This window comes from Shewanella sp. NKUCC05_KAH (assembly GCF_019345585.1).
GTDB classification, from domain to species: Bacteria; Pseudomonadota; Gammaproteobacteria; order Enterobacterales; family Shewanellaceae; genus Shewanella; species Shewanella oncorhynchi.
The window spans coordinates 1-57,671 of the sequence record NZ_JAHKQZ010000006.1 but is presented as its reverse complement, the minus strand read 5'-3'; the positions used below and the strand labels follow the sequence as shown (position 1 = coordinate 57,671).

46 protein-coding genes and 2 pseudogenes (1 of these 48 running past the window's edge) are annotated in these 57,671 nt (G+C 46.1%); 32 read left to right on the top strand and 16 right to left on the bottom strand.

Features of this window, described 5'->3' with window-relative positions:
- A protein-coding gene (gene tilS, locus KO533_RS07645) for a tRNA lysidine(34) synthetase TilS (protein WP_219253537.1) crosses the window boundary here: on the top strand, positions 1-825 show its 3' portion. It extends 615 nt beyond the left edge of the window; the window shows 825 of its 1,440 coding nt (coding positions 616-1,440); its start codon lies beyond the left edge, outside the window; its stop codon occupies positions 823-825.
- A 140-nt stretch (positions 826-965) separates the two neighbouring features.
- Here tilS and KO533_RS07640 read toward each other — a convergent pair whose 3' ends face one another.
- Positions 966-1,856, bottom strand: a complete 891-nt coding sequence (locus tag KO533_RS07640) for a GGDEF domain-containing protein (protein WP_219253535.1) — start codon at positions 1,854-1,856, stop codon at positions 966-968.
- 170 nt (positions 1,857-2,026) lie between these two features.
- Here KO533_RS07640 and KO533_RS07635 point away from each other — a divergent pair, with 170 nt between their 5' ends.
- Positions 2,027-3,973 (top strand): monovalent cation:proton antiporter family protein, encoded by a 1,947-nt coding sequence (locus tag KO533_RS07635; RefSeq protein WP_173245826.1) that lies wholly within the window; start codon positions 2,027-2,029, stop codon positions 3,971-3,973.
- A gap of 110 nt (positions 3,974-4,083) precedes the next feature.
- On the opposite strand, the gene KO533_RS07630 is transcribed toward KO533_RS07635, so the two are convergent.
- Positions 4,084-4,293 carry a cold-shock protein gene (locus KO533_RS07630; RefSeq protein ID WP_006080998.1) on the bottom strand — a complete coding sequence of 70 codons (210 nt, stop codon included), beginning with the start codon at positions 4,291-4,293 and terminating at the stop codon, positions 4,084-4,086.
- 566 nt (positions 4,294-4,859) lie between these two features.
- Between KO533_RS07630 and KO533_RS07625 the strand changes: the two genes are divergently transcribed.
- The 8 genes from KO533_RS07625 (at position 4,860) to KO533_RS07590 (ending at position 15,968) form a co-directional block, all read left to right on the top strand.
- On the top strand, positions 4,860-6,734 hold the full coding sequence (locus KO533_RS07625; RefSeq protein ID WP_251073380.1) for a DUF885 domain-containing protein: 1,875 nt from the start codon (positions 4,860-4,862) through the stop codon (positions 6,732-6,734).
- A gap of 262 nt (positions 6,735-6,996) precedes the next feature.
- Complete coding sequence (locus KO533_RS07620; protein WP_219253533.1) at positions 6,997-10,221, top strand: DEAD/DEAH box helicase; 3,225 nt, start codon at positions 6,997-6,999, stop codon at positions 10,219-10,221.
- Positions 10,222-10,271: 50 nt separating this feature from the next.
- Complete coding sequence (locus tag KO533_RS07615) at positions 10,272-11,036, top strand: phosphatase (RefSeq protein WP_028760589.1); 765 nt, start codon at positions 10,272-10,274, stop codon at positions 11,034-11,036.
- A 6-nt stretch (positions 11,037-11,042) separates the two neighbouring features.
- On the top strand, positions 11,043-12,164 hold the full coding sequence (rfbD, locus tag KO533_RS07610) for a dTDP-4-dehydrorhamnose reductase (RefSeq protein WP_219253531.1): 1,122 nt from the start codon (positions 11,043-11,045) through the stop codon (positions 12,162-12,164).
- A 357-nt stretch (positions 12,165-12,521) separates the two neighbouring features.
- The gene (cysQ, locus tag KO533_RS07605; RefSeq protein ID WP_219253529.1) at positions 12,522-13,328 is read left to right on the top strand and encodes a 3'(2'),5'-bisphosphate nucleotidase CysQ; all 807 of its coding nucleotides are present in this window, start codon (positions 12,522-12,524) and stop codon (positions 13,326-13,328) included.
- A 61-nt stretch (positions 13,329-13,389) separates the two neighbouring features.
- Positions 13,390-14,307: a fructokinase gene (gene mak, locus KO533_RS07600; RefSeq protein ID WP_219253527.1), complete on the top strand. Its 918-nt coding sequence runs from the start codon at positions 13,390-13,392 to the stop codon at positions 14,305-14,307.
- 218 nt (positions 14,308-14,525) lie between these two features.
- Complete coding sequence (locus KO533_RS07595; protein WP_219253618.1) at positions 14,526-15,227, top strand: ElyC/SanA/YdcF family protein; 702 nt, start codon at positions 14,526-14,528, stop codon at positions 15,225-15,227.
- A gap of 57 nt (positions 15,228-15,284) precedes the next feature.
- Positions 15,285-15,968 carry a DUF2982 domain-containing protein gene (locus KO533_RS07590; RefSeq protein ID WP_212600041.1) on the top strand — a complete coding sequence of 228 codons (684 nt, stop codon included), beginning with the start codon at positions 15,285-15,287 and terminating at the stop codon, positions 15,966-15,968.
- A gap of 107 nt (positions 15,969-16,075) precedes the next feature.
- Here the strand turns inward: KO533_RS07590 and KO533_RS07585 are convergent, their stop codons facing one another.
- The 6 genes from KO533_RS07585 to galU all read right to left on the bottom strand — a co-directional run bounded on the left by KO533_RS07585 (position 16,076) and on the right by galU (position 23,196).
- Positions 16,076-18,373 carry an OmcA/MtrC family decaheme c-type cytochrome gene (locus KO533_RS07585; RefSeq protein WP_219253525.1) on the bottom strand — a complete coding sequence of 766 codons (2,298 nt, stop codon included), beginning with the start codon at positions 18,371-18,373 and terminating at the stop codon, positions 16,076-16,078.
- 477 nt (positions 18,374-18,850) lie between these two features.
- Positions 18,851-19,825 carry a LysR family transcriptional regulator gene (locus tag KO533_RS07580; RefSeq protein ID WP_113938944.1) on the bottom strand — a complete coding sequence of 325 codons (975 nt, stop codon included), beginning with the start codon at positions 19,823-19,825 and terminating at the stop codon, positions 18,851-18,853.
- Positions 19,826-20,139: 314 nt separating this feature from the next.
- Positions 20,140-20,589, bottom strand: coding sequence for a polymer-forming cytoskeletal protein (locus KO533_RS07575; RefSeq protein WP_219253523.1), 450 nt, complete (start codon positions 20,587-20,589; stop codon positions 20,140-20,142).
- 111 nt (positions 20,590-20,700) lie between these two features.
- Entirely contained in the window at positions 20,701-21,183 is a 483-nt protein-coding gene (gene napF, locus KO533_RS07570; RefSeq protein ID WP_219253522.1) for a ferredoxin-type protein NapF, read from the bottom strand.
- A 91-nt stretch (positions 21,184-21,274) separates the two neighbouring features.
- Entirely contained in the window at positions 21,275-22,288 is a 1,014-nt protein-coding gene (galE, locus tag KO533_RS07565; RefSeq protein ID WP_028760579.1) for a UDP-glucose 4-epimerase GalE, read from the bottom strand.
- A complete protein-coding gene (gene galU / locus KO533_RS07560) occupies positions 22,288-23,196 on the bottom strand; it encodes a UTP--glucose-1-phosphate uridylyltransferase GalU (protein ID WP_219253521.1) in 909 nt (302 codons plus the stop codon). Before galU ends, galE begins: the two co-directional genes overlap by 1 nt.
- A gap of 321 nt (positions 23,197-23,517) precedes the next feature.
- On the opposite strand from galU, the gene phhA reads away from it, so the two are divergent.
- The 8 genes from phhA (at position 23,518) to ompW (ending at position 30,940) form a co-directional block, all read left to right on the top strand.
- Positions 23,518-24,318: a phenylalanine 4-monooxygenase gene (gene phhA / locus KO533_RS07555; protein ID WP_219253520.1), complete on the top strand. Its 801-nt coding sequence runs from the start codon at positions 23,518-23,520 to the stop codon at positions 24,316-24,318.
- 133 nt (positions 24,319-24,451) lie between these two features.
- On the top strand, positions 24,452-24,790 hold the full coding sequence (locus KO533_RS07550; protein WP_028760576.1) for a 4a-hydroxytetrahydrobiopterin dehydratase: 339 nt from the start codon (positions 24,452-24,454) through the stop codon (positions 24,788-24,790).
- 268 nt (positions 24,791-25,058) lie between these two features.
- Positions 25,059-26,597 (top strand): transcriptional regulator TyrR, encoded by a 1,539-nt coding sequence (gene tyrR / locus KO533_RS07545; RefSeq protein WP_113938940.1) that lies wholly within the window; start codon positions 25,059-25,061, stop codon positions 26,595-26,597.
- Between the two features lie 384 nt (positions 26,598-26,981).
- Positions 26,982-27,968: a fumarylacetoacetate hydrolase family protein gene (locus KO533_RS07540; RefSeq protein ID WP_219253519.1), complete on the top strand. Its 987-nt coding sequence runs from the start codon at positions 26,982-26,984 to the stop codon at positions 27,966-27,968.
- An 87-nt stretch (positions 27,969-28,055) separates the two neighbouring features.
- A complete protein-coding gene (gene maiA, locus KO533_RS07535) occupies positions 28,056-28,706 on the top strand; it encodes a maleylacetoacetate isomerase (RefSeq protein ID WP_219253518.1) in 651 nt (216 codons plus the stop codon).
- Between the two features lie 86 nt (positions 28,707-28,792).
- A complete protein-coding gene (locus KO533_RS07530; protein ID WP_028760572.1) occupies positions 28,793-29,083 on the top strand; it encodes a hypothetical protein in 291 nt (96 codons plus the stop codon).
- A 52-nt stretch (positions 29,084-29,135) separates the two neighbouring features.
- Positions 29,136-29,816: a nucleotidyltransferase family protein gene (locus tag KO533_RS07525; protein ID WP_251073382.1), complete on the top strand. Its 681-nt coding sequence runs from the start codon at positions 29,136-29,138 to the stop codon at positions 29,814-29,816.
- A gap of 476 nt (positions 29,817-30,292) precedes the next feature.
- Positions 30,293-30,940 carry an outer membrane protein OmpW gene (ompW, locus tag KO533_RS07520; RefSeq protein ID WP_028760570.1) on the top strand — a complete coding sequence of 216 codons (648 nt, stop codon included), beginning with the start codon at positions 30,293-30,295 and terminating at the stop codon, positions 30,938-30,940.
- A 99-nt stretch (positions 30,941-31,039) separates the two neighbouring features.
- On the opposite strand, the gene KO533_RS07515 is transcribed toward ompW, so the two are convergent.
- Positions 31,040-31,783, bottom strand: coding sequence for an SDR family NAD(P)-dependent oxidoreductase (locus tag KO533_RS07515; RefSeq protein ID WP_028760569.1), 744 nt, complete (start codon positions 31,781-31,783; stop codon positions 31,040-31,042).
- Between the two features lie 117 nt (positions 31,784-31,900).
- Here KO533_RS07515 and KO533_RS07510 point away from each other — a divergent pair, with 117 nt between their 5' ends.
- The 12 genes from KO533_RS07510 to KO533_RS07455 all read left to right on the top strand — a co-directional run bounded on the left by KO533_RS07510 (position 31,901) and on the right by KO533_RS07455 (position 44,773).
- Positions 31,901-32,320 carry a YbaY family lipoprotein gene (locus KO533_RS07510; protein WP_113938934.1) on the top strand — a complete coding sequence of 140 codons (420 nt, stop codon included), beginning with the start codon at positions 31,901-31,903 and terminating at the stop codon, positions 32,318-32,320.
- Between the two features lie 70 nt (positions 32,321-32,390).
- Positions 32,391-33,332, top strand: coding sequence for a homoserine O-succinyltransferase (gene metA / locus KO533_RS07505; RefSeq protein WP_219253517.1), 942 nt, complete (start codon positions 32,391-32,393; stop codon positions 33,330-33,332).
- A gap of 3 nt (positions 33,333-33,335) precedes the next feature.
- Positions 33,336-33,764 (top strand): GNAT family N-acetyltransferase, encoded by a 429-nt coding sequence (locus tag KO533_RS07500; protein ID WP_219253504.1) that lies wholly within the window; start codon positions 33,336-33,338, stop codon positions 33,762-33,764.
- Positions 33,765-34,313: 549 nt separating this feature from the next.
- Positions 34,314-35,504, top strand: a complete 1,191-nt coding sequence (locus KO533_RS07495; protein WP_219253501.1) for an acetyl-CoA C-acyltransferase — start codon at positions 34,314-34,316, stop codon at positions 35,502-35,504.
- 116 nt (positions 35,505-35,620) lie between these two features.
- Positions 35,621-37,120: a CoA-acylating methylmalonate-semialdehyde dehydrogenase gene (locus tag KO533_RS07490; protein WP_011919010.1), complete on the top strand. Its 1,500-nt coding sequence runs from the start codon at positions 35,621-35,623 to the stop codon at positions 37,118-37,120.
- Between the two features lie 88 nt (positions 37,121-37,208).
- Positions 37,209-38,366 carry an acyl-CoA dehydrogenase family protein gene (locus tag KO533_RS07485; protein ID WP_113938930.1) on the top strand — a complete coding sequence of 386 codons (1,158 nt, stop codon included), beginning with the start codon at positions 37,209-37,211 and terminating at the stop codon, positions 38,364-38,366.
- A 59-nt stretch (positions 38,367-38,425) separates the two neighbouring features.
- Positions 38,426-39,199, top strand: coding sequence for an enoyl-CoA hydratase (locus KO533_RS07480; RefSeq protein ID WP_219253499.1), 774 nt, complete (start codon positions 38,426-38,428; stop codon positions 39,197-39,199).
- The gene (locus KO533_RS07475; RefSeq protein WP_028760562.1) at positions 39,199-40,368 is read left to right on the top strand and encodes an enoyl-CoA hydratase/isomerase family protein; all 1,170 of its coding nucleotides are present in this window, start codon (positions 39,199-39,201) and stop codon (positions 40,366-40,368) included. Before KO533_RS07480 ends, KO533_RS07475 begins: the two co-directional genes overlap by 1 nt.
- A 134-nt stretch (positions 40,369-40,502) precedes the next feature.
- A complete protein-coding gene (mmsB, locus tag KO533_RS07470) occupies positions 40,503-41,405 on the top strand; it encodes a 3-hydroxyisobutyrate dehydrogenase (RefSeq protein ID WP_113938927.1) in 903 nt (300 codons plus the stop codon).
- Positions 41,406-41,429: 24 nt separating this feature from the next.
- Positions 41,430-42,188, top strand: coding sequence for an SDR family oxidoreductase (locus KO533_RS07465; RefSeq protein ID WP_011846385.1), 759 nt, complete (start codon positions 41,430-41,432; stop codon positions 42,186-42,188).
- A gap of 215 nt (positions 42,189-42,403) precedes the next feature.
- Positions 42,404-42,646 carry a hypothetical protein gene (locus KO533_RS07460; protein WP_028760560.1) on the top strand — a complete coding sequence of 81 codons (243 nt, stop codon included), beginning with the start codon at positions 42,404-42,406 and terminating at the stop codon, positions 42,644-42,646.
- 78 nt (positions 42,647-42,724) lie between these two features.
- Positions 42,725-44,773 (top strand): prolyl oligopeptidase family serine peptidase, encoded by a 2,049-nt coding sequence (locus tag KO533_RS07455; protein WP_219253497.1) that lies wholly within the window; start codon positions 42,725-42,727, stop codon positions 44,771-44,773.
- A 39-nt stretch (positions 44,774-44,812) separates the two neighbouring features.
- Here KO533_RS07455 and KO533_RS07450 read toward each other — a convergent pair whose 3' ends face one another.
- Positions 44,813-45,274, bottom strand: coding sequence for a MerR family DNA-binding protein (locus KO533_RS07450; RefSeq protein WP_219253495.1), 462 nt, complete (start codon positions 45,272-45,274; stop codon positions 44,813-44,815).
- 155 nt (positions 45,275-45,429) lie between these two features.
- On the opposite strand from KO533_RS07450, the gene KO533_RS07445 reads away from it, so the two are divergent.
- The gene (locus KO533_RS07445; RefSeq protein WP_219253493.1) at positions 45,430-47,664 is read left to right on the top strand and encodes a heavy metal translocating P-type ATPase; all 2,235 of its coding nucleotides are present in this window, start codon (positions 45,430-45,432) and stop codon (positions 47,662-47,664) included.
- A gap of 382 nt (positions 47,665-48,046) precedes the next feature.
- Positions 48,047-49,639: an ABC-F family ATPase gene (locus KO533_RS07440; RefSeq protein WP_081729050.1), complete on the top strand. Its 1,593-nt coding sequence runs from the start codon at positions 48,047-48,049 to the stop codon at positions 49,637-49,639.
- 174 nt (positions 49,640-49,813) lie between these two features.
- Here KO533_RS07440 and KO533_RS07435 read toward each other — a convergent pair whose 3' ends face one another.
- The 6 genes and pseudogenes from KO533_RS07435 to KO533_RS07410 all read right to left on the bottom strand — a co-directional run bounded on the left by KO533_RS07435 (position 49,814) and on the right by KO533_RS07410 (position 56,800).
- Positions 49,814-50,338, bottom strand: coding sequence for a lipocalin family protein (locus tag KO533_RS07435; protein WP_168823132.1), 525 nt, complete (start codon positions 50,336-50,338; stop codon positions 49,814-49,816).
- A gap of 119 nt (positions 50,339-50,457) precedes the next feature.
- A pseudogene (locus KO533_RS07430) lies at positions 50,458-51,129 on the bottom strand (EamA family transporter); the annotation flags it as partial.
- Between the two features lie 268 nt (positions 51,130-51,397).
- Positions 51,398-51,598, bottom strand: a pseudogene (locus KO533_RS07425) (EamA family transporter); the annotation flags it as partial.
- A gap of 98 nt (positions 51,599-51,696) precedes the next feature.
- On the bottom strand, positions 51,697-54,291 hold the full coding sequence (locus KO533_RS07420) for an FAD-binding protein (RefSeq protein ID WP_168823128.1): 2,595 nt from the start codon (positions 54,289-54,291) through the stop codon (positions 51,697-51,699).
- Between the two features lie 132 nt (positions 54,292-54,423).
- Positions 54,424-55,452 (bottom strand): diguanylate cyclase, encoded by a 1,029-nt coding sequence (locus tag KO533_RS07415; protein ID WP_219253491.1) that lies wholly within the window; start codon positions 55,450-55,452, stop codon positions 54,424-54,426.
- 301 nt (positions 55,453-55,753) lie between these two features.
- Positions 55,754-56,800 (bottom strand): transposase, encoded by a 1,047-nt coding sequence (locus KO533_RS07410; RefSeq protein ID WP_173497120.1) that lies wholly within the window; start codon positions 56,798-56,800, stop codon positions 55,754-55,756.
- Between the last annotated feature and the right edge of the window lie 871 nt (positions 56,801-57,671).

Here is a 57,671-nt window from a genome sequence, read left to right as displayed (position 1 = left end):
CGAAATTTTTTACGCTTAGAAATCATTCCCCGCTTAAAAGCGCGTTGGCCGAGTATTGCGACAACTGCGAGTCGAAGTGCGGCATTGTGCGCCGAGCAACAGGCGACGCTGGATTTACAGGTGAGTGAACGTTTACCTTTATGGTTAACCCAAGCGCCTTACCATACTCAAAGTGTATTCAAGCTCGATGGTTTTGCCGAACAGTCAGCCGACTGGCAAGCGTTACTCTTGCGGGGTTTTATTGAATCCCAAGGTTTTGCTTTGCCCTCAAAGGTGCAGCTTAAGCAAATCATCACTCAGCTTCTTAACGCGAAAGACGATGCTAAAGTGCATATTCGAGTGGGTGAGTGTGAAATCCGCCGCTTTGCTAATCAAGTCTATTTATTCAAGTATCAAACTCACAAACGTCACACTCGGCCTGTGAGTTGGACCTTGACACAGCATGACTTTATTTCTTTATTACAGGGAGATAGTACCGAATTAGTCGTGTCGCCAGAGGGCTTAGCGAATGGTGAGCAGATTAGGCTGATAGTGACAGAACAAGGTCCCAGAGTCCGCTTACCTTGGCCTGATGAAGTGGTCAGTGTGCGTTATCAACTTGCGGGGCAATTTCGCTGCCACCCGCATTCTCGGGCTAAGGGGCGAGAATTAAAGAAACTGTGGCAAGAGTTTGCCATTCCGCCTTGGGTACGCGAAAAGGTGGGGTTTGTGTTTTATGGCGAGCAACTGGTGATGGCAATTGGGCTGTGGGTTGAAAAGGGCTTTATTGTTGAGTCGAATGGACTTGGTTTACAGGTGTTTGTTGAGGAAGCAAAGGAATTCTAGTCGAGAGTCAATCTTGGAATATTGGTGTGTTCTAGGAAAGCGAGAGGAGAGTGGAACGCAGCGCGTCAGTTTGATTTAGACCTTTATGGGGTACGCGCTGCGAGTGAGTTATCGCATTTCATTTGGCATCCCTGCGCGTGTTAAACTAATTGATTTTTGCTGAGTTTATAGCAGTTACGTCCGGCGGCTTTGGCTTGATAAAGCGCCTTATCGGCAAGTTCATAAAGTTGTTCGGCTTCAATGGTATCGTGTGATTCTGCCGCCCCTAAACTACAGCTCACCCCAAATTGATTGAAACTACTGTGCTGATTGATTACCGAGACAATCCGTTCACATAACAAGCCAGCCGCATGAATATTGCCTTGGACAATAATGACGAATTCATCACCACCAATCCGGAAGGCTTGATCTGTATTGCGTATGGTTGCACGAATGATGTCACCAAATTCCTTCAGAATATAGTCACCACATTTATGGCCGAATTTATCATTAAGTTGTTTAAAGTTATCAAGATCGAGCACTATGAGAGCGACTGCTCCTTGTTTTCGATGGGCTCTTGCGGTCGCATTACTGAGACTCTGACTGTAATAATGGCGATTGCCTAAGCCAGTGAGTGAGTCAAACATAGCTTGCATCGACATTTCTTGATATTGCAACGCATTTAATAAAGGTTGCAATAACAGCGGTTCAATATCCTGTAAGTTTGAGGTTTGTGATGGCGTAAATGGCGTCACCAGTTGGTACTGAATCGTTAATGGCATTCCTGCACACATGAGCTGTCGTTTGACGCTGATACCATAACGTTTGCCCCAGCTGAATTTGTGCTCTCCATAGGTTAAGCGCACGCCTTGGATCGGCAAGTGTTGTCCCAGCACTTTGCCATAGCAGGCAAAGACTGTCCTAGGATCTAAACTGGCATGCAGTTGTTGGATCACTTGTATCAAGTCCAATGGATTATCATTGGGACTATAATGTTCTGTTTGATAGCGATATTCGTCGGGATACAGCTCGGTCGCTAGGCCAAAGTCCATAATCATCACTCCAGCAAATGTTAGTGCGATACATCTCTAACCTAGTCTAAGCAAATACCGTGCCGCAATATTTGTTAATAAAATTTGTCTTTGTTAGTCATTCAGTTAAGCTTAAAACTCAGCGTTAGATTTTTTGACACGTCAGCATTTTGACAGGAGTCATAGCCCCAATGGAACATAGCTTTTTAATCCAAGTATTACTTATGCTCGTGATTGCCATTGTGGCCATTGCCGTGCTGCGTCGTTTGGGCCTACCCGCAATTCTGGCTTATTTACTCACAGGGGTTGTGAGTGGCCCGAGTGGTTTTCATTGGTTTACCCAGCATCAAATGCAATCTGTCGCCGAGCTTGGCGTTGTGCTGCTGATGTTTACCTTAGGCTTAGAGTTCTCTGTGCCGCGGCTGTGGGCCATGCGCCGGACTGTATTTGGCTTAGGCAGTGCGCAGATGGTGATCACGACCCTGTTGACCATGGGCGTGGCCCTATTGTGCGGCCTGAATTGGGTTGAAGCCTTGGTTATCGGTGCTGCCATCGCGTTGTCATCTACTGCTATTGTCCTCAAATTACTCAATGAACAGGGATGGCTGAGGCGCCGCCACGGCGAACTCTCCGTCAGCGTGCTTTTGTTCCAAGATTTAGCGGTTGTGCCGTTGTTGATCCTATTGCCATTACTGGCCAATGGCGGCGAACCTTTGATGGTCGCGGATATCGCCTTTGCCTTGCTCAAAGGCATATTGGCCTTTTTCCTCTTAATGGCGTTTGGTAAGTGGGCGTTGCCGCGGATATTTGATGAGGTTGCGCGTTCTCGCTCCAATGAGCTGTTTGTATTATCGACCTTAGTCGTTGCGCTTGTCACAGGGGCTTTTACTCAGTGGCTAGGATTATCTATGGCGCTGGGGGCATTTATGGCGGGTATGCTGCTGGGAGAAAGCCAGTATCGCCGCCAACTTGAGGCGGATATACGACCGTTTCGTGATCTATTGATGGGGCTGTTTTTCATCTCCATTGGCATGATGCTGGACTTTACCTTAGTGATACGTTTCTGGTGGCAGATACTGCTGATCTTAGTGGCTGTTGTGCTAGGTAAGGCGCTGATCATTCATGGCATTTTAAGATTAGTAGGTGAGCCTTTTCGAATTGCGATGAGTACGGCTATGAGCTTAGCTCAAGTGGGGGAGTTCAGTTTTGTGGTATTGGCTTTAGCGGTCAACTATCAACTTTTAAATAATGAGATCAGTACCATATTAGTCATGGTCGCCGTGCTTTCCATGGCAATAGCTCCTTGGTTAGTTCGTCATAGTGTGGATATTGCTAAGTGGGCGCTGGGGATCCGTCAGGCAAAGCATGTGGATGAAGCTGTGCCATTGATGATGGATGATCATGAGCTGGTGATGATTTTTGGTTACGGCCGAGTAGGACAAACCATTGCCCGTTTTTTAAAAACTGAAGCTGTACCTTATCTGGTATTGGATCTCGATCCAACGCGCGTCACTGAAGCGCGTCGTGCGGGCGAACCTATTTATTTCGGTGATGTGTGTAAACGGGCAATTTTAAAACAAATGGGCGTTAAACAGGCCAAGATGATCGTTATCACTTTTTGTGAGTCACGTAGTTTAGAAGAAGTCTTACCTTTATGTAAGTTATTGGCACCAGAGGCTAAAATTTTAGTTAGAACCAAAGACGACAGTGATCTAGACTTGCTTAAAAAGGCGGGAGCTAATCAAGTGATCCCAGAGTCTTTAGAGGGGAGCTTGATGTTAGTATCGCAGGTACTACACCAATGTGGTGTGCCATTGGCACGGATCCTAAAACGGCTAGAATCTGAGCGGCGCAATCATTATCAATTTTTACACGGCTTCTTTTCCGGTACAGAAACTGATTTTACTTTAGAGTCATTGCATGCGGTGGCATTACCGCGTGGGGCTGATGCGATTGGTAAAACCGTTGCCGATATCCTGTGGGAAACATTGAAAGTAGAGTTAAGGGCGATTCGTCGCAATGGCGCTGAAGTGGAACATCCTGAGCAGGACTGGGTTTTTCGTGCAGGGGATATCTTACTGATAGTGGGTAAACCACGACGACTTGAGAAAGCTGAGGCTAAGCTCCTACATGGCTAAAGGCCTGAGGTTCACTCTTTTGAGATGGATGAAAATGCAGATATAAAAATGCCGACATAGTGTCGGCATTTTTGTCTGGAACTTGTTAACTTAAATTAGACAAAGTCTAATTACAGAATAACTACGTTCGCAGCTTGAGGACCTTTTTGGCCTTGTTCGATGTCAAAAGAAACCTTTTGACCTTCAGCAAGAGTTTTAAAGCCTTCTGAAACGATTGCGCGGAAATGAACGAATGCGTCAGCGCCACCATTGTCAGGAGAAATAAAACCAAAACCTTTATCTTCGTTAAACCATTTAACTACACCAGTAGTTTTAGACATGAATGTCTCCAAAATTTTCAAACAAATAATTCGCAATTATGCGGTATGTTAGCCAGAAATAGAATTATTTACATTGATGATAAGTTATGAGTGGAAAGCTTCATGACAGCAAAAAAAATATTACAGGCGTAGCGAAGGTTTTCAAATACATAATATTGCTTATAAATAGGTCTGAATCACAGGCCGGAGTGCAGATTAACATACTCTAGGGGTTTGTATAGTTTTATTTTTAAATACTTCTCATATTGAAACTGCTTTTTTGCGACTTATTGAGTGCGGAATTAGATATAACTCTTAATATTCAAAGCAATAGGTTTTATGTTTGATTGTTATCTAGTGTAAAAGTTTTTTTATGTTTGCCACGACTGACTTGCGATTAACCTTTCAATCCGTTCCATTAGGTTTAAATGCGGCTTGTATGCTTAGGTAAGGATTCTGTCATGATTCGTTACGTTATTGAATTGTTGCTTATTTGTGGTTAATGGTATTCTCGTCATCCAATAAAAACGTGCTTGAGCTATGGATTCAGGGCGATAACTTTAGATTGAATATAATAAGAATGGAGAATGACGTTGAAAACAGTACTAAAACGGATTGGACTCGGCAGCTTAGTCTTAGTGCTGTTATTAGTGGCGCTGGCCGCCCATGAATGGTTTGCGAAAAAGCCGTTTTTCTTTCGCGCATTTCTAGACCGCAGTGTGGTCAAGATGGCTTTCGAAAGCCCTGAGACCTTAACCTCATTGGGTTTCTTAGAATCGGTAGGGATTACAGGCCATAACGCCGAGTTGGATGACGATAGTCCAGAGGCGATGGATAAGACTTTCGCGCAAGTGCGAGATCTGCGTGAAACCCTATTGAGCTATTCCGATGCGGATTTAGATGAAAATCAACGTATCTCCAAGGATATTGCCCTATATCTTGCCGATTTCGCATTGGTCTCTGAGCCGTATCGTTACCATAACTATCCGCTGAATCAGTTATTTGGCGTGCAAAACGGGTATCCAAGCTTTATGCAGGCGCAGCACCAAGTGCATTCTGTGGGCGATGCAGAAAATTATCTGTCGCGTTTACAAAAGGTGAAACTTAAGTTTGCGCAAACTCTCGAAGGTTTAAAAATTCGTGAGGCTAAAGGGATTATTCCGCCTAAGTTCGTGATTGAGCGGGTGCTCATCGAGATGAATGATTTTGTCGCGACGCCAGTGCAAGACAATATTCTCTACAGTTCCTTCAAAACTAAATTGGCTGACACGGATATCAGTGCCGATGAGCAAGCACGGTTATTGGCAGCGGCGGAAGCGGACATTAAAGGTTACGTGCATCCAGCGTATCAATTATTTATTGATTATTTTACCCAGCTACAAGCCAAAGCTGGGACGGATGATGGTTATTGGGCGCTGCCTAATGGCTCCCTTGCCTATGAGCAACTGCTGAAGTTCTTTACGACCACTAATTACACTGCGGATGAAATCCATGCCAAAGGGCTCGCAGAGGTAGATCGCATTCAAAATGAAATCATGACTATTTTAGCCGCTGAAGGTTACGATATAAGCCAAGGTTTCTCGGTCGCGATTGAAGCATTAGCCGCCGATCCTAAGTTTTACTACGAGGATAGCGATGCGGGTAGGGCGCAAATCCTCGTTGATTATCAAGCGATTCTTGATGAAGTGAATGCGGGACTCGGTGATGCCTTCCGTATTCGACCCGAAGCAGGCATGGAAGTGGTGCGCATTCCTGAATTTAAAGAGAAAACAGCACCGGGTGCCTATTATCAGCAGCCCGCGATAGACGGTAGTCGTCCAGGGCGTTTCTATGCCAATTTATATGACATCAAGGCCACGCCTAAATACGGTATGCGCACTTTAGCCTACCACGAGGGGATCCCTGGGCATCATTTCCAAATTGCAGTGGCGATGGAGTTAGAAGGTATGCCACTTATTCGTAAGATGGCGCCTTTTACGGCATACATTGAAGGTTGGGCTTTATATAGCGAACGTTTGGCTTGGGAGCTTGGTTTTCAAAAGGATCCCTTTGATAATATCGGTCGTTTGCAGGCAGAGTTGTTCCGCGCTGTGCGTCTAGTGGTAGATACAGGTATTCATCATAGCCGTTGGACTCGCGAGCAAGCGATTGACTATATGAAGAAAAATACTGGCATGTCCGATCGTGATGTCACGGCTGAGATTGAGCGTTATATCGTTATGCCAGGCCAAGCGACGGCCTATAAAGTCGGCATGATGAAAATTCTCGAACTGCGCGAAAAAGCCAAGTTGGCCTTAGGTGATAAGTTCGATCTCAGGGATTTCCACGATGTAGTTCTGAAGAATGGTGCAGTTCCTTTGGATATCTTAGAAACATTAGTCGATCGCTACATTGCTGATAAAAAAAGTGCTGATACAAAAAATGCTGAGGCCAAAGCCACTGACGCTAAAGCGAAAGTTTAGCATTTGGTTGTAACAGTTAACGTTCAGTAATTGATAATAAAGTATTACTTATCAATGACTTTTCTCTGGATGAGACCCGTTCCCTGTCTGCGGATAAGTTTGTTATTTTATCCTGCGGGCATGGTGGGGCTGTCTATCGTGGCTATCATTCTGGCTTTCGGCCAAGGCTTTCAATACAATCCCACACAACTTATTGATAAATGTCGCGCGGCAATGGCTTGCTATTGCTCGGAGTTGATATTTTTAGTTTCAAGGTTTTTACATGAATCGCTTGTCCCCCCAAGATCCTATCCAATTGACTCGAACCACGATTGAGTCATTATTCACGCCGCCAACCTTAATGCGTGCCCGTGATTATGTGATGAAGGGACGGGTGTTGAGCGCCAAAGCGAACGCCGATTTTCGTCATATTGAAGGTCGTGTCATGGGGACGGAATCCCAGCCCTATCGGCAGGATATTCGCCTTGTCAGCATGAACCATAAGTTGATCATGAATGGCTTCTGTTCATGTCCCGCCACTGGGCATTGCAAACATATTGCTGCCGTACTTTACAGTTTACTGAGTGATAGAACCGTTGAAGATCAACGTATTGCTCAGTGGTTACATCTGCTAGACGAAAGTGATGATCTCACGGTTTCAAATGTTGATTTACTCTACGACGATCGCGTGCTGTACGTGTTATCTAAAGATGATAACGGTGTGTTTCTTGAGCTAAGAAAAGGCAAGTTGGCGAAGAATGGTGGCTATAACAAAGGCTCGAAAATCGCTTTATCCGACGTGCAATATTACATGCCCGCTTGGATTGGCGCTGAAGACGTGCTCATCATCAATCTCATCATGTCAACCCGTCGCCACGGTGCCTCGCGTCTGTATCTTAAAGCTCAGTTAGGTGCCATGGCACTGGAAAAAATGCTCGTCACTGGGCGGTGTTTTTGGGAGGAGAGTCGTTTACCGCTCACCCGAGGTGAAGCGAGCAAGCCTGAATTCATTTGGTTAGATAAGGATGCCGAGCATAAACAAATGCAGTTAATGCTGCCCAATAAGGACAATTGGGAGCTGATCCCCTGTGAGCCACCGACTTATATCGATTTAGATTATTTTAAAGTTGGCGCATTGGACACAGAGATCAGTGTTGAAAAGCTGTTATTACTCAGTCAGATGCCGCCAGTGCCTAGCTCGCAGATTGAACTGGTGAGCCACAAACTGATTAAGCATTTTTCGGCGAAAACGGTACCTACGCCGGCTTTGATTGATTTTGTCGAGCTGCAAGTGCCGCTTCAAGTTAGGTTGACCTTAACCTCGCAGGAGTTACCTGAGTTTGCTATGGCGCAGCCATTAGTGCTGCTGGAGTTTATCTATCAAGATGTGGTGCTCGGCGGTCAGTATCCCGACGAGCCCTTGTCTTTAGTCACCCATCAAGGCAAAACCTATCAAGTCGCGCGTCAACTCGATGCGGAAATGGATGTGATTAATCGTTTGATGGCATTGGAACTGGTGGAGCTTGCGCCTTCTTTTATCCCTAACAGTGGCAGCTATGTCAGTATTTGGGGGTTAGGTTCACTGCCTGAAACGATTGATGCTTGGTTGCACTTTATTCAACAGGAAATCCCGATCCTGGAGGCCTTGGTGGGCTACCAAGTGCATTTTGCCGACAATTTCAGCTTAAATGTCATTGAGACTCCGCTGGCGATTGAGCTGGATGATACGCAAGAGGGGTGGTTTTCTCTGTCACTGAATGCTGATATCGATGGTCAAATAGTGCCTATGTTGCCTTTAATTGCCACTTGGCTTAAGCAGTACGGTGAGCCCGCCGATGATGCAGAACTGCTGTTACCCAGCCCAAATGGTGATTGGTTAAAAGTCAAAGCCAGCGTGATTAAGCCGCTGATCAGCATTATTTTAGAACTGTTCGATAGCCACAAAGGCAACAGCGTGTCTTTGCCTAAATACCGTGCCCACTTATTAAATGATTTTGCCGACAGTGATATTCGTTTGCTTAATGGCGAACGAGTGCGCAGTTTAGCGACTAAGCTCGAAAATTTTAACGGTGTGTTAGAGGTCGCAGTCCCAGACAACTTAAATGCTGAGTTACGTCAGTATCAACAGCAAGGGTTGAATTGGCTCTGTTTCTTAAAGGAATATCAGCTTGGCGGTATTTTAGCCGATGATATGGGGCTGGGTAAAACCATTCAAACCTTGGCTTTTTTACTTAAGCAGCAAGAACTAAAATCCACGGTGGCAAGTTGTTCACCGAGTTTAATTATTTGCCCAACGAGCTTAGTGGGTAATTGGGCGAAAGAAGCCGCGAAATTTGCGCCTTCGTTAAAGCTAGTCGTTATTCATGGTGCTTTACGCAAGCCTTTGCTCGAACGCTTAAATGAGTTTGATATTGTGGTGACGACCTATCCGCTGATCGTGCGCGACAGTGACTATTATCAACGGCAGGTGTTTGAACATATCGTGCTCGATGAAGCGCAGCAGATAAAAAATGCGCAGGCGAAAGTGACTCAAGTGATTAAAGATCTTAAAGCGCCGTTTAGATTGTGCCTGTCGGGTACGCCGCTTGAAAATCATTTGGGCGAACTTAAGTCTTTGATGGATTTTTGTTTGCCCGGACTACTCGGCACGAATGCCTTCTTTAACAAATCCTTTAGGCACAAAATAGAACGTTATGGCGATATGGAGCAAGCGCAAATCTTGAGTCAACGGATTGCGCCTTTTGTGCTGCGCCGAACCAAAGATGAAGTGGTCGGTGAATTACCCCCTAAAACCGAAATATCCCAGAGCTTAGAGTTAGAAAAAGATCAGCGAAATCTCTACGAGAGTATTCGACTGGTGATGGAGAAAAAACTGCGGGATTTATTTGCCACTCAAGGCGTTGGTAGCAGTCATATCGAGTTTCTCGATGCCTTACTTAAGCTACGCCAAGCCTGCTGCGATCCGCGCTTGGTGAAGTTAGAGCAAGCGCAGAAAGTGAAGAATAATGCTAAGTTAGACTGGCTGAAGCAGAACTTGCCCGAGATGGTGCTAGAGGGACGTAAGATATTGATTTTCAGCCAGTTCACTAGCATGCTCAGCTTGATTGAAGCTGAGCTGGTGGACTTGGGGCTCGATTACAGTAAGCTCACAGGACAAACTCGCCTGCGCCAAGCGCAGATAGATAAGTTCCAAGAGGGCGACACGCCTGTGTTCTTAATTAGCTTAAAAGCGGGCGGCACTGGGCTCAATCTCACCGCGGCGGATACTGTGATCCACTATGATCCCTGGTGGAATCCGGCGGCGGAAAAACAGGCTACGGATAGAGCCCATCGTATCGGCCAAGATAAGCCTGTGTTTGTCTATAAGCTGATTGCAGAAGGTACAGTAGAAGAGAAAATCCAAGAAATGCAGCAGCATAAGCAAAGTCTGGCGGACAGTATTCTCGAAGGTAAAGGCAAGGGCACATGGCAAGGAAGCGCCGATGAACTGTTATCGCTCTTTAGCTAAATCGTGGCCAGTTTTTCTAAATTGATTGAATCATTTGACTGAGGTGAACCATGCAGTACCAAGTCGACACTCATACCCATACTGTGGCTTCGAGCCATGCTTATAGCACGATTCATGACTACTTAGCGGTGGCAAAGCAGAAGGGGATTCGCCTATTTGCCACCACAGATCATGGGCCTGCGATGGCCGATGCACCGCATTTTTGGCACTTTGTGAATTTAAGAGTTTTGCCACGTATGGTTGATGGCGTCGGGATTTTGCGGGGTATCGAAGCCAATATCAAAAATATCGACGGCGAGATTGATTTCTTTGGTGATTATTTAAAGCAGCTCGATATTGTGCTCGCAGGATTTCATGAGCCCGTCTATCCTCCGTCAGATAAAGCGACTCACACAGAGGCCATGATTAATGCGATTAAGAGCGGCAAGGTTGATATCATTACTCATCCGGGAAACCCCGCCTATCCAATTGATATTGAAGCCGTTGCCCGCGCCGCTGCTGAATACGGTGTGGCGCTCGAAATTAACAATTCCTCCTTTGAAGTGTCCCGTAAGGGCAGCGAAGCCAATTGCACTGCGATTGCCAAAGCGGCCAAGGAATTTGGCACTATTTTAGTTATGGGCTCTGATTCCCACGTGGCTTTTAGCTTAGGCGGTTTTGCGCGGGCGCAAGCGATTATCGATGAAGTGGCTTATCCGCCATCACGATTACTCAATCGTAGTCCTTCAGCACTCTTGGCCTTTTTAGCTGCCCGTGGCCATGAAACCGTTGCTGATTTGATCCCCTTATTCAGTGACGATGAGCCATGCTGTTGATTAGTGATGAAAATAGTGGCAACTAAAGTGACGCCACTTCAATGCGGGGCGGCGAGTGCCACAGACGCTAACACTCCTCAAGTGGTGTTAATCACTGGCGCGAAGAGTCAGCTCGCTCAGGCCTTGCTGAGAGTCGCTGCCGATATTGGTGAGCTAGCCCCAAATACCAGCACAAGTACAAGTACAAGTGCAAACTCAGTCGTACCACTTAAGCTTTATGCGCTGAGTCGCAGTCAGTTAGACATTACCGATGCCGCCAATATTGCCGCAGTGTTTACTCAATATCGACCAAGCTGGGTGATCAATTGTGCGGCCTATAATGCAGTGGATGCTGCTGAGCATCATGCAATCGAAGCGAATGGCGTGAATGCACTCGGCCCTGAGTTATTGGCGCAGCAATGTTGGCTGTCGGGGGCGCGCCTACTGCATGTGTCGAGCGATTATGTGTTTGGTGGTCATGCTGTTTGTGATGTTAGAGAAACTGGCGCTGAGCCGTATCAAAATCCAGACTCAGCTCCAAATCATTTACCAAGGCCATTTGTTGAACTTGATGCTCCCGAGCCGTTGTCTGCTTACGGCAAGAGTAAGTTGCTCGGCGAGCAGAAGGTATTGGCGGTTCTGGGCGAGGATGCAACGATTGTGCGTACCTCATGGCTCTACGGTCAAGATGGGCATAATTTTGTCCAAACCATGCTGAACTTGATGCGCACTCAACCAAGATTGCAGGTGATAGTCGATCAAATCGGCTGTCCGACGTGGAGTGATGCACTCGCTAAGGTGATTTGGCCATTAGTCATGCAACAGTGCTCGGGCGTATTTCATTACAGCGCTCAAGGCCAATGCAGTTGGTATGAATTTGCCTGTGAAATCCAGCAACAAGCCCTAGCGCTCAATCTGTTAAGTCTGCCAGTAGTTATCCAGCCGATTACCAGCGCTCACTATGCTAAACAAGCATTAAATCGCGGCGTGAGTTTGGCAAAAAGACCGAGTTATAGCGTGTTGAATAGTGCCAAAGTGCAGTCCGCTTTGGCTGTCAATACCGCACTGCCTATGCCTGATAACGTCGTATGGCAAGATTGGCGTCAGCAACTGAATTGCATGTTGCGACGCTATCATGACGACAATTAACGTGACTCACATTTGGGTTTAGGCAGTTTTAATCAGGCGTTAAGCGTTTACGTCATCGCAGTGATTAACGCTTTCGAAAACCATAAGCCCGCCAATAATCAGATTTAAGCGACAAATGTAGACTATCAATATGAAAACATAGGCTGTGAATACGAATGCAGCTGGACTTAAGCCTCTTCTCAGCGCCAATGGCTTGCCTTAGTATCGTAATCACTTTGTGTATCAGTGGTTTTGTGCACCGCGGTTTAAGCTGCGAGTCTTAGTCTATTTTGCTTGATGTATGATGAATTTGTTCTAAATTCCCCTTGGATGACAATGGCATAATGCCAAGATATTTAATGCATTAAGGAAGTTTCAGTGACAGACAAGACGACAATAGCGCAGACATTAACCAAACAAGATCTACTGCAAGTGGTCGCGATTGCCAAAGCCGCAGGCGATGCCATTATGACGGTTTATGGTCAAGATGACTTTTCGGTGAGCCATAAGGGGGACGATAGCCCTGTGACGGCCGCCGATTTAGCCGCGCACCACGTGATAGTGGCGGCATTGGCAAAGCAGTTTGTCGGTATTCCTATTATGTCTGAGGAAGCGGCGGATATCGCGTGGGACGTGCGTCGTCAATGGCAAACCTATTGGTTGATTGATCCTTTAGATGGCACTAAGGAATTTATTAAACGCAATGGCGAGTTTACCGTCAATATTGCGCTTATCCATCAAGGGGTTGCTATCGCAGGTGTAGTATATGCGCCTGTGCTCGATACGTATTATTACGGCGCTAAACATTTAGGTGCGTGGCGCCAACAAGCGGGTCAAGAGAGTCCCTTATTGGGCGCCAACACGCCACGCGAAATGCCGATGATTGTCGGCAGTCGCTCGCACTTGAGCCCAGGCTTAACGCAATATTTACAACAGTTTGGTGAGCATGACATCTTAAGCGTGGGTAGCTCGCTTAAGTTTTGTATGTTGGCAGAAGGCAGTGCCGATCTGTACCCCAGACTTGGCCCAACCAGCGAATGGGATACTGCGGCGGCGCAAGCTGTGCTCGAAAGTGCAGGCGGCACAGTTGTCTGTTATGACTCAGGTGAACCATTAACTTATAATCAAAAACCTGACATTTTAAACCCTTACTTTATTGCCACAGCTCCTGGCTGGGTAAAATAACGATTGCCTTGCATCAATCTCACTTGATGAAAGGGCAAGCTAAACACTGGAGTAGTAATTCATGATGCGCATGGGCGTCGATTTAGGCGGAACAAAAATAGAATTAGTCGCACTGAGTGATGAGGGCAATGAGCTATTTCGCAAACGTGTGACGACGCCACGTGACTATCAGGGCACGCTTGCTGCGGTGGTTGATTTAGTTAAGGAAGCGGAAGCGACTCTTGGCGAGAAAGGCACTGTCGGCGTGGGTATTCCAGGTGTGGTATCGCCCTATTCAGGTTTAGTCAAAAATGCTAATTCGACGTGGATCAATGGTCAGCCCCTCGATGTACATTTAGGGGAATTGTTGCAGCGTGAAGTGCGGGTTGCCAATGATGCAAACTGTTTTGCGGTATCAGAGGCGGTCGATGGGGCAGCCGCTGGCGCTTCTGTGGTGTTTGGCGTGATTATTGGTACTGGTTGTGGCGCGGGTGTGGCAATTAACGGCAAAGTTCACGGTGGTGGTAATGGTATCGGCGGTGAATGGGGTCATAATCCTTTGCCTTGGATGACCAAGGAAGAGTTCAATACCACCCGATGTTTCTGTGGCAATCCCGATTGTATCGAGACCTTTATTTCAGGTACTGGCTTTGTGCGTGATTATAATGTGGCTTTGACGGCAGCGGGTACAGTGCGTGCTCCTGCCAAATCAGGTGCCGATATTATGTTGTTAGTCGATAAAGGTGACGCCATTGCGGTTGCTGCATTTGATCGTTATATGGATAGACTCGCACGTTCACTCGCCCATGTAATCAATATGCTCGATCCCGATGCCATAGTGTTGGGCGGCGGAATGTCGAATGTCGCGGCGATTTACCCAAGATTACCGGCATTGCTGGCCCATTATGTGGTGGGGCGTGAGTGTCATACGCCTGTGGTGCAGAATCTATACGGTTGTTCATCGGGTGTGCGCGGTGCCGCTTGGTTGTGGGAAAAGTGATCCATTATTGAGGATATAAACTCCACCAGTGAACTCATTACGCTATGAAATCAACGTCTAGTGATATCAGAGTCTTGTAAACAATAGCCCAGTAAAACGCTGGGCTAGCTTTATGTGCGATGTATTCCCCCCGTATTTTGATGCTATGATTGCGCTCCTTTGGATTGCTTGGCATGGACATCATGTTTTGGGTTAAGAAAGTTGTTTCACAGGGGATGATGCCGATTCCCTTTATCCTATTGTTATTACTGATTTCTTTTCTAGTATGGCGCCGTCGCAGTATGGCGAAATACTTAGTATCCTGCGCTTTTTTTCTCTTACTGTTTTTAAGCAGTCAACTGAGTGTGAATACCTTAGTGCGTCCGTTAGAATCAGCTTACCCGATTAATTCCACGCCCATCGCAGGCGCTTGTTTTGTGATGGTATTAGGTTCTGGGCATGCTGATATAGCGGGAGCGACGGCGGTGCAATCCTTATCGGACGTCGCCCTTACAAGGTTAACTGAAGGAATTCGGCAACTTAAGTTGGGTCAAGAGTGTATGTTGATCGTTAGCGGCTGGGGTGGTGAACTCACTCAATTTTCCCATGCTGAAATGATGGCTAAAGCCGCGGTAGAGCTAGGTGTTGATAAAAGCCGAATTATTCAATTTCCACTGGCGCGCGATACGATAGAAGAAGCGCAATACTTAAAGTGGGAGTTAGGGGAGGAGCCCTTTCGCTTAGTCACATCGGCCACTCATATGCCAAGGGCGATGGCTATTTTCACCGCTAAAGGCTTACACCCATATGCTGCACCAACGGATTTTATTGGCCGAGATGATTTTTGGTGGCGGTTAACCGCCGATAATTTAGTGGCTTCTCAACGGGCGATTCACGAATACATTGGCCGTTTGTGGTTATGGATAAAGGCCGTAAGTTAAAGGTGTGGTTTGCCAAGTTCAGTCTAAAGATAGTGAGTTTTAACAGGAAGATGAACAATGACAATTGAGTCAGAAATAGTATCTGTGCGTCCTTTATCGAAACGAAATGGGTTAACCTTAACTTGGCTGGGAGGCTTAAGTCTGGTGCTGGGTTTGGGACTGTTTCTGACGTGGCCGGCCTTGTTTGCTGTCGGTTTGATGTTTTTTAGTTTGGGCGCTATTTCACTCATTCTCGGTTTAGCCAAGGTGTATGAGCCGGAAACGACTCTAGCACTAGATGACAAGGGGCTGACCTATTTTCATCGCCGCGGCAAAGTGGCTATCGATTGGGATAATATTCAGCGGGTCGATATTCCGCGGGTGACTAATGGTTTAGATACTATAGAGTTATCTTATTTAGGCATTAAACTGAAACATTTAAATCCCATTCTCGATAATATTTCCCTGCGTCTAGCAACAGGATTATTAACTGAACAGCGACCTTTGCTGGTGACAGCCGCCTCTCAAGATGCAGACTTAGCGACTTTAGAAACTTATCTCGGCGCTGAGTTTGGCCCTTTAGTGATAGAAGGGGATCGTTATCGTGGCGTATTGGCTATGTTTGGGCATCGCTGCGTGATGTTAGATACGCGTTTAGGGTATCACTTGTATATTCCCCATGACAGTTTAGATAGGGAACCTAAGGACTTTATTAAGTTACTTAGACAACGTATTGCACAATGTAGCCGCTCAGCTGGTTAAATCTACAATCTCAATTGAAGATCATCAGCAATAAAAAAGGGGACCCTAGGGTCCCCAATGAGTTGCAGAGATTAAAGTTTGGGTTGTGCAGGGGCAACCCAAAGGTACTAGTGTGCTACCTCTGCGTGTACCTTATCTACACCGTAGGTTTTACCTTCAGCATGACAAGTTGCGCAAGATTCTACTGGTAAGTTAGGATCTGTCATTGCGTCAGCTTCAACCACAGCACCGTTACTTCTAAAGTGAGCGACAGCCGCTGCATCAGAGTGAGCGTGACAGCTACGGCATGATTCAGCTACTGGACTAATGTAGTTGCTACCCACTTTGATTGAACGTTTCTCAGAGGCTAAACCACCGTCAGTCGCAAACAGTTTTGCATCATCTTTGTGACATGCAGAACATGCAGTTTCTGGTGATGGATAACCGACTAATTCACCATTAGCATCGCGGAAGATCCCTGCGATAACATCAAAGTTACCACTGTGGAAACGGTGGGCGACGGTGAATAAGTCTTTGTTATTGAAAGTGACTTCTGGATTAATGACTTTGCTACCGTCTTCACCTTTATAAACCACTGTTTTATGGCCTGATGCACCCGTTGTATCGTTGTGACAGTGCATACATTGGTCAAAGGTGTAAGTTCCGTGTCTGGTGCCCTTGATATAATCTAAGGTGCCGTGACAGTCGTTACATTTTGCTTCTTCTACGGTAATTCGAGCAGGATCTGTCATTCGAGCTTTAACTACTGCAGAAGCATCTAAGCTATAGAATTTAACAGGAGCAGTGTTACCAATTGGATTTGTTGGGCCAAATTCAAGTCCTGTGGCATTACAGCTACTCACTTTACCTGCTTTGATACAGACGTTGGCTTCTGAACTGACGTAGATAGTACCTACAGCTTGGGCATCGGGAATATCTTTTACGAAAGTTAATTCACCATTAGATAAGGTTCCATCTTTCAGTGTCAGAGCGATTGCTGTTGGTTTGACATCTCTCCAAGCGTAAACAGTACCATCAGTGGTTACGTTACCCAGTAATAAGCCGTTAGCCACAAACATACCAGTAGGGTTAGTTGTCGCGTTATACACTTTTAAATCGGTTCCGTTAGGAATTGCAGCGCCATTCATGGTCACATTGGCTTTTAATGTCAATGTTTTCATTCCAGGTGCTGCTGAAGTCGCTACTGCTGCACTGGTAAAGTCAACTTTGAATAGGCTTGCATACTCAGCGCGTTTACCGACACTATGTACAGCTTCAGGTGTTAAGCTACCGCTGCCATGGCAAGATTTACATTGAGTATCATCAGCTTGGGCTAAACCAAATTCTGAATGGTTTTCGCCAGTGGTGAAGTTCACATTGATATGACAACCCACACAAGCTTGTGCATAAATATTGGTGTTATAACTTGGTGCACCATCATGACAAGATTTACATTCTTTCAAATCAGATGGGAAACCAACTTCACCGAAATATTCTTTTGCTTCGCCACTTAAGCTGTCACTGATGTGATGACCTGCGTGGATCCTATGGATCATGGGAGCAAAATCAAATACCCAACCTTCGGCCAGTTGTGCGTCACTTGGAACGAGATCAGGGTTATGGCAAGTTACGCAGTTTTTAACATCTTGGTAGTTATGATGGGCTTCAATCTTCGCGATATGGCCGTCTACTTCACCGTGACAGTTTTTACATGCCGCACTAGATACTGTGTCTTTACCCGATACACCTAATTCATCTGTTGCAGGGATAAAATCAACGGGTACAGATAAAATCTTGTCAGATAGGACAACACCAGTACTATCGGCGATGTTGTAAGCACGTAAAAAGACTCTGTGTACTGCGTTTGGATTATCATTTGGATTGATAATTGGTGCTGCGCCACCATAAGTCCAAGTTGCTGTGTAAGTGCCTGGCGTCGCTGTATCTTCGGTTAAAGTACAAGCGTTTTTAGTTCCGTTCAGGCCGTTTAGAGTACAAGTTAACGAAGTGCCAGCGGCATTTGCCGTGGCATTATTTTGCCACTCAATCGGCGCGCCAGTACCTGAGGTGTTTTCATTTGCTGTTAAAGAATAAATTGCAATTTTATCCAGTCCTTTGAAAGGGACTACTTTGCCTGCATTTTTACCCGTAACAGTAAATTTAACACTGAAGCCTTCACTGCTAGTCACTTTAATGTCAGCAGGACTTAACGTGAATGCCAGATCTGTAATGGATTGAGCTGTCGTTGCGAAGGAACCCGCAGGGGCTCCGGGTGTACCTGGTGTTCCGGGAGTGCCTGGTGTTCCGGGTGTACCTGGTGTGCCAGGTGCCCCATCTTGACCATCGCTTCCGTCCCCGCAGGCGGTAAGACTTAAGGTACTGACAAGAGCCAGTGCCAGTAGAGATTTATTGTAGTTTTTCATCATCGCGTCCCTTTTTCTATCTATAAGACTGCGTGTGCAGTGCCTCTAATATAGGAGGATTCATCTACTTATAAAGTGGTATTTGCAAATTTGTATCTGATATGTGAACGATGATTTAACACCCGTGAATGGTAATTCTAAACTTTGCATTTTGATATTTTAAATAGTGAAATTAAGCCGCTAGCCTATGATGTGTATCACGATTTTAATCTTTAAACTTAGGCCGAAATGATGAATTCATTTTCGGTTAAGCAAAATGAACGATGTTAAGAGAGCCTGAATCTTAAGTCGTTATCTTAAGGTTTTGAGCACAAAAGCAATGGGATAAGAGAGCGAGGATGGGGGGAAGATATGGCATTTTAAAGTGATTTAATTGTGCCTTGGATAAATAGAAGCCATAGCCCAGTAAACCCACTTAACCCACTTAACATCCATGACGTAAGCTAGGTTGATGAACTTAGTGTGTAATCTATTTTTGTATTAGTGTGCTGGTTCGAGTGCGGCAAGTAAGGAGCGCACGACGAGATCACACTGGCTTTGGCTGTAACGCCGATGAACTGCAGGTTTCTCAATCAGATAATAATGTGGCGCCATCATAGTTTCGTGGAGTCTATTAAGCTCTGTGTCGCTAAGGCGCTCGAGATGTAATCCGGGCATATGTTTAACTGTGTGCATATCAATGCTAGAACAAAAAGCCACACTCTTCATGGTTAATAGATGGGCATACCATTCTTCCCTGTCTATCACTTTCTCTACGGTAGGCAGTAAGATACCTTGGCGCTGGCAAAATAATTCTAAGGGATCGATTTTACTGTTAAAGCCCTTGAGTTCTTGAAATAGAAACGGATGGCGACAAATTTGCTCTAAGGTAATATTCGTCTCAACGTCCCAAAGCGGATGTTGCTTGGCTGCAACGATATAAATGCCATTGATTGAGCCAAGTTTGGTGTAACTTAATTCTTTATTTTCAGCACTTTCAAAAGTAATCCCAAAATCAAGCGCACCTGCGTGGATCAACTCAGCACTATTTTCCTGCCATTTATGTAAGCGTATTTGTCCTAGCTTTTGGGCAAGTTCAGGAGTGCTTAACTGAGGCGCTAAAAAGCTTAGCAGGCCATTACAAGCAGCGATATGCAGCGGTAAGTCGGTATTGATGGCCGCATTTTGTATCTGGATTGCAGATTGTTCGAGGTGATAAACCGATTCAGTAAACTGGCAAATAGCAACATAGAGACTTTCTGCTAAAGGCGTCGGTTTAAGCCCCTGTTGACGACGATAAAATAGTTCATCATTAAAGGTTAGGCGTAATGCATTGAGGCAGCGGCTTATTTTGGGGGCAGAAACATCTAGCGCTTTGGCCGCGCTATTTGCGTGTCCAGTGTCGAAAATACTTTTAAATACAAGCAAGGTAAAAACATCGAGTTCACAGATCTGTTTTAGTAATAAGTTGCTCATTTTGTATTTTGCCCTGTATGAGTCTTAAATGTTTTTGCGGCGCTATTAGGGGAGTTCTGTGTCCTTGCGATTACCCGAACCACCGCGATCAAATATCATGGATACTAACTGCCAATATTAACATTCAGCATGCGGATTAACTGTGATCCCTCTCGGTAAAATAACAATTATTTAACTATTGTAAAGAGGGGGGGGGGAGTTAGATGAGTAGGCGCTATGTTTAACATCGGGCGGAAAGGAATGATTGAGCTAAAAGAGTGAGTCAAAGTCTGCTCACCTAAGGCGGCGAGCAAACGATAGTGATGCATTTAGGATTAGTGAGATTCTATGACGTCGTTTTGCACGGACGGTAAGTTGAGTGAATCTGCTGTTGGGGTATGGCCTATTGCATGGGAATAAATGGTTGGTGCATCTTCTTTAATCCGCATCCCGATAAATTGGCCACCCTCAAGGATTTGCATTGAGGTACTTGCCACTTCGCCGTCGACAACACCATTACGTTGGATCACTAAACGCTCACAAATGAGTCTGCCTTTGAAGTCCCCATCGACGATAAATTCATGGCACTTTACTTCACCTTGAATTATACCGCCTTGTTCTATGGTGATATTGGCCTCAGAAAGCAGCTGACCTTGGATATCACCGCCAACAAGCACATCGCCTGTTAATTCGATATTTCCCGTGAGTTTAGTGCCTCGAGCAATAAAGCTAAAAGAGGTACTTTTTTTAGGCGGGAAAAACAGTTTTCTTACAAACATTATCATAAATTAACTTAATTCGAGAAGGGATTAACTGAGTTCAACAGAGGCGCGATACTAGCTTAAAATCCATGAGAAGCACAGCTCTGCACGTGTTAATGCAATTACAGTGTTCTATCAAGTTGGTCGTTTTATCTCAATGGCTTTGCTAGGGCAAGGAGCTACGCAGGCACCGCATCCAGTACAAAGACCAAGGTCTATTTTGGGGCTCGGAGCCTGACCAATACTGAGCACAAAACTGATGGCTCTTGGTTCGCAGGCATCCTTACAACTTTGGCACCAGATCCCTTGAAAGGTTAAGCAGCTTTCTTGAATATGGGCTTGGTATTGCCAAGGTGCTTGAGTCAAATCGAAAATATTTTCAGGGCAAGCCTTAGCACACAGGGTACAAAATGTGCACTCATTGTCCTTAAAGGATACTTCAGGAAATCCGCCATCACCTTTGATGATAATGTGAGTTTCACAAACCTCAAGACAGGTGGAACAACGAGTACACACATCGGTGAACTCGATATCATCACGCACCCAAGGCGGCCTTATCGCATTATCTTTACGCCGGCGAAAGAGGCTGCGACGGCTGTGATTAATACTTTGAGTCATGTTGCTCCTCGGGTGGTTAATGCTGTAAAGCGATGGTATTTAGAGGGTAAAGAAAAATGGCTTGGGAGATTTCCACAAGCCATTCAAGTTATTAGCCGTTATAACCATTGGGATTGGTTGATTGCCAATGCCAGCTACTGTTGGCCATATCTTCTAGGGTATGAGTCGCTTGCCAGCCAAGATCTTCCCTTGCGTGGGTTGGATCGGCGTAGCAGGCGGCAATATCCCCTGGGCGACGTGGCGCAATTTGGTAGGCAATGGTGTTACCACAAGCTTTTTCAAAGGCTTTAACCATGTCTAATACACTATATCCTTGGCCTGTGCCTAAGTTATAGGTCACTAGACCAGGCTTAGTGGCCAATTTTGCGAGCGCTTTTAAATGGCCATTGGCTAAATCCACGACATGGATATAGTCACGCACGCCAGTACCGTCGTGAGTCGGATAATCATTACCAAACACGCTTAAGGCGGTGCGTTTACCCACGGCAACCTGCGCAATAAAGGGCATTAAGTTGTTAGGGATATCGTTAGGATCTTCGCCGATTAAGCCACTGGCATGGGCGCCAACCGGATTAAAATAGCGCAGACGGGCGATATTCCAGCTCGGATCGGCATTGTGTACATCTGCCAGTATATGTTCAACCATCAACTTCGACTGACCATAAGGGTTTGTTGCCCCTGTGGGGAAGTCTTCGGTGATCGGTAAACTTGCGGGATCGCCATACACAGTTGCCGATGAGCTGAATACGAGATTTTTTACCTTAAACTCTGCCATGACTTGGCAAAGGATAAGCGTACCCGTAACGTTATTCTCATAATACTTCAGGGGTTTTGCGACGGATTCTCCCACCGCTTTTAATCCTGCAAAGTGGATAACTGAATCAATAGCATGATCGTTAAACACTTTCTGCAATAACGCTTTATTGAGAATATCGCCTTGATAGAAAGTAACCGATTTACCAGTGATTCGCTCTACTCGGTTTAAGGCTTCTATGCTTGAATTAGACAAGTTGTCCAATACAATCACATCATTACCAGCATTGAGCAGTTCTACTACTGTGTGGGTGCCAATATAGCCAGCACCACCGGTCACTAAAATCGTCATTACTTAATTCCTTTTACAACGGTTTTTAAATAGTGCGCAAAATCTTCACCGATTTCGCTGTGGCGCAGGGCATATTCAACGTTAGCACGCATATAACCTTGCTTGTTACCACAGTCATGGCTCTTACCTTCCATGTAGTAAGCATTTACGGTTTCTTGCTTCATTAACATCGCAATCGCATCCGTTAATTGAATTTCATCGCCTGCGCCCGCAGGGGTTTTAGCCAGTAGCGGCCAAATGCTGGCTGGTAACACATAACGGCCTACAACGGCTAAATTAGAAGGAGCTTCATCTACAGAGGGTTTTTCAACCAGTTCGACTAATGGCTCAGATTCACCCGGTTGTAAATCATGACCATTCACATCGGCAATACCGTATTGGTTGACGACGTTATGTGGCACGCCTTCCACCATGATTTGACCGACTTGGGTTTCATCAAACAGGGCAACCATAGCGGCTAAGTTATCGCTACGAAGGTCACAGCTGGCTTCATCTATGATCACATCCGGTAGTAATACGGCAAATGGTGCATCGCCGACGACAGATTTAGCACACAAAATCGCATGACCTAAGCCTTTAGCTTGAGATTGGCGCACGCTGATGATAGTGACGTCTTTAGGACAAATAGATTGTACGGCTTCAAGTAACTGACGTTTAACGCGGCGTTCTAATTGGGCTTCTAATTCGAAACTGGTATCGAAATGGTTTTCGATAGAGTTTTTACTGGCGTGGGTCACGAGTACAATTTCTTTGATCCCAGCCGCGATAGCTTCACTGACTACATATTGAATCAATGGCTTATCGACAACGGGTAACATTTCCTTTGGAATTGCTTTGGTCGCGGGAAGCATACGAGTGCCTAGGCCTGCGACAGGAATAACGGCTTTACGAATTTGATGTTGTTTCATTGCGAACCTTTTAGGTCAAGGAGATGCGGTTAATGGCCAATATTGTAAATGACCTGCACAGAAAAGCTATTTAGAAACGCTGAAAACTTAGGATATTTAAGTATTTTTACAGCGAAGTCGACGTAAGTTTTAGCAAAGGTAGCACAGAGCATCTCATCCAGCATGGGTGATGTGCACTTGCATGGCGTTTTTAATACCCTTGTAATATTTGCTTTACGTTTACGTCACAGTAGTGGTGCAAGAATAAAGTGTGAGGGAGTTAACAAATTTAAAGGCTTAGATCACTATGGTTCCATGAGTGCTAGCCACTAAGTGAAGACTATGACGAAAGGAACAAAGTACATCGCTCACAGAGCTGATGACACAGGGTTTATCAACTACCCGCAAGAAGAACATGAGATTTGGAGCCAGCTTTATGCCCGTCAAGCGATAAACCTGCCTGGCCGTGCCTGTAAGGAGTATTTGCAAGGGCTAGATGCCTTGGCTATGCCAAAGGATCGTATTCCGCAACTTACTGAAATTGATACTGTATTGCAAGCGACCACCGGCTGGAAAACGGCAGCCGTACCTGCGCTTATTTCCTTCGGCCGTTTCTTTGAACTACTGGCCAATAAAGAGTTTCCTGTGGCGACATTCATTCGCCGTAAGGAAGAGTTTGATTACCTGCAAGAGCCTGATATTTTTCATGAAATTTTTGGTCACTGCCCTTTGCTCACCAACCCTTCATTTGCCAATTTTTCACATATGTATGGCCAATTAGGTTTAAATGCCAGCAAAGAAGAAAGGGTATTTTTAGCGCGTTTATACTGGTTTACGGTTGAGTTTGGCTTGCTACAGCCTAAAGATGGCCCCTTGTGTATCTATGGTGGCGGTATTTTAAGCTCACCTGGTGAAACTTTATATGCAATGGAAAGTGACGTGCCAGAACGTCAGCCCTTTGATTTATTGAATGTGCTACGAACCCCATATCGCATTGATATTATGCAGCCGATTTATTATGTGATTGAGCACATTGATATGCTTGATGAAATTGCCAAAATGGACATCATGAGTTATGTCACTAAGGCACGTCAGTTAGGTTTATTTGCTCCTAAATATCCTCCCAAAGCCAAGGCGAGCTAGTCTCGATTCGATGGATGGTTTTTGATGTGTCATTTGAGTCGCCATCTAATTTAGTCATGTGATTTAAGTAAGTAATAAGTAATGAGTAAAGTGCAACTAAATATCCCTATTAATGTTGCCAACAGGAGTATGTATGACTGCGTTATCGAATATGAAATGTGAAGCGTGCCAAGCCGATGCACCAAAAGTGACCGATGAAGAATTGGCAGAACTTATTCGTATGATCCCTGACTGGGGCGTGCAAGTGCGTGACGGCGTAATGCAGCTTGAGCGCGTCTACAAGTTTAAAAACTTTAAACTGGCGATGGTATTCACGAATAAGCTGGCGGATTTAGCGGAAGAAGAATTCCACCATCCAGGCATTTTCACTGAATGGGGCAAAGTGACTGTCACTTGGTGGTCGCACTCCATTAAGGGGCTACATAAGAATGACTTCATCATGGCCGCCAAGACAGACCAGTTACTAGGTTAATTATTTAATCAATTTAATCAGCATCTTAATGTGTTTTATGATGCTGGTTTTTTCTTCCTGTTACAATTCAACTGTAAACTAGGCTTGCCACTTTCAGTTTAACCTTCTAACGTATACGGGCTCTGCTATTTCCCCTCATCGCTGACGTTTTCGTCAAAGGTAACGATTTGCCTAGCAAGCGTTATTTTTGTTGTAAAGCCTAAGTCGAAAAATAGCTCTGCACGGTTTATCCCCAAAATTCAAATCAAAAAAGGGAATATCAGTCATTATGCGCTTGGAAGTCAGCTGTCAGGATCGTGTTGGTTTAGCCAAAGATATCTTAGTCGTGTTAGAGCGTTATGGTATTAATTTAATTGCCATTGATGCCAGTAACCAAGGATTCCTGTACTTACAATTTGCCGAAATCAGTTTTGAAACCTTGAGTGCCTTGATGCCGCAGATCCGCAAAGTGGAAAGTGTCCACGATGTGCGTACGGTGTCATTTATGCCCTCAGAGCAAGAACATTACGCCCTTAAAACCCTGCTCAAAACCTTACCCGACTCCGTTTTTTCTATCGATGCCAAGGCTCGTATCCGTATCGTTAATGAGTCCGCCTTGCTCAATATCGGCATGGGTGAGCATGAAGTACTCGAAGAGTCGCTTAATCATTGGGTGCAAGGTTTTAACTTCAGCCGTTGGTTGAGTGAAGCACAAGTATTGCCACAAGCGGCGCGAGTTCAAATCGGCCCAAACGAATATTTAGCGGAAATGCTGCCGATTTACCTACCCGATGAGGATGAAAAAACCATCTTGGTTGGTGCTGTGGTGTCGCTGAAATCCCCTGCGCGTGTTGGAAAACAGTTTAACGCGCTGCAGAACCAAACCACTGGCTTTGAAAATGTATTAGCCAGCAGTGACAAGATGAAGGAAGTGCTTAAGCAAGCGCGGCGTATGGCCCAGCTCGATGCACCTTTGTTGATCACGGGTGAAACGGGTACTGGCAAAGAATTAATGGCCAGAGCTAGCCATGATGCGGGGATGCGCCGTGAAAAACCTTTTATCGCCATCAACTGCGCCGCTCTACCCGACAGCGCTGCCGAAGAGGAATTATTCGGTTACGTCAGTCAGGGTAAAGTCGTCAAACGGGGCTTTTTTGAAGAAGCTAAGGGGGGCACAGTATTTCTCGATGAAGTGGCGGAAATGTCTAGGGCGGCTCAAGTTAAGCTGCTACGGCTATTGCAAGATGGCACTTTTAGACGCATAGGGGGCGATGAAGAAGTGCGTGCTGATGTGCGAATTATCTGCTCGACCCAGAAAAATTTAGCTGAACTATGCCAAACCGGCGAGTTTAGGGAAGATTTGTACTATCGCATCCATGTGTTGAGTTATCACATCCCGTCATTACGTGAGCGTAAAGTCGATATCATTCCACTGACGGAAATGTTCCTCGAACATTACAGTCAACAGTTGTCTAGCCCTGTTCGGCGGATTTCGGCCCAGTGCCGCGATCATTTGCTCACCTACGCTTGGCCAGGTAACGTACGCCAATTAAAGAACGCGGTATTTAGAGCCGTGTCTATGTGGGATGGCTCGGCCGAGTTGACGGTAGAACAGCTGAAATTGCCGTCATACGCCGAAGGTTTTGGTTACTTTGATAATGAGTTTGAAGGCAATCTCGACGATGCAATGAAGCAGTTTGAAGCGAGTCTGTTGCGTCGATTATATCCGGCCTATCCGAGCACTCGCCAGTTGGCGAAAAAGCTAGGTGTATCACACACAGCTATTGCTAATAAACTGCGTGAATACAAGATAGCCAAGCGCCGTTAGCCAGAGTCTCGTTGGGTTGACACAGTCAATGTAACAGTATCGTTCCACTTAGTTGCCGACTTTTCAGGCATATTGCTTACCGAGATATTGATAAGCGGTAACTAGGTTATAAACGTAATGATTAGTTTACAAAATGTGAAATAATTGACCTAAATGTGATTTTGGTCACGCTATAGGAATCTTGAGCTGCATCGGGTATTTCTACGCGCAACAAATACGTTAAAGCAAGTAAAAGAGCATGCCTCGTTGGCGCGAACTGCGTAACATGTATGCCCTTAATGAGTCAAAAAGTTCGATTTAAATCGCCGAATATAAGCTGGGTGACGTCGCGTGTTTTCCAGCACAATAAAATTGTACACCTAGCCGAAGAGCACTGGAGCCAATATGAAACTTGCAAGTTATAACAATGGTCGTCGTGATGGTCAGTTGATGTTAGTCAGCCGCGATCTCACTAAAACGGTTGCTGTTCCTGCCATTGCCCACACTATGCAGCAATTACTCGATGGTTGGGATTTACTGAGACCGCAATTGCAAGAATTGTACGATGCGCTAAATGAAGGCATGTTAGATAACGCGCAAGCGTTCGACGAAGCTAAGTGTTTGTCGCCATTACCGCGTGCTTACCAATGGGCCGATGGTAGCGCTTATGTGAATCACGTTGAGTTAGTCCGTAAAGCCCGTGGCGCAGAAATGCCAGAAACCTTTTGGACAGATCCGTTGTTTTATCAAGGTGGCTCAGACAGCTTTATTGCCCCTAAAGCGGATATCCCATTGGCGAGTGAAGACTGGGGTATCGATTTCGAATCTGAAATTGCGGTTATTACCGATGATGTGCCTATGGGCGTGAGCACTGACAATGCAGCTAAGCACATTAAATTGTTGATGCTAGTTAACGATGTGTCATTGCGTAACTTGATCCCTGGTGAGTTGGCGAAAGGCTTTGGTTTTTTCCAATCTAAACCATCGAGCAGTTTTTCGCCTGTGGCTGTGACACCGGATGAATTGGGTGTCCGTTGGGAAGATTCGAAAGTGCATTTACCGCTGATCACCTATTTAAATGGTGAATTATTTGGTCGTCCGAATGCGGGCGTTGATATGACCTTTAATTTCAGTCAGTTAGTTTCGCATGTTGCAAAAACCCGCCCATTGTGCGCAGGCGCGATTATTGGCTCTGGTACTATTTCTAACTATGACCGTAGCGCAGGTTCGAGCTGTTTAGCGGAAAAACGTATGTTAGAAGTGATTGCCGAAGGCAAAGCAACTACGCCATTTATGCGTTTTGGTGACACAGTGCGTATCGAAATGCTCGATGATAATGATGTAACCATTTTTGGTTCTATCGATCAAAAAGTGGTTGAATACAAAGCCTAAGGCTTTCCCTTAAAGGGCGACACAGACTCAAACTAACGGGGCTTAATTGCCCCGTTTTTATACTGACTTTTATCAGGACATGAAAATATGAAACTTTACGGTTATTGGCGTTCCAGTGCAGCCTATCGGGTTCGTATTGCCCTTAATCTCAAGGGGATTTCAGCCGAACAGTTTTCAGTGCATCTCGTACGTGATGGCGGCGAGCAACATAAAGCGGCCTACATTGCGCTTAATCCTTTAGAGTTAGTGCCAACCTTAGTGGTGGATGATGAGCTGGATGTGGATGTCTTGTCGCAATCTTTAGCGATTATCGAATATCTTGATGAGATACATCCACAGTCGCCATTACTGCCTGCATCGGCTCTTGAACGTGCCCACGTGCGCGCTATGGCACTTACGGTCGCCTGTGAGATCCATCCATTAAACAACTTGCGGGTATTGCAGTATTTAACGCAAACCTTAGGGGTCGATGAAGCGGCTAAAAATACTTGGTATCACCATTGGGTCGCAAGTGGTTTTACGGCCTTAGAAACCTTGTTAACACGGCATAGCGGTCGTTATTGCTTTGGGAATGCCGTGACATTAGCCGACTTATGTTTAGTGCCGCAGGTGTATAACGCCCAGCGTTTTAATGTGGATTTAACGCCTTATCCCAATATCATGCGCGTGTGGGCTGAGTGTAATCAGCTTGAAGCCTTTGTCGATGCTGCGCCAGAGCGCCAAGCGGATGCGGTGTAACGAATTGCGCGGATACGGTTTTTACGAATAGAAAGAATGGATGATGAGGCTTGCTTTGAGAGTCTAATCTCAGCGATGGAGTTTAAATGCTTTTCAGTAAAAAATGTCCGTATTGCAAAGGTAAACTCGGCGCTAAGGATGTGCCGATTAAGGAAGGACGCTGCTGCCATTGTGATAAGCCGATACTGTACAAACTCAATGTAATAAAATGGATGCTACTGTTCATGCCCATCTTTACTGTTAGCGTTAATCTGCTAGACAAAGATGTCTATGGGTTTTGGATTTGTTTTGCGGTAATGGCACCGATTTATAGTCTCGTTTATTTACTCTGTCATGAGGTCGTAAAGTGCTCAGAAACCGATGGCGAAGTGGAGTAAGCTTAATGTCTTTCCCGTGTTTTTATCTGATATTGAAGCGGGCGATACTGTTATGAGTGGTGCTAGGGGTAATGTCATGAGTGTTGCTACGAATAATGTTATGAATGATGCAATGAGTGAAGCAGCGCTAGAGCATCAATTACTTGAATGGATAGCTCAAGACTGCGAGCGGGTGAGGGCGCTTGAACTCGCGCTTCAATGTGCCAAAGTACACTCAATGCCGCAGTGGTGTCTGGCGGCGGGATTTGTCCGTAATTTAGTCTGGGATCGCTTGCACGAATTTGAGTTGAGTCCACTGAACGATATCGATCTGATCTATTTTTGCCCTTTAGATATTAGCCCTGAGCGGGATCTGGCGATTGAAACCTATCTTCATCAGCTTGCCCCTGAGTTACCTTGGTCGGTTAAGAATCAGGCGCGCATGCATAGTCGCAATCAAGACATGGCTTACACATCTTGTATTGATGCTATGGCCCATTGGCCAGAGTTAGAAACCGCGGTTGGGGTGTGTTTAAAATCTCATGTTGAGACAGATACTCAGGTAGATGCAGAGACTGATCATCATTCCACGCATTACGGTATTGAGCTGGTGGTTCCCTTTGGGCTGAACTCCCTGTTTGCCCTCAAATTGAGCGCCAATCCAAAGCGATCATTACCACTGTTTGAGCACAGAGTTGCGACTAAGGGCTGGCTAACTCGCTATCCTTTGCTTACGTGTTGCTACTCAAGCTAATCTTCTCACTTTCTTATTCGTTCAGTCTAAAACTGACTTAACCGCCTCACACTATCATTCCATGCAATCTAGTTATCTAACATGATAGGTATCATCCTCAAGCCGTTTTTATTTATCCATTTTCTGTTTTTATCCTCATTCAACCAGTCTCTATAATTTGAACTTAATGTTCAAATAACCTCTTAGTTAAGTGCTTTTTATTGTTACTAAAATGTTTATGGTGTTATTGGTCACTACCACTTGCGGAAGTCATTAGTGATGACTAATACAACACTTAGCTCACAGAAAACAAAGGAGTATTATCAATAAATGTTTGAATTTCGTGATTCAGCTCCCATGTGCAGTACCTATAAGTGAGTATTGCTCACTCACTTTGATTTGGATCAATAAATCAGCCGCATATCTCTGGCAGTGTAGGCGTCAATTGTTAATGATGTAATACAAAACAAAAACCTATGTTGTACATATGGAGTATGATGATGAATAAAAACACTGTTTCTACACTGGTCGCTGCCACCCTTTTAGCCGCTGGTTTTTCTGCCTCTGTATCGGCTCACCAAGCGGGTGACATTATCGTTCGTGCGGGTGCTGTGGTTGTTGCGCCAAATGAATCAAGTGATGATGTTGCGGGTAACGGTGAGTTCCAAATCAGCAATAACACTCAAGTGGGTTTAAACTTTGGCTACATGCTGACAGATAACTTTGGGGTTGAGTTATTAGCTGCCACACCTTTTAGCCACGATGTTTCTTTGGCTGGCGTAGGTAAGATTGCTGAAACTAAACATTTACCACCCACTTTAGTGGCGCAGTACTACTTTGGTGATGCGCAATCTAAATTACGTCCATACGTGGGTGTCGGTGTTAACTATACTAATTTCTTCGACAATGAGTTCACCAACGATTTAAATGGTGCGTTAACTGACTTGAGCATGAGCACTTCGTGGGGCTTAGCGGCACAAGCAGGTGTTGACTATCAGGTTAACAAAAACTGGTTAGTGAACGCTTCAGTGTGGTACGCACAAATTAGCAGTGACGTGAAGTTTAAATTAGCGGGCGACACTGTGGTTATCGACACTGATATCAACCCATGGGTTTATATGGTCAGCGTGGGTTACACTTTCTAATCCACTGATTAGATAAGCGTAAAAAAGGAGCCTTAGGCTCCTTTTTCGTTTCTGCACTTTTTATCGCGCCATGTTCTGTTCCACTTAGGCTAAGCCGATTTAGCGCTTTGGCTTTTTTGCTTTCCAGTGGCGAGTGTTATAGATAAATTCGGGTAATAACACAGTAAGCCAAGCGACGAGGCGCCAGCGTTTGGTCACATAGACGCGGCGTTTGCCTTGTTTCATTGCCTTGATGATTTGTGCTGCGACTTGTGGCAATGGTGCAAGCCACATCGCACTTTGCTGCATAGCGGCTTTATCGAGCAAACCAAGTTGGATATCGGTAATCGTAATAGGTAGCTTAAGGCGCTGAGCATGCATACTTAAGCCCTCAAGGTAATTCTGGCCAAAGGCTTTTGAGGCGTGATAGGCCACACTCGGCCCGCCGCGAAGGCCCGCAATCGAGTTGATTGCCGCCAGTTGTCCATAACCTTGCTCGCGAAATAGTCTAAATGCCGTATTGCAGATGGCAGCAAAACCTCGCACATTGACATCGATAATGTCTTGCTCCGGTAGCCAAGGCAACTCGGGGTCATAGCTATTGAGGCCTGTATTGACTAAGACTAAGTGCGCGCCGCCAAGAGTTTGCCAGACTGATTCAAGTTGGTTGATGATGGCTTGAGGTTGTTCAATTTGAAGTGCAAAAACTTGTACTTTTGTTGGCAAGGATAAGGCAAAATCGCGCAGTGATTCTGGATCTTGGGCGAATAAGACTAATTCAACCTGTTGATCTGCCAATTGCTTTGCAAGTTCACGACTTAATTGTGAGCTAGCTCCCACAATGATTGCAGTTGCTTGGGTCATAGATTTTTCGGCAACGAAATGGTGGCTTATGATAGAAAGTTATGTTCACCAAGACAAGATTTATAGCTTGGGCGTGTGGACATCTAGAAGTCTTTATGTATGATTAGGAGAAACAAAATGAACAAATGGTTGCGTTTAAGCGCGTTGAGATTAACAGCCTTAGCATTAATGGCCATCATGGGGGTGTTATCCGGTTGTGCGACACCTAATGCTATCGTTGAGATAAAAGGCGAGACCTTATATCGCGAACGGATAGCCTTACCTGCCGATGCTAAGGTCATAGTGCAACTGCTTGATGTCTCAAAAATGGATGTGCCAGCCATAGTGATGGCGGAGCGCGTGCAACAAGGTGCTGCGACACCCGCGCCATTCAGTTTTGCGATTGGTAGCGATCAGTTCCAACCCGGTCACACTTATGCCATAGGTGCCCGGATTATGTTGGGTGATAAGTTATTGTTTATTAATACTCAAGCCTATCACATTGATCTCAATTCCACTGAGCCAATGACGATACTGCTAGAGAAAGTCGGTGGCTAGTTAGCCCGCTCAAAAGTGAGCTGACATACGCGCCGAATCCGTTAGTATTTACGAACAGAAGAGGCGCGGTATGCCGGTTAGAATTCCAGATCATCTGCCCGCAGCAGGGGTGTTAGAGTCAGAAAATATTTTCGTTATGTCCGAGACGCGGGCGGCGAATCAAGATATCAGGCCGATGAAGGTGCTGATTTTGAACTTGATGCCGAACAAAATCGAGACCGAAACCCAGTTACTGCGCTTACTGGGCAACACGCCTTTACAAGTCGATGTGGATTTACTGCGCATTCACGACAAAGAATCCAAGCATACTTCCATCGACCACATGAATACTTTTTACCGTGATTTTGAAGCCGTTCGCCATAAAAATTACGACGGTCTTATCATCACTGGCGCGCCGCTTGGGCAAATCGATTTCGAAGATGTGGTTTATTGGGACCATATCCGTGAAATCATCGACTGGTCCCAAGAGCATGTCACCTCAGTGTTGTTTTTATGCTGGGCAGCCCATGCGGGCTTGTATCATCTCTATGGTTTAAATCGAAAAATATTGCAACAGAAGCGTTCTGGCGTATTTGTACATAGGCGCACTTATCAGCATTTCCCACTACTACGTGGTTTTGATGATGAGTTCTTTGCACCCCATTCGCGTTTTGCCGAGATGGATGTGGAAGAAATTAGGCAACACCCGCAGTTGCAAGTGTTAGCGCAGTCCGATGAGGCCGGGGCCTATTTAGTATTAAGTCGCAATAACCGTAACTTGTTTGTAATGGGGCACCCTGAATATCAAAAATCGACCTTAAACGATGAATACCATAGGGATTTAGCCCAAGGCTTAACGCCAAATGTGCCACAAAACTATTATCGAAATAATAATCCAGAAGCCGAAGCCATTGCCCGCTGGCACAGCCACGGTAGTTTGTTGGTCAGTAATTGGCTCAATTATTACGTTTACCAGTTAACGCCTTATGACTTAAGTGATATGACGGCGATGACACCGTGGGAATCGCGATAATTCATGAAAATATTTGAGTTTATTCAAGCCAAAGAAGCTGATTGGGATTACCTCTTACAGCTTAGAAAATTGACCATGACTCCGCATTTAGAGCGTTCAGGTCAGTTTTTAACTGAAAAGGAACATCATCTCAGGCTCAAAGATCAATATGACTGTTCCTTTTTAGTGCGGTATAAAGAATGCATTATCGGCACTTTAAAATACCGACAAACGGATAACTCTGTAGAAATCATGCAGATTCAGATACATCCTGTGCATCAGCAACAAGGCTTTGGTAAAGCCATTATTCAACAAGTGTTAGATGGCGCTAAAGCAAAGACAGTATTGCTAACTGTCTTGAAAAATAATCAAGCCTTAGCACTCTATCTCAGGTTGGGATTTAATATTGTTGGTGAAGACATGTATGAATACCATATGCAAATCAAATGCTAACCAGTGGCATATAGACTCGCTACTTTTGACATTGTCTGACATTGTCTGACATTGGCCTCATAACCAGAGGGGAAAATCACTAGTAGCCTGAGTCCAGCTGTTTTATTCCCTACAAAGATATGGGTGACCTACTTTCATTACTAGAACGATCTGGTTTACTACGCTGAGGGCGTAAAGGCATGTGCTAACTGGGTAAAGTTAGTCGGCAATATCAACAAGCCGCCGAGGCAATTCTAAATAGTGTTCAAAGAAGCCGCGCTAGAACGGATGTTCTTACGCGCCGCGGCTTTCTATTTCACTGCGCTCCAAGGTCCACATTTATCCCACTTAGTTAATCACCACAGAATTCAATTTTTGAGCTTAATACTCCTCAATTTCCTATTTCGCTGTAAATCCTTACTGACAATTTTCACCCGATAAAATCGACACATTAGACCAAGGAATACTTGCTTTACGTTCGCGTAAACGTCAGAGTGGTTTTATTGTCGATTTTATTAAACGTCCCAAGGCTAGCACTAGGCCTTGTGGTCAATTTGGGTTGGAGCCTGCATGAGTACTGAACCGTTAAATCAAGATATTGTTATTGTTGCCGCTAAACGCACCCCTATGGGTGGTTTTCAAGGCAGTTTGTCATCTGTTGCATCACCGACTTTAGCCGCGACAGCCATTAAGGGCTTGTTGGCGGAGACTCAATTGGCGGGTGAACATGTCGATGAAGTCTTGGTGGGCTGTGTATTACCCGCAGGTTTAGGTCAAGCGCCTGCACGTCAGGCAACTTTAGGTGCGGGGCTTCCACTTTCTGTGGGGGCGACCACAGTGAACAAGGTCTGTGGCTCAGGCATGAAGACGGTCATGTTAGCCCATGACTTGATTAAAGCGGGCAGTGCAAAAGTGGTGATCGCCGGCGGCATGGAAAGTATGAGCCAAGCGCCGTATCTATTAGATAAAGCCCGAAGCGGCATGCGCATGGGCCATGGCAAAGTGCTCGACCATATGTTTTTAGATGGTCTTGAGGATGCTTATACTGGCGGCGCCATGGGAACATTTGCCCAGAAAACCGCCGATGAATTTGGTATCACCCGCGAGCAGATGGACGCCTTTGCGCTCAGTTCGCTCGAAAAAGCCAATGCCGCGATTAACTCGGGTGCCTTTAAGGCCGAAATTACGCCTGTCACAGTTAGTGATCGTCGCGGTGATGTGACTATCGATACCGACGAGCAACCCGGTAATGCCCGCCCTGAAAAAATTCCTACGCTGCGACCAGCCTTTACCAAAGATGGCACTATCACTGCGGCCAACTCTAGCTCTATTTCCGATGGCGCAGCGGCATTGATGCTGACCTCGCGTGGCGAAGCTGAGCGTTTAGGCTTAACTGTATTAGCCACCATTAAAGGCCACACGACCCACGCCCAAGAGCCTTCACTCTTTACCACTGCACCTGTCGGCGCTATGGCGAAATTACTGGCCAATGTCGGTTGGTCAACGGATGAAGTTGATTTATTCGAAATCAACGAAGCCTTCGCCATGGTGACTATGCTTGCCGTGTCTGAGCTCGGTTTAGATATAGCTAAGGTTAACGTCAATGGCGGTGCCTGCGCCTTAGGTCATCCTATTGGCTGCTCGGGTTCACGTTTACTAGTGACCTTAATCCATGCTTTAAAAGCCCGCGGCCTTAAACGCGGTGTCGCCTCGCTGTGTATCGGCGGTGGTGAAGCAACAGCGATGGCCATTGAGGTCTAATTGCAAAGGTTTTAGTTAAATCAACAAGACGGGGCTGGCAAGGGCAATCACTTCCCTTGAGGATAATCATAATATCGCACCGCCAGCCCATCACTCTACAAGGAAAGGATTGCAACATGACCACACAAGTAAAGCATTACATTGACGGCGAGTTTATCCAAGGTACGGGCACATCACAGATTATTGTCACCAATCCCGCGAATAACTCGCCGATTGCTGTGATTAATGCTGCCACTAGCGAAGAAGTTCACGCTGCGATTGCTAGCGCCAAAGCGGCCTTTAAAACCTGGAAAGAAGTGCCAGTGTCTGAACGCGCACGCGTCATGTTGCGTTATCAACATCTGCTAAAAGAACATCACGACGAACTGGCGACCATTCTTGCAAAGGAAACCGGTAAAACCTTCGAAGATGCCAAGGGCGATGTATGGCGCGGTATTGAAGTTGCAGAGCACGCTTGTAATGTGGCGTCATTATTGATGGGCGAAACCGTTGAGAACGTCGCGCGTTCAATCGACACTTATAGCTACACTCAACCACTCGGTGTGTGTGCGGGTATTACGCCATTTAACTTCCCTGCGATGATCCCGTTATGGATGTTCCCATTGGCGATTGCCTGCGGTAACACTTTCATTTTAAAGCCTTCAGAACAAGATCCTATGACGCCGCAGCGTCTGGTTGAGCTGTTTGTTGAGGCGGGCGCACCTAAGGGCGTATTGCAATTAGTGCATGGCGATAAAACCGCCGTAGATATCCTGCTGGCAGACCCTGCGATTAAAGCCATTTCTTTCGTCGGTTCTGTGGCTGTGGGTCAGTATATTTATAAAACGGGTACCGATAACTTAAAACGCGTGCAAGCCTTTGCGGGCGCGAAAAACCACTGCGTTATCATGCCAGATGCAAACAAACAGCAAGTGATCAACAACTTAGTCGGCGCTTCTGTTGGCGCGGCGGGTCAGCGTTGTATGGCGATTTCGGTTGCCGTGTTTGTGGGTGCCGCGAAAGAGTGGATCCCAGAATTAAAAGAAGCGTTAGCCAAAGTTCGCCCAGGTTTATGGGACGATAAAGAAGCGGGTTATGGTCCGGTTATCAGCCCAGCCGCTAAGGCGCGGGTGCTTAAACTTATCGCTCAAGGTAAAGCCGAAGGCGCCGAGTGTTTACTCGATGGCAGCGATTTTACCGTAGAAGGTTACGAGTCGGGCAACTGGATTGGCCCAACCATGTTCGATAAAGTCACCACTGAGATGAGCATCTACAAGGAAGAAATCTTCGGCCCTGTTCTGTGCTGCATGGAATCGGACTCATTAGAAGCGGCTATCGAATTAGTCAATGCTAGCCCTTATGGCAACGGCACGTCTATCTTTACCGCTAGCGGTGCAGCTGCCCGTAAATATCAACATGAAATCGAAGTCGGCCAAGTGGGGATTAACGTGCCTATTCCTGTGCCATTACCTTTCTTCTCATTTACCGGTTGGAAGGGCAGTTTCTACGGCGATCAACATGCTTATGGCAAGCAAGCGGTGCGTTTTTATACCGAGACCAAGACCATCACTTCCCGCTGGTTCGAGTCTGATATCGCCGTAGCTTCAACGCCAAATATGAGCATTAACCTACGCTAAGCTCGGTGATTAATCGATAAACCACGGCGTCTTTACGGCGCCCAATTTATTCAATAAAAAAGTGACCACAGAGTCATAGGAGAGCCAAATGGATTTTAATTTCAACGATGACCAACGCCAGTTTGCCGATCTTGCGCGCCAGTTTGCCGCGGAAGAATTAACCCCGTTTGCCGCCAAGTGGGATGAAGAACATCATTTCCCTAAAGACGTGATCCAAAAAGCCGGTGAGCTGGGTTTTTGCTCTCTGTATTCGCCAGAATCCGAAGGTGGCATGGGCTTATCGCGCCTCGATGCCTCGATTATTTTTGAAGAACTTGCCAAGGGCTGCACTGCAACCACAGCCATGCTGACCATTCACAATATGGCGACTTGGATGGTGACGACTTGGGGCACTGAAACCCTGCGTCAGACTTGGTCCGAGCCGTTAACCACAGGGCAGATGTTAGCGTCATATTGTTTAACTGAGCCGGGTGCGGGTTCTGACGCTGCATCTTTGCAAACCAAAGCGGTGCGCGACGGCGATGAATATGTGATTTCAGGCTCGAAAATGTTTATCTCAGGCGCGGGCGCCACTGAGCTTTTAGTCGTGATGTGCCGTACGGGTCAAGCTGGGCCTAAGGGGATTTCGGCCATTGCGATTCCGGCGGATGCCGCTGGCGTTATTTATGGTAAAGCTGAAGATAAAATGGGCTGGAATGCCCAGCCGACCCGTCAAATCACCTTTGAAAACGTGCGCGTGCCAGTAGCGAACTTGCTCGGTGAAGAAGGCCAAGGTTTTGCTTTCGCGATGAAAGGCTTAGACGGCGGTCGCATCAATATCGCTACCTGTTCTGTGGGGACGGCGCAGTCGGCTTTAGAGCGCGCAACTCAGTATATGAATGAGCGTCAGCAATTTGGTAAACCGTTAGCGGCTTTCCAAGCGCTGCAATTTAAGCTTGCCGATATGGCGACAGAATTAGTCGCAGCCCGCCAAATGGTGCGTCTTGCGGCATTTAAACTCGATAGTGGCGATCCTGAGGCCACGGCTTATTGCGCTATGGCGAAACGCTTTGCCACCGATGTGGGTTTTCAAGTCTGCGATGCGGCGCTGCAAATTCATGGTGGATATGGTTATATAAGGGAGTACCCGCTGGAACGTCATTTCCGTGATGTGCGTGTACACCAGATTTTAGAAGGCACTAACGAAATTATGCGCTTAATTATCGCCCGTCGTTTACTCGATGAAAATGCAGGACAAATCCTGTAATTCAACTCGCAATATGCGTGACTTACAGGTCGGCGATAACTGAAAAGGAGTCTATAAAGATGGAATATTTAGTTGAACGTATCGAAGGCCACACGGCGATTCTGACTATGAACAATCCGCCAGCCAATACTTGGACTGCCGAGAGTTTACAGGCGCTTACAGCCAAAGTGCTTGAGCTGAATGCCAATAAAGATATTTACGCCTTAGTGTTAACGGGCCAAGGGCAAAAGTTCTTCTCCGCTGGCGCCGATTTAAAACTGTTTAGCGATGGTGACAAAGGTAATGCGGCAACGATGGCAAAGCATTTTGGTGAAGCCTTTGAAACCTTAAGCCAATTCCGCGGTGTGTCGATTGCCGCGATTAACGGCTATGCCATGGGCGGCGGCTTAGAAGTCGCGTTGGCCTGCGATATTCGTATCGCCGAAATTCAAGCTGTAATGGCATTACCCGAAGCGACGGTCGGTTTATTACCCTGTGCGGGTGGCACTCAAAATCTGACTGCATTAGTCGGTGAAGGGTGGGCTAAACGGATGATTTTATGCGGCGAGCGTATCGATGCGACTCAAGCATTGAATCTACGTTTAGTGGAAGAAGTGGTCGACACTGGCGAAGCGCTTAATGCGGCAATCGCCTTAGCCGTCAAAGTGGCGAATCAAAGCCCAAGCAGCGTGACTGCGTGTAAGACGCTTATTCAAGCGGGGCGCACTATGGCGCGTAGCCAAGCGTTACCGATTGAGCGTGAGTTATTTGTCGGATTATTTGATACTGAAGATCAGGCCGAAGGCGTGAATGCGTTTTTAGGGAAACGTAAAGCTGAGTGGAGAAACCGCTAATGACGAATGTAGTAGATAATGACGTGGTCGAGCATGTCGCAAATCAGGTCACGACCACACAAAATGTGGTGTTTCAAACCTTAGCCACTGCTTCTGGCAAATTGGTTGGAGTGGTCACACTCAATGTGGAAAAAGCCCTCAACGCCTTAGATTTAGGCATGGTACGCGCTATGACTGCGCAGCTTAATCTGTGGAAGAAAGATCCCCTTATCGCTTGCATCGTATTAGATGGCAGCGGTGAGAAGGCATTTTGTGCTGGTGGTGATGTGCGCGCTTTATACCATGCTTCCATTGCCGCTAATGGGCAAGTGACTGAGGAAGCAAAGGTTTTCTTCGAAGAGGAATATCGCCTCGATTATCTACTGCATACCTTTGGCAAACCTGTGTTGGTGTGGGGCGATGGCATTGTCATGGGCGGCGGTCTCGGTTTGATGGCGGGCGCAAGCCACAGAGTCGTTACCGAAACCTCGCGTATCGCTATGCCTGAGGTGACTATCGGCCTGTATCCCGATGTGGGTGGCAGTTATTTCCTTAATCGTATGCAGGGCAAGATGGGATTGTTTTTGGGATTGACCGCCTATCAACTCAATGCCGCCGATGCCTGTTATGTAGGCCTTGCGGATCATTACCTGAACCGCGACGACAAAGAGCTGATGTTTGATGCCATGGCAACCTTAGATTGGAGTGATACGCCAGCACTTAATCATCAACGTTTAGATAGCATGATCAACGAGCTGTCTAATCAAGTGGATATTCCGAAGGGCGACAGTGTATTAGCCGAAAGCCAAGACATAATTGACAGGCTTATGGCGGGCAGTCTGCAGGATATTGCAGCACGCATGTCAACTTTGGTATCGGAAGAAAAGTGGTTAATGAAAGCGCGGGACACCTTCCTTGCGGGTAGCCCTATCAGCTGGCACTTGGTCTATATCCAAGGGCAGTTAGGGACTAAGCTTAGCTTAGCTCAATGTTTCAAATGGGAATTAACCGCAAGTGTTAACGTGTGTGCCCACGGTGATTTCTGCGAAGGCGTTCGTGCACTCTTGATTGATAAAGACAAGAAACCGCAATGGCGTTTTAAGGATGTTAACTCAGTACCCACAGCGGTACTTGAGCAAATATTGGCTTCCCCATGGGGCGAGGCGCATCCCTTTAACCAACTGAGTTAAGCGTTTAAGGGCCGAGTTGGCTAAGCGCTGTGTTTATCTGCTTAGCCAAGCTCGCTTTACTCTGTGATAAAGTCAGCATAATCAATTTGATAGTATTATCACAACACTAAAAAGAACAACACAGGAGTGATGGCATGAGTACAGTAGCCTTTATCGGTTTAGGTAATATGGGCGGCCCAATGGCGGCCAATTTATTAAAAGCAGGCATGACGGTTCGCGTCTTTGATTTAGTCCCCGAGGCTATGCAGCAATTGGCTGAAAAAGGCGCCTTAGTATCAAGTACCGCCTGCGGCGCTGCAGCGGGCGCAAGTGTGGTGATTACTATGCTGCCTGCGGGCAAGCATGTGAAAAGTTTATATTTAGGCAATGGAACAGACAAAGGTCTGCTTGAAGTGGTTGCGGGTGATACTTTACTGATCGATTGCTCGACCATCGATGCACAAAGCGCACAATTAGTGGCGGCCGAAGCGGCTAAAAGCGGCATCGAATTTATGGATGCACCAGTTTCTGGCGGCACGGCAGGCGCGGCAGCGGGTACTTTAACTTTTATTTGTGGTGGCTCGGATAACGCTTTTGAACGTGCGCAGCCCGTACTTAAGGCTATGGGTGTGAATATCTTCCACGCTGGCGGCCCAGGTGCGGGGCAAGTCGCGAAAATCTGCAATAACATGCTGTTATCTGTGTTGATGGTCGGTACTTCCGAAGCCCTGCAAATGGGCGTCGATCATGGTCTCGATCCCAAAGTGTTATCCGACATTATGAAGGTCAGCAGTGGCGGAAACTGGACGCTAGAGAAGTACAATCCCTGCCCAGGCGTGATGGAAACAGTGCCTTCTTCTAAGGGCTATCAGGGTGGCTTTATGGTAGATTTGATGGTCAAAGATCTCGGTCTGTCACAAGAAGCTGCATTATTGAGCAACTCTAGCACGCCAATGGGCGCTTTAGCCCGCAGCTTGTATGTTAATCATGCAAGACAAGGCAATGGTCGCCGAGATTTTTCCAGTATATTTGAACAATTTGCACCACTTAAAAAATAGACACAGATAACAAGGGATCACCAGATGGATTTAAAAGATAAGGTTGTCGTCATTACTGGCGGCGCGGGTGGCTTAGGCTTAGCAATGGCGCAAAATTTTGCGCAGGCGGGTGCTAAGATAGCGCTTATCGATGTGGACCAAGAAAAACTCGAGCGAGCCTGCGCTGAGCTTGGATCGGACACTGAAGTTCAAGGTTATGCCTTAGACATTACCGACGAAGAAGACGTCGTCGCGGGTTTTGCCTATATTCTCGAAGATTTTGGTCAAGTGAACGTGTTAGTGAACAACGCCGGTATTCTGCGTGATGGCATGTTAGTCAAAGCCAAAGACGGCAAAGTCACTGATCGTATGTCTTACGAGCAGTTCCAATCGGTGATCAATGTGAACCTGACCGGCAGTTTCCTTTGTGGCCGTGAGGCCGCAGCGGCCATGATTGAATCGGGTCAAGCGGGGGTGATTGTTAACATCTCTAGCCTTGCTAAGGCGGGTAATATGGGCCAATCAAATTACGCGGCCTCAAAAGCGGGTGTTGCGGCTATGTCTGTTGGCTGGGCGAAGGAGTTAGCGCGCTACAATATCCGTAGTGCAGCGGTCGCACCTGGCGTGATTGCGACCGAGATGACGGCAGCAATGAAGCCAGAAGCGTTGGAGCGTTTAGAGAAACTCGTGCCTGTTGGCCGCTTAGGTCATGCCGACGAGATAGCTTCTACCGTACGTTTTATTATTGAAAACGATTATGTTAACGGTCGTGTGTTTGAAATCGATGGTGGTATCCGTCTTTAGAGCGATATCTTATTGATTTGCATAAAAACCGAGCTTAGGCTCGGTTTTTTTATAGGGTAAATAAAGATAATGGTTCTTATGCTCTAGCTTTCGGATTTATTTAGATTTCACTGTTGGAGTTGACATTTAGTTGTTAACCTTCAACAATCGCTCTCCCGTTTTTTTACATAACTTTACAAACATGTTGATCACATGTAATGGAGCTTGAAATCCGGATGTCTTGGCAGGAAAAAGCCCACTGGCTTGAGAAAATCACTAAGCGCATGATGTTGATCGTGGGTATCTTAGGGTTGGTTGTGATTTATTGCGGTTTCTTTTTTCTGCTCTTTAGTGGCCGCTCTGTGGCCGTGATCCCATGGTTTTTTCTTATCTCACCTTGGGTGTGTATTTATTTTGGTTTAACGCAAGTACAACAAGTGCAAGTGGTAAATTGGTTCTTAAAAAAATTTAAAAAATAACTAATTTACACATAACTCATTTCTGCAAGTTCATATTTTGTTTCGGTTTGTGCAGTTGGCAAACATTGGGGAGAAACAATGAAGCTACATGGATATTTATGGATGCTGGGGGGCTTATTTTGTTTAGGTGCTTGCGAGCGCTCGAACAAAGAGACGCCGCATCTTAGTGATAATGGCGCGCGCATAGTTGCGCCCTATGGTAGTTGGCAGTCTCCGCTATCGGCGACTGAAGTTTTTGAGCAGGCCGATAATGTGGCTGAGTTGCAAAGCGTTGATGGTGCTATTTATTTCTCTGAATCTGATGGTGAAAAACAAGGCCAAGTCGGCATTAAACGCCTCGACCAACGTGGAAAAATTACCGACATAGTGCCGCCTGCGTTTAATGTTAAATCCGCCGTTCATGAATACGGTGGTGCCGCCTTTTTGGGGATTGGTCAGAGTCTGTTTGCCACTAAGGCACAGGACCAACTGTTTTATCGTTTTGCCCCTAATCAACCCCCTTTGCCTTTAACGCCAAATGGTACTCGTCATGCAGATTGTATTGCTTACCCCAAAGGGTCGAGGATTATCTGTGTGCGCGAAGATCATCGTCAAGCGGGTGAGCCTAAGGCGAGTCTTGTTACCATTAATCTTAATTTTGCCGGTGAAGGCGATACCTTTGTTTCGGGCCATGACTTTATTTCTTCGCCAGCTATCTCGCCCGATAACAGCCAACTGGCGTGGATCTCGTGGGAACATCCCTATATGCCATGGGATAATAGCGTGCTCTGGCTTGGGGATCTGGACCGTAAAGGGCAATTACACAATATTCGTAAGGTAAACACGCCCGCAGACTCTTCGGTGTCGCAGCCATTATTTAGCCCCGATGGACAATTGTATGTCGTATCGGATATCAGTAATTGGTGGAATATCTATCGAGTCACGGCACAAAATACCTTAGACCCAGTGCTAAAGAAAAAGGCCGAGTTTGCGGTGGCTGATTGGTATTTAGGCAATCATAATTATGCCTTTGAATCCGAAAAAACGATTATTGCCAGTTATATGCTTGGTAGTCAGGCCGTTTTAATTCGACTGCATCTAGATTCAGGCCTGACCGAATCTTTGGCCGTCGACTTTGGTGAAATCACCCAAGTGATCCGAGGGGAAGATGCTGTTTATTTTGTCGGCGCTAAGGCGACGCCAGAGAAGGGCATTTATAAAGTGATCGGTCGTGGTACTGAGTTGGTGTATACCCCTAACTTACCAAAACTTAATCCCAATTTTATCTCCCGTGCTAAAAATATTACTTTTAAAACAGGTGCTAACCAGCAAGCTTACGGTTATTTTTATGGTCCGGTTAACCCCAACTATACTGCGCCTAATGATACCCGTCCGCCCTTGATTGTAATGTTACACGGCGGTCCTACGGCGCGTGCGAGTCTGGCTTATCGCAGTGACATTCAATTTTGGACCAGCCGAGGCTTTGCGGTTCTCGATGTTAATTTCCGTGGCAGCAGTGGTTTTGGCCGTGCTTATCGTCAAAGTATCTACGGAAAATGGGGCCAAGTTGATGTGGAAGATGCGGTCAATGCGGCCCGATATTTAGTTGATAAAGGTTGGGTTGATGGACAAAAGCTGGCGATTCGAGGTGTTAGCGCTGGTGGGTTAACTGTGATGTCGTCCTTGGCATTTTATGATGTATTTCAAGCGGGGGTGAGCTATGCGGGGATCAGTGACTTTGAACAGCTCGCCAAGAGTACCCATAAATTCGAGACTGGCTACTTAGATCTGCTTATCGGCCCCTATGGTGAAAATCAAGCCCGCTATAGGGAACTGTCGCCCCTGCATCACCTTGAAGGATTGAATGAGCCTTTATTAATTTTTCAAGGATTACGTGACCAAATCGTACCACCACAGCAGTCGCGGCAGATTTATGAGGCGTTGAAAGTGAGAGGCGTACCCACGGCTTATATCGCTTATCAGGATGAACCCCACGGCGGTTGGAAACCTGAGCACAAGGCCGCAGGATTAGAAACTGAGCTGGCATTTTATGGGCAAGTGTTTAACTTTACCCCTGCGGGTAAGCTTGCAACACTGGTACTGGATAACGCCGCGGCGCTAAAACCAACCATAGTGAGAAGTCAATAACGCGGTATTTACCGTTATTGAACTTGGCCATCGCTATCGCTATTGCGATTGGCTTTTACCGCAACACTCAGAGCCAGCATTTTGCTGGCTCTTGTGATTTTCATGGCTGCCATGAGTCTCGTGGCTTAGGCTGTCGATAATGGCGCAGTGGGGCTGATCGCCGCCTTGGCATTGGGTCACCATGTGCTGCAATTGCGCCCTAAGCTGCTGTAACTTATTGATTTGCTCTTCGACATAGGCAAGATGAGTTTGGGTAAGCTGCTTAACGTCCTCGGCATTACGGCTTTCATTGCCCTTAAGACCAAGCAAGGATTTGCAATCCTCTAGTCTAAAACCTAAGTCGCGACATTGATGCACAAACTTAAGTGCTTCAATATCTTGATGGCGATAAACTCGATAACCCGCCTCATTGCGCTCGCCGCACACTAAGCCAATATCATGATAATAACGGATACTCTTAACACTTAAGCCCGTTTGTTTCGCCACTTCACCTATCTTCATTTTGACCTCTATTTTTCCAACTGAATGGTATCACCCATTTCGCCCAGCAATTAATTGTCGATGTGATCACATTGAGCAAATTCATCCTTGACTCTCCAGTGATGGGAGACTTTATCTTAGACCTATAGTGTGAAACATCAAGTGAGGGATCTCCCATGTCTATGACCAGACTCTATGTCGCCAATATGAATTGCGCTGGCTGCGTCGCAAAAATTGAAAAGGCGTTTGCCGCCCAAGATGGCGTCGAAGCGCGTGTGAATCTCGCCGATAAGCAAGTGACGGTAGAAGGCAAGATGAGCGCTGATACCGCCTTGGCTGTGATGGCAAATGCGGGTTATCCGGCGCAGGTCGTTATTGATGCTAAAGTCGCCGCCGAAGAAAAACGCCTTGAAGATGCCGCCGAGTATCGACTGCGAATGCGCCAAGCTATAGCCGCGCTCGTTGTGGGTGTTCCCATGATGCTGTGGGGATTACTGGGCGGTGAAATGATGATCAACAGCCCAAATCTGCAGCTAGGCTGGGGCATCATGGGACTGGTCACTTTGGCTTTACTTATCACCACAGGCAGACATTTTTATCAAGGCATGTGGCGGGCGCTCAAAGCCAAAACCACCAACATGGATACGCTGATTGTGCTGGGCACCAGTACCGCATGGGCCTATTCCATGTTGGTGGTCATTATGCCGAGCGCATTCCCTATGGATACCCGCCATGTGTACTTTGAGGCGAGTGTGATGATCTTAGGTTTGATTAACTTAGGTCATGGACTCGAGCTTAAAGCGCGGGGCAAAACCAGCGAAGCGGTGCAGCGACTGCTCGGGTTGCAATCCACTACTGCGATTCGTATTACGGATAAGGGGGATGAAAAGGTTGAGATAAGTCAGTTGAAACTGGGCGATAAGCTGCGTTTGCGCCCCGGAGACAGAGTTGCCCTTGATGGTGAGGTCGAAACAGGACAATCCCTACTTGATGAAGCCATGCTCACAGGTGAGCCTATTCCAGTCCTTAAAAATCGGGGAGATAGTCTGAGCGCGGGCACAGTCAACGGCAATGGCAGCCTAGTTTACCGAGTGACGGCTGGGCAACAAGATACTAAGCTTGCCAAAATCATTGCACTGGTGCAACAGGCACAAACGTCAAAATTACCCATAGGTCGACTGGCCGATAAGATCTCCGCGGTATTTGTCCCTACTGTGGTGGCGATAGCACTACTGGCGGCGGCTATTTGGTATTTTGCTGGTCCAGCGCCCGCCTTAAGCCATGCGTTAGTGGTGCTGACGAGTGTGCTTATCATAGCTTGTCCCTGTGCGCTGGGGCTGGCTACGCCTATGTCGATCATGGTGGCTGTGGGCCGCGCAGCCCAAATGGGCGTGTTAGTTAAAAATGGTGAAGCGTTGCAAACCGCCAGTAAAGTTGACTGTGTGGTGCTGGATAAAACCGGCACTGTTACCTTAGGCAAGCCGCAAGTCACTGACTTTGTATTAGTACAAACACTGAGTGATGCCGATAAAGAAACCTTGCTGGGCGAAATCGCAAGCCTTGAGCAGCACTCTGAGCATCCGTTAGCGGGGGCGATTGTCAGTTATGCCAAGGAATCACTGACGCAATTGCCCGATACACAGGCATTTACGAACCATCAAGGTAAGGGGATTGAGGGTAAGGTCGATGGCGTATCGCTGGCGATTGGTAATCTCGCCTTGATGACGGCATTGGAGATTGTCAATTCCGATGGCAGTGCCTTAGATCCTAACGCGACATTAAGCTTTGCAAATCAAGGTAAAACCCCAATTTATGTCGCCAAAGCGGGCAAGTTAATGGCCACTATCGCGCTGGCTGATCCGATTAAACCCGATGCCAAAGAAGCCATCGCGGCCATGCTGCAAAGGAGTATTCGCGTGGTGTTGTTAACGGGGGATAACCCACAAACGGCGCAGGCGGTGGCCGACCAAGTGGGCATCACCGAAGTGATTGCCGGCGTACTGCCCGAGCAAAAACAACAACATGTGCTGGATTTACAAAAGCAAGGGCATGTGGTGGCTATGGTTGGGGATGGCATTAATGATGCGCCAGCTCTAATGAGCGCGGATGTGGGGATCGCGATGGGATCGGGCACTGAGGTGGCGATTGAAAGTGCGGATATCACCTTGTTGTCGCAGCAATTGATAGTGATTGCTAACTTATTGGCATTGTCGCGGGCGACGATTACCAATATTAAGCAGAATCTGTTCGGCGCCTTTGTGTATAACAGTTTGGGTATTCCGGTTGCGGCGGGCGTGCTTTATCCACTTACGGGCATGTTATTAAGCCCTGTGATTGCGGGTGCAGCCATGGCTTTGTCTTCACTTACTGTCGTCACGAACGCCAACCGCTTAAGACGACAGAAGTTATAAGTTGTCGATACCTAAGCTAACTTAAAATGTTGAAACGGGTATCTTGAGTTAGCTTAGGGCTATGTCCACATTAGCACTTACCACATAAGCCCCTAGCGTCGGCAAGCTTTGCGACGCTAAGGGTCATCCGATTGTCATTCTGCTCGAATACATTGAAAGCTAAGCCAATAAGGTAAAATTAATTACGCTTCTCATACAGGCATAGTGCGGCGATCTCGGCATTCCCTCTGGCTTTCTAGCCGCCTTTTTAGTTGATAATTTAGCCCAAACTGCTATAGTGCCACGTTTATTTTTACCCCTTCGGCATAGCGTTATTTGGTTTATGCTTATTTAAAGCGGCGCCAACGGGCTCGGCCAACATTACTCGATTTGGAAGTTCATTTTGATCACAACAGCAAATATCACCATGCAGTTCGGCGCTAAGCCACTGTTTGAAAACATCTCAGTTAAATTTGGCGGTGGTAACCGTTACGGTCTTATCGGCGCGAATGGCTGTGGTAAATCGACCTTCATGAAGATCCTGTGTGGTGATCTAGACCCTAGCAGCGGTAACGTCTCGTTAGATGTGAATGAGCGTCTGGGTAAATTAAGCCAGAACCAGTTCGGTTATGAAGAATTCAACCTGATCGATACCGTGATCATGGGCCACCGCGAACTGTGGAAGGTAAAGCAAGAACGTGACCGTATTTATTCTTTACCCGAAATGAGTGAAGAAGATGGCATTACCGTCGCCAACCTAGAGATGGATTTTGCTGAGATGGACGGTTATACCGCCGAATCCCGTGCAGGCGAATTACTGTTAGGTGTAGGTATCGGTATTGAAAGCCATTTTGGTTTGATGTCTGAAATCGCTCCGGGTTTAAAACTGCGTGTATTGTTAGCACAAGCCCTGTTCTCTGATCCAGACGTGCTGCTGCTTGACGAACCTACCAACAACTTGGACATCGACACTATCCGTTGGTTACAAGATATGTTGAACCAACGTAGCAGTACTATGGTTATCATTTCGCACGATAGATATTTTTTAAACTCAGTCTGTACTCATATGGCTGACTTAGACTACGGCGAACTGCGCGTTTACCCTGGTAACTACGACGAATACATGCAAGCAGCGACTCAAGCTCGCGAGCGTTTATTGTCTGATAATGCGAAGAAAAAAGCCCAGATCTCTGAACTGCAAACCTTCGTAGCACGCTTCTCGGCTAACGCTTCTAAGGCGAAACAAGCCACATCTCGTGCTCGTCAAATCGACAAGATTAAGTTAGATGAAGTAAAAGCCTCTAGCCGTGTGAACCCCTTCATTCGTTTCGAGCAAGAGAAGAAATTGTTCCGTAATGCCTTAGTGATTGAAAACCTAACGAAAGGCTACGACACTCCGTTATTCAAAGACTTAAACTTAATTGTTGAAGTGGGCGAGCGCATTGCGGTATTGGGTGAAAACGGCGTCGGTAAAACAACCCTGTTACGTACCCTGATCCATGACATCCCGCAGGATGCAGGTACTATCCAATGGTCTGAAAACGCTAACATTGGTTATTATGCACAGGATCATGAGTCTGATTTCGCTAACGAAATGACCTTGTTCGAGTGGATGAGCCAATGGCGCAAGCCAGAAGATGACGACCAATCGGTACGTGGCATCTTAGGCCGTATGTTGTTTGGCTCTGACGACATTAAAAAGTCAGTCAAAGTGCTGTCTGGTGGCGAGAAAGGTCGCATGTTATTCGGCAAGCTCATCATGCAAAAAGCCAACATTTTAGTGCTCGACGAACCGACCAACCACATGGATATGGAATCGATTGAATCACTGAACAACGCGCTGGAAATGTACGAAGGGACCTTGATTTTCGTGAGTCATGACCGTGCATTCGTATCGTCTCTGGCAAACCGTATCCTTGAAGTCACTCACTCAGGCGTGAATGATTTCAGAGGCACTTACGATGAGTTCCTTGCCAGCAAAGGCATTGAAGTCTAACGCTATTTGTTATTTAGCTGCATGTGTAAATACATGCATTTAAATACAGTGCAGCTAAATGCAACATCAATAAAAACGCCGCAATTCATTGCGGCGTTTTTGTATCCATTGGCTGTCTTTTTATCTAGCGATTAGCTTTTCGCCCACTCGATTTTAGTGCATTGGTGGCACTCGTTAGGGCGCTGACTCTTGCTGCACATAAATCAAATTGTCGGTATTAAAGCCGCGGGCTTTAGACATTTCAACAAACTTTTGCAGCACCTCGGGTGGCACAGTCGGGGTTTTAGCCAATAGCCACAAATAACCTGTGTCGGGTCCCGATATAAAAGCGTATTGATAGTTTTCATGATCTAATTCGAAGACCACATACGATCCATAAAATGGCCCAAAGAAGGAGACTTTCAAATAGCCTTCTGAATCCCCATTCACAAAATAGGCCTTTCCTTCGGCTTCTTTCCATTCGTCTTTAGCCGCGGAAAATCCACGGTTAATGACTCTAACACCGCCATCCTCTTTCAGGCTGTATTCTGCGCTAACTTGGCTTAAGCCTCTTTCGAATGAATGATCTAATCGTGCAATTTCGTACCATTTACCTAAGTATTTATTTAGCTCAAAATCATTCACGGGTTGAACCAGTTTAGGCATGCCTAAGCAACCGCTGAGCAAAAATATACTAATGACTAACAGTAGCTTTCTCAATTTGACCTCCTGATCTTAAGTCTTAGTCGCACGTCTTAAGTGCAATGTTCAATCAATCCTCTGTTGAGCTTACACTATTTTCTTCACATTATTTCAGCTACTTGGCAAAGTGTTGTTGGTTAGCCGCTCGTAATCAATACGTTGCGCTGACTGATAAAGCCTTGGCTAATGCCGGCCAGAAGAATTAAGCCGACACCGATTAATTGCATGGGACTCAAGGTTTCACCAAATATCCACCATGCTAACGTCACTACGATAACCGGTTCCACATAGGCGAGGGTGCCAAAAGTGACAGCAGGCAATTGGCGTAGGGCTTTTACCGCCAGCAAAATGGCTAAAAATCCGGGGAAGAATCCAATCGCAATTAACCAGCCCATTTGCGGCAAACTTGGCGTCAGCGGTGCATTTATCACTAAGGGCAGTAGGCACAAAGCGCCGACACTAAGCTGTACTAAAGTGCTTTGATAGGGCGAACTCAGACTAGGTTTTCGGTTGATTAACATAAAACCGCAGTAGGTTAATAAAGCGAGTAGGGCATAAAAATAGCCTAATAATTCAGTGTGATTGCTCGCTTGCTGCGGCCCTGTGGGGATCATTAACATAAAACCCATTAGTGCGACGACCACGCTTGCCATGCTTAAGCGGGTGAGTTTTTCGGCAAAGAAATAATGGGCGAAAATAGTCGACACCACAGGGGCTAAGTAAATAATCATGATCACTTTGGCCATTTGGGTGTACTGAATGGCTTCAATGTAAAACGCCATAAAGCCCGCGAGCATAGCGCCATTTATATACCCAAGCTACCTCAAGATACGAGTTTCAGAGCGCCTAGGGTGCTTCAATTCAAGGCGCATCAATGACAAAATGTCGGCTACCTTTTGAATTGATGCAACACGGAAGTGGAGTGCCCTAGGCGCTCCGTCCCGGCGGTTTTTAACGCACTTTTTGCTGTGTTGGTTATTTTTAACTTAGTCCACTAGGTCCGCAAATAACCGCCTTGCCTAAAGTGCGTTAAATTTCCGCTGAATCCTGCATTTTGAGGTTGTTTGGGTATAAGTTGCGTTTACTCGGTCTATGGCGAATCTGATGGCCTTTACCTGTAAGCAGCATATAAGCCAATAGAAATAGAGCACCTAGCAGTAAGCGGTAGAAGGTAATATGCTCGGCGGGCAGGGCGGCAAAGCGCGCTAATACACCGATAGTGCCCATAAGAATGGCCGCCAATAGGGCAAAAATGATAGCTAAAGCTGAGCTTGGCATAGGCAACCTGTAACTGAAGAATTTAAGGGCGACACCGTCCTGTGGACGGCGTCGATTTTGCCTTAAAAACTCACCTTAGGCTATGTCGATGTATTAACTTAAATAATGCTTTTACGTGAACGGAAATGGTTAAAGCTATCTTGGCTGTAGGCCGCCTTAATCCGTTTTAACGCGGCGTAATTGTGGTCAAAGTACACATCTGTAGGAATGGCCTTATCTTTGAAACTGATAAAAGCGCCCGAGGTGTTGGGGATGTCATAGTTTCGGCTGGCATCAATCCAATCGAGTGCACGATTAATGCGGGTAAACACTTGGCTATCCTGCAATTGTTGCTTCTCTTGCAGGGCGTTATTCCACCAAGTTTGATATTGAATCGTGTATTGTCTGTCCTTGTAGGGGAAGGCGCTGCGGCTCTTTTGCTCTTCGCCCATAGTGCGATAATAATCACCAGTTATAGCGCCAAGGGTAACATAGGTAAATAGCCCCAATTGACGGTTGCCTTCAAGCACATAGCGAGAGGTTAAGCTTTCAAGCAGTGGCTTATAACCGTCCCTCAGGCCCGTTTGATTCACTAAGCGCGAGGTGACTTTATGGGGCGCGGGTTCATCTACATCCGCTGGATTAGGTGAGCGGCTTATGCCTTGTAAGTCAGCTTGCAGATGATGAAAAGATTCCCTTTCCCAACTGGGCATTAGGTTTTCACCGTAGGCTTTGGTGAGTCCGCCCATACCCTCGATGCGAATATCATTGGGGACTAGGCCAAATTCATTAAATTGTGTCTGGATAAAGTGGTTTAGGCTGGCGGAATTGCCCTCCCAAAAACCATACATCAAGCAGTTATGCGTAATCGACTCAGTGTCTATGTCGGGTGTTTTGTGTTGTTCTACGGGTAAATGTTTGGCATTAATCTTGAGATTAGTGCCAATCAAACAGCCAGTGCTGTCGGCATTTATGATGGCTTCCCAGCGCTGTAAAATGTCTTTGGTTGGGGTGTGCTCAATGAGTTCATGGGTTTGTTTATCGTAGCAATTCCATTCTAATTCAAACTTGATAAGGCAAGGCGGTAGTGGAAAGGTTTGAACAAAAAAGCGGGTCACTATGCCGTAACTTAACCCACCGCCACCCTTGAGCGCCCAGAGTAACTCAGGTTTATTGGCAACAGAGACGACTTGGGTTTCACCAATGCCGAGGACGATTTCTGCCTGTAATAGGGATTCGCAGCACATGCCGTATTTGCGGGTCCAAGGTCCTGAGCCGCCTCCCATAATAAATCCCGCTAAGGCAACGCTGCCGCTCGTACTATGGGGGATCATCACGCCTTGTTTGGCAAGGGCTGTGGTGAGATTGATAAAACGATTACCTGGGCCAATGGCCGCAATACCTGTGATGGGATCTAAAGTGAGGCTATCCATCTTCAGCAGATCTAACACTACGGTATTCGTTTCAGTGCTTTCACCTTCGTGATCATTCCCACCCGAGCGCACGCTGATCGGCAAGTTATAATCGATGGCCGCTTTATAGGCGATTTTGACTTCTTCAGTTGACGTGCATTTGATGATCGCCAGTGGTTTTTTTTGTAATCTGCGGTTGAACAGTTGGCAAGCCTGTTGGTAGGCAATCATTTGTTTACCCGTGCTGACCGAGAGTTGCTGCTCACTATAATAATGGCCACCGGTAATAATATTATCGGCCGGAATGTGTGCGCGAACTTCATTGATGAAATTAACAAAGTTTTTGGCTTGAGTGATCACTAAGTTTTCACTAATACGCACTTCAGCACTTAATTCTTCTTCGGTCGATTGAATAATCAGACAATCCCGTTCGAGTTCATTTGCAACGGTGACTTTAATATTAGAGCGATAGGCTGTCAGCGATTTAAACACTTCAACATTGAGTGTAATATCCGCTTGATTACTCGCCGTGTAATTAACTAAATAACTAAAATTAGGCCAAGTGTTATAGTTACATTCAATAATATAGGCTCGGCGTTCGTGGGGTGGAATAATCTTAGGCAGTTGTTGATTATAAGTGTTGCTATCCGTAGTGGTTTTTATGAATTGATATTCAGTGTCATTAAATATGACCAGCAGCACTTTTTGTCTTTTAAGTGGGATAAAGTTTTCACCACGAATATTATGTGCATCTTGATGCTGGTAAATGTAAAGGTTATTTTCGCTAATCGATCTTTGTTGCGCTGGATTACGGTAATAGTCAACGATTTCAGTTCGGGTTAATAATCGATTAAGCAAGGTGATGCCAAATATTTCACCATCGAAATGTGTATCGCGATGATTCGGTAAAGACACGTTTTCAATTAAAAATTCATTGTCGGCAACCAGTGACAGGTTATTGAGTTGTGTATGGGTAATTTCACCATCCACATAACAACTGATTTCATGGTATTCATGGCAGATAGACAATAAGTGCCACTGACCGTCGTTAAGTCCACCTAAGGTTGATATTGCTTCAACCCGCAGTAAGGTGGTATTAATCACGCATTCAATATGCCCAAGTGAATTAATATCCACCGCGAAATAGGTATCTTCTCGATCGGTTTTATAATGGAACACACGCCCACCTGCGCTGGTTTTCAACCAACACTGGTAAGTGAATATGGCAAGGGGTGACGTGCTCACGGGTAAGCTTTTTTCAATCACTGCCCGTATATTTCTTGATGCCTCAAGCTTGTCCATATTCATGAGTCCTTTCGTGTGCTTTGCGTGTTTTCCTCAATGCGCTAAAGCGCCTACTGAGGTCATTCATCCCGTTGTTGATCCATCGCGGATAACTAAGCCGCGGGCAAATAAGTCGCCAATTAATAGGTATTAAAGCGATGTATTGATCCTGTCACGGCCATCAGCTTTGGCGCGATACAATGCGGTATCGGCGGCGCATAGCATGGCGAGTGAGGTACGGAACTGGCCATTAATTTCGCTCGCAATCCCTTGGCTCGCGCTCACAGAGACATAATCGCGCAGCCCTTGCTCGGTAAAGCGCAGGTCATTAATCCCTTGCTGCACTTTTTGGGCAATCGTTAGTGCCATTTTGGCATTGTGGCTTGGTAGAATTAGTGCGAATTCTTCGCCGCCGTAACGCGCTGCCAGGCCAACTTCTATCGGCACTATGTCAGCAATCACTTTGGCAATCTTTCGTAGACATTCGTCCCCTTGGATATGGCCGAATTGGTCGTTGAACACTTTGAAGTAATCCACATCGATAATCACCACGCTGATCGGGCGCAACTTACCTGTGCATTCTTCCCAATAGTGATGCAGCATTTCATCAAAATATCGGCGGTTCGCCAGCCCAGTCAGTGAATCTGTGGCGGCCAATTTACGTAGCTTTTGATTTTCCGCTTTGTGCTGCGTCAAATCGTGCATCATCATCACAAACAGAGGTTCATGGCTGGGGATGTAGGAAATGGAAAGCTCAACATCTTTTGCTTTGCCTGAGGCTGTAATGAGGGTGATTTCTTCGGCGGAGTGCTGCACTGGGATACCGCAATTTTTGCCTAATTTAATATCATTGCTCAGCAGATTGTCGTAGCGAGCTTGGTGGTGTTCAGTCAAAAAGTTGCGCCAATCTTGTCCCTTCAAACTGGCCTGCGGGCACGTCAGTAAGTCAGCACCTTTGCTATTGCTAAAGTAAATGTAACCTTGGGCATTGACGATAATCACCGGCTCAGTCAGATGCTGAATAAATTGTTGAATCGTTTCAATCGAGGCATGTTCGAAGAAGGTTAACGGCAACGAAGGTTCGACCAAGCCTTGCTGCGCAGTGCACTGTGAACCATTGCCTTTACCCACAAGTGATAATGGATGTTGTGAACGTGTCAGTTTAGGTGAGCTTGTCATTGTTATCATTCTCCGTGAACCTAATGTCATCTGCGCTAAGCGCTTTTCTGATGATGACTTTATTCTTCGCAAAGAAAAGATACCTTCTGCTTACCTTCCGATTTAATCTATTGTTTATAAAGGTTTTAAATTTACTCTTCTCACGGTAAATTCTCAGGTTTAGCTGAAACGTGCGAGGTTTTTGGGCATGGCTAAGTTGAAAGAGCGGTACCCATGAGTGGATTTTTGGCTATTAAGCGGCAAGCGCAAAGGATTTTAGTGTCGAAATTTAACTGCAGATAAAGAGTGAGGAACGGTTCGTTTACCCTAAAGGTTGATTTGGATGTAGAGCTTCGCTACTCGATTTTCCTCTACACCATTTACCACCTTGCTGAAGTTTGAAAGCGCACATCGCATCCCAACGACCACTGATGCCACTGTACTGGCGGCGAAAATCTTTAGCAGAGCTGAGCCAAGCATCTGATGCAATCCCTAACTCATTGAGCAGTTTTGGTCGCTGATTATCGATAAAGCCTTTTTTATCATGGCGAATGGCGCGGCCAGTCCAATCGATAAGTTCCAGATAATCCGCAAAATGAAAAGGGATGCCCGTTTGTTGACTAGAGTGTGTCGCCGCATCGAACTTGGCGAGAGATTTGTTTATCGTTTGAGGCTTATTTTTTGCGGATTGGACTGATGCTTGCGGTGAGATGATGGTGTTATTTACCTGCTTGAGTGCACTAATTCTTTCTTGGATCGAGGTGAAATCAGAAGATTGCAAAGAATCGGCAATGCCAGCTCGAATAGGATTCAAATCAACGTACATCATACACGCCAGTAATGCTTGCTCATCTAACAGTGCTTGGGATTTAAAACGGCCTTCCCAGAAGGCACCTTTGCACTCATCTTCTCGATTTGCGTTACGGGCAATCTCTTCATTTAGGCATCGCATAAACCAAGAGATACTGCTTAATCGCTCTTGCCACTCGGCAATTAAGGCATCGAGTAACATGCGTTCACCGTCGATTAATGCATCACCATTCATATATTTAGTGGCAATAGCATGGCCTTTGGTGATTTGACACCAGCGACTGATAATGTCTCTTTGCGTTAACGATTTAGCCTTCTCCACGTCAATCTTAAGCACTAAATGATAGTGATTGCTCATCACCGCATAGGCGCAGATATCGATACAAAAGATGGTGGATAATGCTTTGATTTTATCGACAATCCAGCCACGTCTATGCTCATAACTGCGGCCTGTGAGTTTATCCTCACCGCACAGAAAAGCCCTTCTGACACAGCGATTTATCACATGATAGAAGGGCGTTGTATTAGCATCGATAAGCATTCTTCTGGCCGAGGTCATCATCCGCTCCAAACAGACGCAATCAAGATAATGTAAAGGCTAGTATAAGAGGGGATAAAGCACAAAAAGACATGGCTGTCCCCGTTTTTAGTTTTTACTAGCAACCAAAGATAGTGCTGTTATGGGAAAACGGAGTATAAGCGGATGTCTTGTGAGAAATGCTCTGCCGTAGCAGCAGAGCATTTTGAGCTCATTTCAGGAGGCGTTTATCTAGAAAATATATGGCTGTCCTGAAAGAATTTTCTTCTGGCCGAGGTCATCATCCGCTCCAAACAGACGCAATCAAGATAATGTAAAGGCTAGTATAAGAGGGGATAAAGCACAAAAAGACATGGCTGTCCCCGCTTTTTCCCCGCTTTTGCCATGGGAAAACGGAGGATAAGCGGATGTCTTGTGAGAAATGCTCCGCCGTAGCAGCAGAGCATTTTGAGCTCATTTCAGGAGGCATTTATCTAGAAAAGATATGGCTGTCCTGAGATAAATAAATCATGGCTGTCCCAGCTTTTTTCCAGCTTTTTTTCTAGGAGGCACTTATCTCGAAAAGATATGGCTGTCCCAGCTTTTTCCGCTTTCTCCCCGCTTTTCGAGCTCATTTCAGGAGGCGTTTATCTAGAAAAGATATGGCTGTCCTGAGAGAAATTCAGCCTTAGCCTGTATTTTACGGGATTCAGCGTTACTAGCAACCAAAGACAGTGCTGCTATGGGAAAACGGAGTATAAGCGGATGTGTTGTGAGAAATGCTCTGCCGTAGCAGCAGAGCACTGTAGGATCCCCTCATAATTCATAACCCCAACAACCATGAGTTAATGAGAGTTCAGTTAGTTTCTTCGCAGCACAAAGCAAATTATCTGCTGATATGGGGTAATCATGC

What these genes read in the sequence shown, in the direction of transcription:
- KO533_RS07490 (WP_011919010.1), top strand. Translation starts at nt 35,621, where the DNA reads ATGACCACACAAGTAAAGCATTACATTGACGGCGAGTTTATCCAAGGT.
- KO533_RS07475 (WP_028760562.1), top strand. Translation starts at nt 39,199, where the DNA reads ATGACGAATGTAGTAGATAATGACGTGGTCGAGCATGTCGCAAATCAG.
- KO533_RS07530 (WP_028760572.1), top strand. Translation starts at nt 28,793, where the DNA reads ATGCTTTTCAGTAAAAAATGTCCGTATTGCAAAGGTAAACTCGGCGCT.
- metA (WP_219253517.1), top strand. Translation starts at nt 32,391, where the DNA reads ATGCCGGTTAGAATTCCAGATCATCTGCCCGCAGCAGGGGTGTTAGAG.
- KO533_RS07635 (WP_173245826.1), top strand. Translation starts at nt 2,027, where the DNA reads ATGGAACATAGCTTTTTAATCCAAGTATTACTTATGCTCGTGATTGCC.
- KO533_RS07465 (WP_011846385.1), top strand. Translation starts at nt 41,430, where the DNA reads ATGGATTTAAAAGATAAGGTTGTCGTCATTACTGGCGGCGCGGGTGGC.
- phhA (WP_219253520.1), top strand. Translation starts at nt 23,518, where the DNA reads ATGACGAAAGGAACAAAGTACATCGCTCACAGAGCTGATGACACAGGG.
- KO533_RS07590 (WP_212600041.1), top strand. Translation starts at nt 15,285, where the DNA reads ATGACAATTGAGTCAGAAATAGTATCTGTGCGTCCTTTATCGAAACGA.
- KO533_RS07450 (WP_219253495.1), bottom strand. Translation starts at nt 45,274, where the DNA reads ATGAAGATAGGTGAAGTGGCGAAACAAACGGGCTTAAGTGTTAAGAGT.
- maiA (WP_219253518.1), top strand. Translation starts at nt 28,056, where the DNA reads ATGAAACTTTACGGTTATTGGCGTTCCAGTGCAGCCTATCGGGTTCGT.
- KO533_RS07480 (WP_219253499.1), top strand. Translation starts at nt 38,426, where the DNA reads ATGGAATATTTAGTTGAACGTATCGAAGGCCACACGGCGATTCTGACT.
- ompW (WP_028760570.1), top strand. Translation starts at nt 30,293, where the DNA reads ATGATGAATAAAAACACTGTTTCTACACTGGTCGCTGCCACCCTTTTA.
- KO533_RS07445 (WP_219253493.1), top strand. Translation starts at nt 45,430, where the DNA reads ATGTCTATGACCAGACTCTATGTCGCCAATATGAATTGCGCTGGCTGC.
- KO533_RS07540 (WP_219253519.1), top strand. Translation starts at nt 26,982, where the DNA reads ATGAAACTTGCAAGTTATAACAATGGTCGTCGTGATGGTCAGTTGATG.
- KO533_RS07640 (WP_219253535.1), bottom strand. Translation starts at nt 1,856, where the DNA reads ATGGACTTTGGCCTAGCGACCGAGCTGTATCCCGACGAATATCGCTAT.
- KO533_RS07550 (WP_028760576.1), top strand. Translation starts at nt 24,452, where the DNA reads ATGACTGCGTTATCGAATATGAAATGTGAAGCGTGCCAAGCCGATGCA.
- tyrR (WP_113938940.1), top strand. Translation starts at nt 25,059, where the DNA reads ATGCGCTTGGAAGTCAGCTGTCAGGATCGTGTTGGTTTAGCCAAAGAT.
- KO533_RS07630 (WP_006080998.1), bottom strand. Translation starts at nt 4,293, where the DNA reads ATGTCTAAAACTACTGGTGTAGTTAAATGGTTTAACGAAGATAAAGGT.
- mak (WP_219253527.1), top strand. Translation starts at nt 13,390, where the DNA reads ATGATGCGCATGGGCGTCGATTTAGGCGGAACAAAAATAGAATTAGTC.
- KO533_RS07515 (WP_028760569.1), bottom strand. Translation starts at nt 31,783, where the DNA reads ATGACCCAAGCAACTGCAATCATTGTGGGAGCTAGCTCACAATTAAGT.
- KO533_RS07420 (WP_168823128.1), bottom strand. Translation starts at nt 54,291, where the DNA reads ATGGACAAGCTTGAGGCATCAAGAAATATACGGGCAGTGATTGAAAAA.
- KO533_RS07575 (WP_219253523.1), bottom strand. Translation starts at nt 20,589, where the DNA reads ATGATAATGTTTGTAAGAAAACTGTTTTTCCCGCCTAAAAAAAGTACC.
- KO533_RS07510 (WP_113938934.1), top strand. Translation starts at nt 31,901, where the DNA reads ATGAACAAATGGTTGCGTTTAAGCGCGTTGAGATTAACAGCCTTAGCA.
- KO533_RS07410 (WP_173497120.1), bottom strand. Translation starts at nt 56,800, where the DNA reads ATGACCTCGGCCAGAAGAATGCTTATCGATGCTAATACAACGCCCTTC.
- KO533_RS07595 (WP_219253618.1), top strand. Translation starts at nt 14,526, where the DNA reads ATGCCGATTCCCTTTATCCTATTGTTATTACTGATTTCTTTTCTAGTA.
- KO533_RS07580 (WP_113938944.1), bottom strand. Translation starts at nt 19,825, where the DNA reads ATGAGCAACTTATTACTAAAACAGATCTGTGAACTCGATGTTTTTACC.
- KO533_RS07615 (WP_028760589.1), top strand. Translation starts at nt 10,272, where the DNA reads ATGCAGTACCAAGTCGACACTCATACCCATACTGTGGCTTCGAGCCAT.
- KO533_RS07625 (WP_251073380.1), top strand. Translation starts at nt 4,860, where the DNA reads ATGACGTTGAAAACAGTACTAAAACGGATTGGACTCGGCAGCTTAGTC.
- napF (WP_219253522.1), bottom strand. Translation starts at nt 21,183, where the DNA reads ATGACTCAAAGTATTAATCACAGCCGTCGCAGCCTCTTTCGCCGGCGT.
- mmsB (WP_113938927.1), top strand. Translation starts at nt 40,503, where the DNA reads ATGAGTACAGTAGCCTTTATCGGTTTAGGTAATATGGGCGGCCCAATG.
- KO533_RS07495 (WP_219253501.1), top strand. Translation starts at nt 34,314, where the DNA reads ATGAGTACTGAACCGTTAAATCAAGATATTGTTATTGTTGCCGCTAAA.
- KO533_RS07620 (WP_219253533.1), top strand. Translation starts at nt 6,997, where the DNA reads ATGAATCGCTTGTCCCCCCAAGATCCTATCCAATTGACTCGAACCACG.
- galU (WP_219253521.1), bottom strand. Translation starts at nt 23,196, where the DNA reads ATGAAACAACATCAAATTCGTAAAGCCGTTATTCCTGTCGCAGGCCTA.
- KO533_RS07525 (WP_251073382.1), top strand. Translation starts at nt 29,136, where the DNA reads ATGAGTGGTGCTAGGGGTAATGTCATGAGTGTTGCTACGAATAATGTT.
- KO533_RS07485 (WP_113938930.1), top strand. Translation starts at nt 37,209, where the DNA reads ATGGATTTTAATTTCAACGATGACCAACGCCAGTTTGCCGATCTTGCG.
- KO533_RS07460 (WP_028760560.1), top strand. Translation starts at nt 42,404, where the DNA reads ATGTCTTGGCAGGAAAAAGCCCACTGGCTTGAGAAAATCACTAAGCGC.
- KO533_RS07455 (WP_219253497.1), top strand. Translation starts at nt 42,725, where the DNA reads ATGAAGCTACATGGATATTTATGGATGCTGGGGGGCTTATTTTGTTTA.
- KO533_RS07500 (WP_219253504.1), top strand. Translation starts at nt 33,336, where the DNA reads ATGAAAATATTTGAGTTTATTCAAGCCAAAGAAGCTGATTGGGATTAC.
- galE (WP_028760579.1), bottom strand. Translation starts at nt 22,288, where the DNA reads ATGACGATTTTAGTGACCGGTGGTGCTGGCTATATTGGCACCCACACA.
- KO533_RS07585 (WP_219253525.1), bottom strand. Translation starts at nt 18,373, where the DNA reads ATGATGAAAAACTACAATAAATCTCTACTGGCACTGGCTCTTGTCAGT.
- rfbD (WP_219253531.1), top strand. Translation starts at nt 11,043, where the DNA reads ATGAAAATAGTGGCAACTAAAGTGACGCCACTTCAATGCGGGGCGGCG.
- KO533_RS07415 (WP_219253491.1), bottom strand. Translation starts at nt 55,452, where the DNA reads ATGACAAGCTCACCTAAACTGACACGTTCACAACATCCATTATCACTT.